The 54,173-nt window shown below is 60.6% G+C and carries 61 protein-coding genes, 1 pseudogene and 1 riboswitch (2 of these 63 running past the window's edge); of the genes and pseudogenes, 34 read left to right on the forward strand and 28 right to left on the reverse strand.

Annotation, left to right across the window (positions count from 1 at the left end):
- Positions 1-1,178 carry the 3' portion of a metalloprotease TldD gene (tldD, locus tag BFN10_RS20145; protein WP_071491144.1) on the forward strand. The gene continues 265 nt to the left of window position 1, outside the view, so only the last 1,178 of its 1,443 coding nucleotides appear in the window; its start codon lies off the left edge, out of view; the stop codon is at positions 1,176-1,178.
- Positions 1,179-1,223: 45 nt separating this feature from the next.
- On the opposite strand, the gene yjgA is transcribed toward tldD, so the two are convergent.
- On the reverse strand, positions 1,224-1,745 hold the full coding sequence (gene yjgA, locus BFN10_RS20150; RefSeq protein WP_058423000.1) for a ribosome biogenesis factor YjgA: 522 nt from the start codon (positions 1,743-1,745) through the stop codon (positions 1,224-1,226).
- A 108-nt stretch (positions 1,746-1,853) separates the two neighbouring features.
- Here yjgA and pmbA point away from each other — a divergent pair, with 108 nt between their 5' ends.
- The 6 genes from pmbA to BFN10_RS20180 all read left to right on the forward strand — a co-directional run bounded on the left by pmbA (position 1,854) and on the right by BFN10_RS20180 (position 7,111).
- The gene (gene pmbA / locus BFN10_RS20155) at positions 1,854-3,200 is read left to right on the forward strand and encodes a metalloprotease PmbA (RefSeq protein ID WP_071491145.1); all 1,347 of its coding nucleotides are present in this window, start codon (positions 1,854-1,856) and stop codon (positions 3,198-3,200) included.
- Positions 3,201-3,352: 152 nt separating this feature from the next.
- Positions 3,353-3,748, forward strand: a complete 396-nt coding sequence (locus tag BFN10_RS20160) for a FagA protein (RefSeq protein ID WP_071491146.1) — start codon at positions 3,353-3,355, stop codon at positions 3,746-3,748.
- Positions 3,741-5,117 carry a class II fumarate hydratase gene (locus BFN10_RS20165; protein ID WP_071491147.1) on the forward strand — a complete coding sequence of 459 codons (1,377 nt, stop codon included), beginning with the start codon at positions 3,741-3,743 and terminating at the stop codon, positions 5,115-5,117. Before BFN10_RS20160 ends, BFN10_RS20165 begins: the two co-directional genes overlap by 8 nt.
- A 27-nt stretch (positions 5,118-5,144) precedes the next feature.
- A complete protein-coding gene (locus tag BFN10_RS20170; protein ID WP_071491148.1) occupies positions 5,145-5,573 on the forward strand; it encodes a hypothetical protein in 429 nt (142 codons plus the stop codon).
- 1 nt (position 5,574) lies between these two features.
- Positions 5,575-6,186 carry a superoxide dismutase gene (locus BFN10_RS20175; protein ID WP_071491149.1) on the forward strand — a complete coding sequence of 204 codons (612 nt, stop codon included), beginning with the start codon at positions 5,575-5,577 and terminating at the stop codon, positions 6,184-6,186.
- Positions 6,187-6,217: 31 nt separating this feature from the next.
- Positions 6,218-7,111: a ZIP family metal transporter gene (locus BFN10_RS20180; protein ID WP_071491150.1), complete on the forward strand. Its 894-nt coding sequence runs from the start codon at positions 6,218-6,220 to the stop codon at positions 7,109-7,111.
- Between the two features lie 44 nt (positions 7,112-7,155).
- Here the strand turns inward: BFN10_RS20180 and BFN10_RS20185 are convergent, their stop codons facing one another.
- The 10 genes from BFN10_RS20185 to BFN10_RS20230 all read right to left on the reverse strand — a co-directional run bounded on the left by BFN10_RS20185 (position 7,156) and on the right by BFN10_RS20230 (position 14,164).
- Positions 7,156-7,428, reverse strand: a complete 273-nt coding sequence (locus BFN10_RS20185; RefSeq protein ID WP_058422993.1) for an HPr family phosphocarrier protein — start codon at positions 7,426-7,428, stop codon at positions 7,156-7,158.
- A gap of 16 nt (positions 7,429-7,444) precedes the next feature.
- Positions 7,445-8,302, reverse strand: a complete 858-nt coding sequence (gene rapZ, locus BFN10_RS20190) for an RNase adapter RapZ (protein WP_058422992.1) — start codon at positions 8,300-8,302, stop codon at positions 7,445-7,447.
- A 2-nt stretch (positions 8,303-8,304) separates the two neighbouring features.
- Complete coding sequence (gene ptsN, locus BFN10_RS20195) at positions 8,305-8,769, reverse strand: PTS IIA-like nitrogen regulatory protein PtsN (protein ID WP_061435337.1); 465 nt, start codon at positions 8,767-8,769, stop codon at positions 8,305-8,307.
- A 10-nt stretch (positions 8,770-8,779) separates the two neighbouring features.
- A complete protein-coding gene (gene hpf / locus BFN10_RS20200) occupies positions 8,780-9,085 on the reverse strand; it encodes a ribosome hibernation-promoting factor, HPF/YfiA family (protein WP_003171804.1) in 306 nt (101 codons plus the stop codon).
- A 75-nt stretch (positions 9,086-9,160) separates the two neighbouring features.
- Entirely contained in the window at positions 9,161-10,654 is a 1,494-nt protein-coding gene (locus BFN10_RS20205) for an RNA polymerase factor sigma-54 (protein ID WP_016974289.1), read from the reverse strand.
- Between the two features lie 184 nt (positions 10,655-10,838).
- A complete protein-coding gene (gene lptB, locus BFN10_RS20210) occupies positions 10,839-11,564 on the reverse strand; it encodes an LPS export ABC transporter ATP-binding protein (RefSeq protein WP_016974288.1) in 726 nt (241 codons plus the stop codon).
- Positions 11,564-12,097: a lipopolysaccharide transport periplasmic protein LptA gene (gene lptA / locus BFN10_RS20215; RefSeq protein WP_032893554.1), complete on the reverse strand. Its 534-nt coding sequence runs from the start codon at positions 12,095-12,097 to the stop codon at positions 11,564-11,566. The genes lptB and lptA overlap by 1 nt, the downstream gene beginning before the upstream one ends.
- On the reverse strand, positions 12,084-12,656 hold the full coding sequence (gene lptC, locus BFN10_RS20220; RefSeq protein ID WP_071491151.1) for an LPS export ABC transporter periplasmic protein LptC: 573 nt from the start codon (positions 12,654-12,656) through the stop codon (positions 12,084-12,086). Before lptC ends, lptA begins: the two co-directional genes overlap by 14 nt.
- A gap of 8 nt (positions 12,657-12,664) precedes the next feature.
- A complete protein-coding gene (locus BFN10_RS20225) occupies positions 12,665-13,189 on the reverse strand; it encodes a KdsC family phosphatase (RefSeq protein WP_058414321.1) in 525 nt (174 codons plus the stop codon).
- Positions 13,190-14,164: a KpsF/GutQ family sugar-phosphate isomerase gene (locus BFN10_RS20230; RefSeq protein WP_071491152.1), complete on the reverse strand. Its 975-nt coding sequence runs from the start codon at positions 14,162-14,164 to the stop codon at positions 13,190-13,192.
- Positions 14,165-14,462: 298 nt separating this feature from the next.
- On the opposite strand from BFN10_RS20230, the gene BFN10_RS20235 reads away from it, so the two are divergent.
- From BFN10_RS20235 to hisC, 10 genes are all read left to right on the forward strand, one after another.
- Entirely contained in the window at positions 14,463-15,272 is an 810-nt protein-coding gene (locus BFN10_RS20235) for an ATP-binding cassette domain-containing protein (RefSeq protein WP_003171811.1), read from the forward strand.
- Positions 15,272-16,069 (forward strand): lipid asymmetry maintenance ABC transporter permease subunit MlaE, encoded by a 798-nt coding sequence (mlaE, locus tag BFN10_RS20240; RefSeq protein ID WP_003188592.1) that lies wholly within the window; start codon positions 15,272-15,274, stop codon positions 16,067-16,069. Before BFN10_RS20235 ends, mlaE begins: the two co-directional genes overlap by 1 nt.
- Positions 16,069-16,536: an outer membrane lipid asymmetry maintenance protein MlaD gene (mlaD, locus tag BFN10_RS20245; protein ID WP_017845975.1), complete on the forward strand. Its 468-nt coding sequence runs from the start codon at positions 16,069-16,071 to the stop codon at positions 16,534-16,536. The genes mlaE and mlaD overlap by 1 nt, the downstream gene beginning before the upstream one ends.
- A gap of 11 nt (positions 16,537-16,547) precedes the next feature.
- The gene (locus BFN10_RS20250) at positions 16,548-17,195 is read left to right on the forward strand and encodes an MlaC/ttg2D family ABC transporter substrate-binding protein (RefSeq protein WP_071491153.1); all 648 of its coding nucleotides are present in this window, start codon (positions 16,548-16,550) and stop codon (positions 17,193-17,195) included.
- The gene (locus BFN10_RS20255) at positions 17,192-17,497 is read left to right on the forward strand and encodes an STAS domain-containing protein (RefSeq protein ID WP_071491154.1); all 306 of its coding nucleotides are present in this window, start codon (positions 17,192-17,194) and stop codon (positions 17,495-17,497) included. Before BFN10_RS20250 ends, BFN10_RS20255 begins: the two co-directional genes overlap by 4 nt.
- 114 nt (positions 17,498-17,611) lie before the next feature.
- Positions 17,612-17,851 carry a BolA family protein gene (locus BFN10_RS20260; RefSeq protein WP_003188597.1) on the forward strand — a complete coding sequence of 80 codons (240 nt, stop codon included), beginning with the start codon at positions 17,612-17,614 and terminating at the stop codon, positions 17,849-17,851.
- Between the two features lie 23 nt (positions 17,852-17,874).
- Positions 17,875-19,140, forward strand: a complete 1,266-nt coding sequence (gene murA / locus BFN10_RS20265; protein ID WP_010213103.1) for a UDP-N-acetylglucosamine 1-carboxyvinyltransferase — start codon at positions 17,875-17,877, stop codon at positions 19,138-19,140.
- Positions 19,141-19,280: 140 nt separating this feature from the next.
- Positions 19,281-19,916, forward strand: coding sequence for an ATP phosphoribosyltransferase (hisG, locus tag BFN10_RS20270; protein ID WP_007901570.1), 636 nt, complete (start codon positions 19,281-19,283; stop codon positions 19,914-19,916).
- A gap of 127 nt (positions 19,917-20,043) precedes the next feature.
- Positions 20,044-21,366 carry a histidinol dehydrogenase gene (hisD, locus tag BFN10_RS20275; protein ID WP_071491155.1) on the forward strand — a complete coding sequence of 441 codons (1,323 nt, stop codon included), beginning with the start codon at positions 20,044-20,046 and terminating at the stop codon, positions 21,364-21,366.
- Between the two features lie 3 nt (positions 21,367-21,369).
- Complete coding sequence (gene hisC / locus BFN10_RS20280) at positions 21,370-22,422, forward strand: histidinol-phosphate transaminase (protein WP_071491156.1); 1,053 nt, start codon at positions 21,370-21,372, stop codon at positions 22,420-22,422.
- Between the two features lie 127 nt (positions 22,423-22,549).
- Here the strand turns inward: hisC and BFN10_RS20285 are convergent, their stop codons facing one another.
- Positions 22,550-23,824, reverse strand: a complete 1,275-nt coding sequence (locus BFN10_RS20285; RefSeq protein ID WP_071491157.1) for a uracil-xanthine permease family protein — start codon at positions 23,822-23,824, stop codon at positions 22,550-22,552.
- Positions 23,825-23,826: 2 nt separating this feature from the next.
- Entirely contained in the window at positions 23,827-24,465 is a 639-nt protein-coding gene (upp, locus tag BFN10_RS20290) for a uracil phosphoribosyltransferase (protein WP_024073483.1), read from the reverse strand.
- Positions 24,466-24,629: 164 nt separating this feature from the next.
- Between upp and BFN10_RS20295 the strand changes: the two genes are divergently transcribed.
- The 4 genes from BFN10_RS20295 to BFN10_RS20310 all read left to right on the forward strand — a co-directional run bounded on the left by BFN10_RS20295 (position 24,630) and on the right by BFN10_RS20310 (position 26,542).
- Positions 24,630-25,187: a hypoxanthine-guanine phosphoribosyltransferase gene (locus BFN10_RS20295; RefSeq protein ID WP_058422982.1), complete on the forward strand. Its 558-nt coding sequence runs from the start codon at positions 24,630-24,632 to the stop codon at positions 25,185-25,187.
- A 3-nt stretch (positions 25,188-25,190) separates the two neighbouring features.
- Positions 25,191-25,658 carry a WbuC family cupin fold metalloprotein gene (locus BFN10_RS20300; RefSeq protein WP_071491158.1) on the forward strand — a complete coding sequence of 156 codons (468 nt, stop codon included), beginning with the start codon at positions 25,191-25,193 and terminating at the stop codon, positions 25,656-25,658.
- A 35-nt stretch (positions 25,659-25,693) separates the two neighbouring features.
- Positions 25,694-26,179: a hypothetical protein gene (locus BFN10_RS20305; protein WP_071491159.1), complete on the forward strand. Its 486-nt coding sequence runs from the start codon at positions 25,694-25,696 to the stop codon at positions 26,177-26,179.
- Positions 26,180-26,254: 75 nt separating this feature from the next.
- A complete protein-coding gene (locus tag BFN10_RS20310) occupies positions 26,255-26,542 on the forward strand; it encodes a PA4642 family protein (protein ID WP_058422979.1) in 288 nt (95 codons plus the stop codon).
- Positions 26,543-26,611: 69 nt separating this feature from the next.
- Here the strand turns inward: BFN10_RS20310 and mqo are convergent, their stop codons facing one another.
- Entirely contained in the window at positions 26,612-28,120 is a 1,509-nt protein-coding gene (mqo, locus tag BFN10_RS20315) for a malate dehydrogenase (quinone) (RefSeq protein ID WP_071491160.1), read from the reverse strand.
- 719 nt (positions 28,121-28,839) lie between these two features.
- Entirely contained in the window at positions 28,840-29,073 is a 234-nt protein-coding gene (locus tag BFN10_RS20320) for a hypothetical protein (RefSeq protein ID WP_071491161.1), read from the reverse strand.
- Between the two features lie 194 nt (positions 29,074-29,267).
- On the opposite strand from BFN10_RS20320, the gene BFN10_RS20325 reads away from it, so the two are divergent.
- Entirely contained in the window at positions 29,268-29,855 is a 588-nt protein-coding gene (locus BFN10_RS20325; protein WP_071491162.1) for a YajG family lipoprotein, read from the forward strand.
- Between the two features lie 57 nt (positions 29,856-29,912).
- Here BFN10_RS20325 and BFN10_RS20330 read toward each other — a convergent pair whose 3' ends face one another.
- Positions 29,913-30,122 (reverse strand): hypothetical protein, encoded by a 210-nt coding sequence (locus tag BFN10_RS20330; RefSeq protein WP_071491163.1) that lies wholly within the window; start codon positions 30,120-30,122, stop codon positions 29,913-29,915.
- 183 nt (positions 30,123-30,305) lie between these two features.
- Here BFN10_RS20330 and BFN10_RS20335 point away from each other — a divergent pair, with 183 nt between their 5' ends.
- Positions 30,306-30,563 (forward strand): hypothetical protein, encoded by a 258-nt coding sequence (locus BFN10_RS20335; RefSeq protein ID WP_071491164.1) that lies wholly within the window; start codon positions 30,306-30,308, stop codon positions 30,561-30,563.
- 122 nt (positions 30,564-30,685) lie between these two features.
- Here BFN10_RS20335 and BFN10_RS20340 read toward each other — a convergent pair whose 3' ends face one another.
- Positions 30,686-31,849 (reverse strand): 1-acyl-sn-glycerol-3-phosphate acyltransferase, encoded by a 1,164-nt coding sequence (locus BFN10_RS20340; RefSeq protein WP_170856024.1) that lies wholly within the window; start codon positions 31,847-31,849, stop codon positions 30,686-30,688.
- 132 nt (positions 31,850-31,981) lie between these two features.
- Here BFN10_RS20340 and BFN10_RS20345 point away from each other — a divergent pair, with 132 nt between their 5' ends.
- Genes BFN10_RS20345 through BFN10_RS20355 form a run of 3 tightly spaced genes read left to right on the forward strand, consistent with a single transcriptional unit; the run spans position 31,982 to position 33,093 of the window.
- The gene (locus BFN10_RS20345) at positions 31,982-32,164 is read left to right on the forward strand and encodes a CPXCG motif-containing cysteine-rich protein (RefSeq protein ID WP_071491166.1); all 183 of its coding nucleotides are present in this window, start codon (positions 31,982-31,984) and stop codon (positions 32,162-32,164) included.
- An 11-nt stretch (positions 32,165-32,175) separates the two neighbouring features.
- Positions 32,176-32,436 carry a putative signal transducing protein gene (locus BFN10_RS20350; protein ID WP_071491167.1) on the forward strand — a complete coding sequence of 87 codons (261 nt, stop codon included), beginning with the start codon at positions 32,176-32,178 and terminating at the stop codon, positions 32,434-32,436.
- A gap of 36 nt (positions 32,437-32,472) precedes the next feature.
- Complete coding sequence (locus BFN10_RS20355) at positions 32,473-33,093, forward strand: SOS response-associated peptidase (RefSeq protein WP_071491168.1); 621 nt, start codon at positions 32,473-32,475, stop codon at positions 33,091-33,093.
- On the opposite strand, the gene BFN10_RS30190 is transcribed toward BFN10_RS20355, so the two are convergent.
- Positions 33,090-33,932: a methyl-accepting chemotaxis protein gene (locus tag BFN10_RS30190; protein ID WP_371262124.1), complete on the reverse strand. Its 843-nt coding sequence runs from the start codon at positions 33,930-33,932 to the stop codon at positions 33,090-33,092. The genes BFN10_RS20355 and BFN10_RS30190 overlap by 4 nt on opposite strands.
- 15 nt (positions 33,933-33,947) lie before the next feature.
- Positions 33,948-35,228: pseudogene (locus tag BFN10_RS30195) on the reverse strand (methyl-accepting chemotaxis protein); the annotation flags it as partial.
- 240 nt (positions 35,229-35,468) lie between these two features.
- Here BFN10_RS30195 and BFN10_RS20365 point away from each other — a divergent pair.
- Positions 35,469-36,287 carry a M48 family metallopeptidase gene (locus tag BFN10_RS20365; RefSeq protein ID WP_071491170.1) on the forward strand — a complete coding sequence of 273 codons (819 nt, stop codon included), beginning with the start codon at positions 35,469-35,471 and terminating at the stop codon, positions 36,285-36,287.
- A 53-nt stretch (positions 36,288-36,340) separates the two neighbouring features.
- Here the strand turns inward: BFN10_RS20365 and BFN10_RS20370 are convergent, their stop codons facing one another.
- From BFN10_RS20370 to BFN10_RS20380, 3 genes are all read right to left on the reverse strand, one after another.
- A complete protein-coding gene (locus BFN10_RS20370) occupies positions 36,341-36,925 on the reverse strand; it encodes a TMEM165/GDT1 family protein (RefSeq protein WP_004372026.1) in 585 nt (194 codons plus the stop codon).
- 88 nt (positions 36,926-37,013) lie between these two features.
- Positions 37,014-37,135: riboswitch (yybP-ykoY riboswitch) on the reverse strand.
- 50 nt (positions 37,136-37,185) lie between these two features.
- Complete coding sequence (locus tag BFN10_RS20375; protein ID WP_071491171.1) at positions 37,186-38,184, reverse strand: class I SAM-dependent methyltransferase; 999 nt, start codon at positions 38,182-38,184, stop codon at positions 37,186-37,188.
- Between the two features lie 30 nt (positions 38,185-38,214).
- Positions 38,215-39,180: a 2-hydroxyacid dehydrogenase gene (locus BFN10_RS20380; RefSeq protein ID WP_071491172.1), complete on the reverse strand. Its 966-nt coding sequence runs from the start codon at positions 39,178-39,180 to the stop codon at positions 38,215-38,217.
- A gap of 84 nt (positions 39,181-39,264) precedes the next feature.
- Between BFN10_RS20380 and BFN10_RS20385 the strand changes: the two genes are divergently transcribed.
- The 5 genes from BFN10_RS20385 (at position 39,265) to BFN10_RS20405 (ending at position 48,265) form a co-directional block, all read left to right on the forward strand.
- Positions 39,265-39,897, forward strand: coding sequence for a LysE family translocator (locus tag BFN10_RS20385; RefSeq protein WP_058422966.1), 633 nt, complete (start codon positions 39,265-39,267; stop codon positions 39,895-39,897).
- Between the two features lie 131 nt (positions 39,898-40,028).
- On the forward strand, positions 40,029-41,711 hold the full coding sequence (locus BFN10_RS20390) for a fatty acid--CoA ligase (RefSeq protein WP_071491173.1): 1,683 nt from the start codon (positions 40,029-40,031) through the stop codon (positions 41,709-41,711).
- Between the two features lie 332 nt (positions 41,712-42,043).
- A complete protein-coding gene (locus tag BFN10_RS20395) occupies positions 42,044-43,903 on the forward strand; it encodes a DUF1302 domain-containing protein (RefSeq protein WP_071491174.1) in 1,860 nt (619 codons plus the stop codon).
- Between the two features lie 27 nt (positions 43,904-43,930).
- On the forward strand, positions 43,931-45,295 hold the full coding sequence (locus BFN10_RS20400; protein WP_025855569.1) for a DUF1329 domain-containing protein: 1,365 nt from the start codon (positions 43,931-43,933) through the stop codon (positions 45,293-45,295).
- 240 nt (positions 45,296-45,535) lie between these two features.
- On the forward strand, positions 45,536-48,265 hold the full coding sequence (locus BFN10_RS20405; protein WP_071491175.1) for a winged helix-turn-helix domain-containing protein: 2,730 nt from the start codon (positions 45,536-45,538) through the stop codon (positions 48,263-48,265).
- On the opposite strand, the gene BFN10_RS20410 is transcribed toward BFN10_RS20405, so the two are convergent.
- Both BFN10_RS20410 and BFN10_RS20415 read right to left on the reverse strand, forming a co-directional pair.
- Positions 48,262-49,533 carry a type II toxin-antitoxin system HipA family toxin gene (locus tag BFN10_RS20410; RefSeq protein ID WP_071491176.1) on the reverse strand — a complete coding sequence of 424 codons (1,272 nt, stop codon included), beginning with the start codon at positions 49,531-49,533 and terminating at the stop codon, positions 48,262-48,264. The two genes, BFN10_RS20405 and BFN10_RS20410, sit on opposite strands and share 4 nt — an antisense overlap.
- Positions 49,533-50,000 (reverse strand): helix-turn-helix domain-containing protein, encoded by a 468-nt coding sequence (locus BFN10_RS20415; protein WP_071491177.1) that lies wholly within the window; start codon positions 49,998-50,000, stop codon positions 49,533-49,535. The genes BFN10_RS20410 and BFN10_RS20415 overlap by 1 nt, the downstream gene beginning before the upstream one ends.
- Before the next feature lie 137 nt (positions 50,001-50,137).
- Here BFN10_RS20415 and BFN10_RS20420 point away from each other — a divergent pair, with 137 nt between their 5' ends.
- Both BFN10_RS20420 and BFN10_RS20425 read left to right on the forward strand, forming a co-directional pair.
- Positions 50,138-50,782: an MBL fold metallo-hydrolase gene (locus BFN10_RS20420; protein ID WP_071491178.1), complete on the forward strand. Its 645-nt coding sequence runs from the start codon at positions 50,138-50,140 to the stop codon at positions 50,780-50,782.
- A 191-nt stretch (positions 50,783-50,973) separates the two neighbouring features.
- On the forward strand, positions 50,974-51,747 hold the full coding sequence (locus BFN10_RS20425) for a YiaD family glycine zipper/OmpA-like lipoprotein (protein ID WP_058422961.1): 774 nt from the start codon (positions 50,974-50,976) through the stop codon (positions 51,745-51,747).
- Between the two features lie 61 nt (positions 51,748-51,808).
- On the opposite strand, the gene BFN10_RS20430 is transcribed toward BFN10_RS20425, so the two are convergent.
- The 4 genes from BFN10_RS20430 to BFN10_RS20445 form a co-directional block, all read right to left on the reverse strand.
- The gene (locus BFN10_RS20430; protein WP_012722284.1) at positions 51,809-52,390 is read right to left on the reverse strand and encodes a BON domain-containing protein; all 582 of its coding nucleotides are present in this window, start codon (positions 52,388-52,390) and stop codon (positions 51,809-51,811) included.
- Positions 52,387-52,980, reverse strand: coding sequence for a phosphoheptose isomerase (locus BFN10_RS20435; RefSeq protein WP_007904374.1), 594 nt, complete (start codon positions 52,978-52,980; stop codon positions 52,387-52,389). Before BFN10_RS20435 ends, BFN10_RS20430 begins: the two co-directional genes overlap by 4 nt.
- Before the next feature lie 92 nt (positions 52,981-53,072).
- Entirely contained in the window at positions 53,073-53,444 is a 372-nt protein-coding gene (locus BFN10_RS20440; RefSeq protein WP_071491179.1) for a YraN family protein, read from the reverse strand.
- A protein-coding gene (locus tag BFN10_RS20445; RefSeq protein ID WP_071491180.1) for a penicillin-binding protein activator crosses the window boundary here: on the reverse strand, positions 53,444-54,173 show its final stretch. Its footprint extends 1,082 nt past the window's final position; 730 of the gene's 1,812 nt are visible here — the last part of the coding sequence; its start codon lies beyond the right edge, outside the window — the gene reads right to left on this strand; its stop codon occupies positions 53,444-53,446. The genes BFN10_RS20440 and BFN10_RS20445 overlap by 1 nt, the downstream gene beginning before the upstream one ends.

Genomic DNA, 54,173 nt, shown 5'->3' on the forward strand with positions numbered 1-54,173 from the left:
AGGCTTTGGGCCTGGCCGCACGTGCCGCACGCTCGATCTCCCGTGCCGGGCAAAACGGCACGGTGCAGGCGTTCAGCACCCAGGATGTGACCCAGTTGTACGGGCCGGACAACCCGTTGGAAGTGATGACCCGTGCCGAGAAAGTCGACTTGCTCAAGCGTGTCGATGCCGCGACCCGTGCATTGGACCCGCGTATCCAGCAGGTCACCGTGAGCATGGCCGGCGTGTGGGAGCGCATCCTGGTGGCGTCCACCGATGGCGGCCTGGCGGCGGATGTGCGGCCGCTGGTGCGCTTCAACGTGAGTGTGATCGTCGAGCAGAACGGCCGCCGCGAGCGCGGCGGCCATGGCGGCGGCGGGCGTACCGACTATCGTTATTTCCTCACCGATGACCGTGCCATGGGCTATGCCCGTGAAGCGCTGCGCCAGGCGCTGGTCAACCTGGAAGCCATCCCGGCACCGGCAGGTACATTGCCGGTGGTACTGGGCTCGGGTTGGTCCGGCGTGTTGCTGCACGAAGCAGTCGGCCACGGCCTGGAAGGTGACTTCAACCGCAAGGGCAGTTCGGCCTACAGCGGGCGCATGGGCGAGATGGTTGCGTCCAGGCTCTGTACCATCGTGGATGACGGCACCCTGGCCGGGCGCCGTGGCTCGCTGAGCGTCGACGACGAAGGCACGCCGACCGAGTGCACCACCCTGATCGAAAACGGTGTGCTCAAGGGCTACATGCAAGACAAGCTCAACGCCCGCCTGATGGGCGTGGCGCGTACCGGTAATGGTCGTCGTGAATCCTATGCGCACCTGCCGATGCCGCGCATGACCAACACCTACATGCTGGGTGGCGAAAGCGATCCGGCTGAAATCATCGCCTCGGTGAAGCGCGGCATCTACTGCGCCAACCTCGGGGGCGGCCAGGTGGATATCACCAGCGGCAAGTTCGTGTTCTCCACCAGCGAGGCTTACCTGATCGAAGACGGCAAGATCACCGCGCCGGTCAAAGGCGCAACCTTGATCGGTAACGGTCCGGAAGCCATGAGCAAGGTGTCGATGGTCGGTAACGACCTGTCGCTGGACAGCGGCGTGGGCACATGCGGGAAAGATGGGCAGTCGGTACCGGTGGGTGTCGGCCAGCCAACGCTGAAGATTGATGCGATCACCGTGGGTGGCACGGGGTCTTAAGCGGTGGAGCTTCGGGTGGCGAAGGCCGCCACCCGGGGAAGGGCATCAACGCAGGCCGCGTTGAGTCTCGTCCAGCTCACGGATGTACTTGAAGATTTTACGGCTGGTGGCCGGCGCCTTGTTATGCGCCAGCTCGTGCTGGGCCTGACGGATCAGGGAGCGCAGTTGCTGGCGGTCCGCGTCCGGGTAGTCCAGCACGAATTTCTCCAGCACCGCGTCATCGCCCGAGATCAGGCGGTCACGCCAACGTTCCAGGTTATGGAAGCGTTCGTTGTACTGGCGAGTGGAGGCATCGGTTTGATCGAGCAAAGTCAGAATGGCGTCGATGTCCTGGTCGCGCATCAGCTTGCCGATAAACATGATGTGCCGTTTGCGCGCGATATTCGCGGTGTGCTTGGGCGCATCGGCCAGGGCCCGGCGCATTTCGTCGGTCAGTGGCAGTTTTGCAATCAAATCTTTTTTGAGCGTTGTAAGGCGCTCGCCGAGGTCAACCAGCGCATGCAGCTCGCGTTTGACCTGGGTTTTGCTTTTCTCCCCATCGAGGGAGTCGTCGTAAGAATCAACCATGGTGGCAGTCCGCAAAGAAACGCCGCCATGATAACCAGTCGGGGGCCGCTTGTCCGGCCCGGTCGCTCGATGGCCTTAACCGAAAGCAGAATTTGAGTGGAGAAAACCATGAGTGCAGCCCAAAGCGTCGGTCCGCAAGCGTTACCGGCACTGCAGGAACAAGTCGAGCAGATCCTTGCCGAGGCCAAGCGCCAAGGCGCCAGTGCCTGTGAGGTGGCGGTGTCGCTGGAGCAGGGGCTGTCCACGTCGGTGCGCCAGCGGGAAGTGGAAACTGTCGAGTTCAATCGTGACCAGGGCTTCGGCATCACCTTGTATGTGGGGCAGCGCAAAGGTTCGGCCAGCACCTCGGCCAGTGGCCCGGAAGCGATTCGCGAGACAGTCGCCGCTGCGCTGGCGATTGCCAAGCACACGTCCGAGGATGAAAGCTCGGGCCTGGCCGACAAGGCGCTGATGGCCAAGGAGCTGAAGGACTTCGATCTGTTCCACGCCTGGGATATCACGCCGGAGCAGGCCATCGAGCAGGCGCTGACCTGCGAAGCCGCTGCGTTCGACGCCGATGCCCGCATCAAGAACGCTGATGGCACCACGTTGAGTACTCATCAGGGCTGCCGCGTATATGGCAACAGCCATGGTTTCATCGGTGGTTATGCGTCCACTCGCCATAGCCTGAGCTGCGTGATGATCGCCGAGGCCAACGGCCAGATGCAGCGCGATTACTGGTATGACGTGAACCGCCAGGGCGATTTGCTGGCTGACCCGGTCAGCATTGGCCAGCGCGCTGCGCAGCGTGCGGCGAGCCGTCTGGGCGCGCGCCCGGTGCCAACCTGCGAGGTGCCGGTGTTGTTTTCGGCGGAGTTGGCCGGCGGCTTGTTCGGCAGTTTCCTGGGGGCGATTTCCGGCGGCAACCTGTACCGCAAGTCGTCGTTCCTTGAAGGTGCGATCGGCCAGAAGCTGTTCCCCGAATGGCTGACCATCGATGAGCGTCCGCACCTGATGCGCGCCATGGGCAGTTCGGCGTTCGACGGTGATGGTCTGGCCACGTATGCCAAGCCGTTTGTCGAGAACGGGGAGTTGGTGTCCTACGTATTGGGTACTTACGCCGGTCGTAAATTGGGCCTGCCAAGCACCGCAAACTCCGGTGGCGTGCACAACTTGTTCGTTACCCATGGTGATGAAGACCAGGCGGCGCTGCTGCGGCGCATGGGGCGTGGCCTGCTGGTGACCGAGTTGATGGGCCATGGCCTGAATATGGTTACGGGCGACTACTCCCGTGGTGCAGCGGGTTTCTGGGTGGAAAACGGCGAGATTCAGTTTGCCGTTCAAGAGGTGACGATTGCCGGCAACATGCGCGATATGTTCAAGCAGATCGTCGCTGTCGGAAACGACTTGGAGTTGCGTAGCAATATCCGTACGGGATCGGTGTTGATCGAGCGGATGACCGTCGCCGGCAGCTGATCCTTCAGACGCGCTTCAACAAGAAGGCGCGCCATCTTTATAGATGGCGCGCCTTTTTTTGTGGCTGCGTGTCAGGAGGATTATCCTGCTACTCTTGTTTTGATTCTCAATATCATTTAATAATAAATATCATTACCGAGTGAGCGTGGATCATGAGTTCTGTCCTGCATGAGGATCCTTACCTGGAGAGCTGGCGCTGGATGAGTCGCCAGATTCGTTGCGGCCTCGACCCCAACGAGCCGCGCCTGATCGAACATTACCTCAACGAGGGTCGATACCTGGCGTGCTGCACCGCGACCCATCCGTGGACGATCGCTGAAACCTCATTCCGCCTGTTGCTCGACACTGCCAGCGATATTGCACTGCCGTGGCATTGGCGTTCCCTGTGCTTGGACCAGGCCTGGCGCCCGCTGCGCGACCTGGAAAAACTCTCCCACTGTGCCTGCCGCCTCAAGCGCTGGCAGACCTTTGCCTGGCAATTGGCGACCTGCGAATTGCTGCCTTCCATTTCTGTTTCTGACCTGGTGCAAGGATCTAACGATGAGTAACACCCGTATCGAACGCGACAGCATGGGCGAACTGCAGGTGCCTGCCGAAGCCTTGTATGGCGCACAAACCCAGCGCGCGGTGAACAACTTCCCCATCAGTCATCAACGTATGCCCGCGCAATTCATTCGCGCTCTGATCCTGGCAAAGGCAGCTGCTGCCAAGGTTAACGTTGATCTCAAGCAGATCAGCGAAGGGCAGGGCAAGGCCATCGTCGATGCCGCCCAAGGCTTGCTGGAAGGCGACTTCATGCAGCACTTCCCGGTGGACATCTTCCAGACCGGCTCCGGCACCAGCTCCAACATGAACGCCAACGAAGTGATTGCGACCCTTGCCAGCCGCTTGCTGGGTGAGCCGGTCAACCCAAATGACCACGTGAATTGCGGCCAAAGCAGCAACGACATCATTCCGACCACGATCCACGTCAGCGCCGCGCTGGTGCTGCATGAGCAAACACTGCCCGCACTGTTGCATCTGGTGCAGGTGATCGAGCAGAAGGCACAAGAGGTTCACCCGTTCATCAAGACTGGCCGCACTCACTTGATGGACGCCATGCCGGTGCGCATGAGCCAGGTGCTCAACGGTTGGGCGCAGCAGCTCAAGGCCAATATCGGGCATTTGCAGGACCTTCTGCCGAGTTTGCAAGCGTTGGCTCAGGGCGGTACTGCGGTCGGCACCGGAATCAACGCACACCCGGAATTCGCGGTGCGTTTCAGTCAGCAATTGAGCAGCCTGACCAGTGTGAAATTCACTCCGGGCAAGAACCTCTTCGCCCTGATTGGCTCCCAGGACACCGCCGTCGCTGTGTCCGGGCAGTTGAAAGCCACCGCCGTGTCGCTGATGAAAATCGCCAACGACCTGCGCTGGATGAACTCCGGCCCACTCGCAGGCCTGGGGGAAATCGAGCTGGAAGGCCTGCAGCCTGGTTCGTCGATCATGCCCGGCAAGGTCAACCCGGTGATCCCTGAAGCCACCGCGATGGTGGCCGCACAAGTCATCGGCAACGACACGGTCATCACGGTCGCCGGCCAGTCGGGCAACTTCGAACTGAACGTGATGCTGCCGATCATCGCCAATAACCTGCTCAGCAGCCTCGAGTTGCTGGCCAACTCCAGTCGTTTGCTGGCAGACAAGGCCATTGCCAGCTTCAAGGTCAATGAGGCCAAGCTCAAGGAAGCGCTGTCGCGCAACCCGATCCTGGTCACCGCACTCAACCCGATCATCGGTTACCAAAAGGCCGCTGAAATCGCCAAGAAGGCCTATCAGCAGGGCCGTCCGGTGATTGATGTCGCCCTTGAGCACACCGACTTGCCGCGCAGCCAACTGGAAATCCTGCTGGATCCGGAAAAGCTCACGGCCGGCGGCGTGTAATCACCGACTCTGCTTTGGAGGCTCACCATGGAGCACTGGAAACGCACGATCGAACGGGCCAATCGCTGCTTTATGGCGGGTGAATTGGTTGACGCTCGCGAGGCTTACTTGCAAGCCCTGGCCCTGGCCCAAGTGCTGTTCGAGCGCTGGGCGGATGCCGACGAAGCAGTGGCGGCTTGCGTCATTTCCCATCACAACCTGGCGGACCTGCACCTGCGGCTGAACCAGCCGGAAGAAAGCGCGGAATACCTTTGCGCGATCCACCAGCGTCTGTTGCAGACCATGCAGGACCCGCGCCTGAGCCCGCAGTTGCGGGAAGCGGCGCTGCGCCAGAGCAGCAAAACCTATGTCGAACTGTTGAATTTCATCAGCGATCACGGCGAATACCCTCGCACCCATCGCTTGCTGGGCGGTACTGCGGCGCAGCTCGCCACGCCCCACTACGGAGCACATTGAAATGACTTACACCTTGCCTGCCTTGCCTTACGCGTATGACGCCCTGGAACCGCATATCGATGCGCAAACCATGGAGATTCACTACACCAAGCACCACCAGACTTACATCAATAACCTCAACGCGGCGGTCGAAGGCACCGAGTTCGCGGGCTGGCCGGTCGAGAAACTGGTGTCCAGCGTGCAGCAACTGCCGGAAAAACTGCGCGCAGCGGTGATCAATCAGGGCGGCGGCCATGCCAACCACTCGTTGTTCTGGGCGGTGATGTCGCCCAAAGGCGGTGGCAAGCCCGAAGGTGCGTTGGGCAAAGCCCTCGACGAACAGTTGGGTGGTTTTGAGAGTTTCAAGGAAGCCTTCACCAAAGCCGCTTTGACGCGCTTCGGAAGCGGTTGGGCCTGGTTGAGCGTCACCCCGCAAAAGACTCTGGTGGTGGAGAGCAGTGGTAATCAAGACAGTCCATTGATGAACGGCAATACACCGATCCTCGGTCTGGACGTCTGGGAGCATGCCTACTACCTGCTGTACCAGAACCGCCGCCCCGAATACATCAATGCCTTCTACAGTGTTATCAACTGGCCAGAAGTTGCCGCCCGCTATCAGGCCGCTTTGGCCTGAAAACCACCCTCGACAAGATCTAAGGCCGACTATGGGGACTGACACACTGGCGATCAGTAGCGGACGAATGTTTCGTTATGCGTTTGGCTCGCTGCTGCTATTGGCAGGTACTGCATTGCTGGTGGCCCACGGGCTGGCCTGGCTGAACCTGGAACCGCGCATCCTGCGCGCCCTGCAAGGCGGCTCCATTTGCGCCCTGGGGACGGCGCTGGGCGCGGTCCCGGTACTGGTGATCCGACGCATGCCGGTGGCGCTGAGCGACACATTGCTGGGTTTTGGTGCAGGCGTGATGCTGGCGGCGACGGCGTTTTCGCTGATCGTCCCGGGCATTGCCGCGGCTGAAAGCCTGGGGCTCTCACCGTGGGGTGCCAGTGGTTTGATCAGCTTTGGCATCATGCTGGGGGCATTCGGGTTGTACTTGGTTGACCGTAAGGTCTCCGGGGCGAGTCCGGAAATGCTGGTGGGCACGCCGGACAAGCCGGTAATTCCACCGCGTATCTGGTTATTCGTGTTTGCCATCATCGCCCACAACATCCCCGAAGGCATGGCGGTAGGCGTTTCCGCCGGTGGTGGCATGCCGGATGCCGACAGCCTGGCCATGGGCATCGCGTTGCAGGACGTGCCCGAGGGACTGGTGATTGCGTTGGTGTTGGCCGGGGCGGGAATGTCGCGGGTCAAGGCGTTCCTGATCGGCGCTGCATCAGGTCTGGTGGAGCCCGTATTCGCTGTGCTCTGCGCCTGGCTGGTCAGCCTGGCCGAAGTGTTGTTGCCTTTGGGGTTGGCCCTGGCTGCTGGCGCAATGCTGTTGGTGGTGACCCACGAAGTCATCCCCGAGTCGCGACGCAATGGTCACGAAAAACTCGCCAGCCTGGGCCTGTGCATCGGTTTTTGCTTGATGATGGTGATGGACACCGCTTTGGGGTAGGTAAAGTCTACTGTAGGAGCGAGCAAGCTCGCTTCCACATAGGGTTATTCACCTTCGTCGAAGTAATTGTTGATCAGCGCCACCAGCGCGGCCATTGCTTCGTCTTCCTGCTCGCCTTCCGTCTTCAAGTGAATCCGGGTGCCCTTGCCGGCCGCCAGCATCATCATGGCCATGATGCTCTTGCCGTCGACCATGGATTCCGGTGTACGCCCGGCGCGGATCTGGCAGGGGAACTGCCCTGCTACGCCCACGAACTTGGCCGAGGCGCGGGCGTGCAAGCCCAGCTTGTTGATGATTTCAATTTCCAGAGCGGGCATCGCGGGGGTGTTCCTTTCAGCTAAGGTCGCGGTGGCGGACCTGGACGTTCTTGAGGGTTTGTTGCAGCACCTGGCCCAGGCGCTCGGTCAGGTAGACGGAGCGGTGATGGCCGCCAGTGCAGCCGATGGCAATGGTGACATAGGCGCGGTTGCTTGCAGCAAAGCGTGGCAGCCATTTGAGCAAGTAGGTGGAAATATCCTGGAACATCTCCTCCACATCCGGTTGTGCCGCCAGGTAATCGGCCACGGGCTGATCCAGCCCGGACTGGTCACGCAGCTCCGGTTTCCAGTACGGGTTAGGCAGGCAGCGCACATCGAACACCAGGTCGGCGTCGACCGGCATGCCGCGCTTGAACCCGAACGACTCCACGAGGAACGCCGTGCCCGGCTCCGGCTGGTTCAGCAGGCGCAGCTTGATGGCATCGCGCAACTGGTACAGGTTGAGGCTGGTGGTGTTTATCTTGAGGTCGGCGAGATCAATGATCGGTCCCAGCAGCTTGGTTTCGTCTTCGATGGCTTCGGCCAGAGAGCGATGGGGGCTGCTGAGGGGGTGGCGCCGGCGGGTCTCGGAGAAGCGTTTGAGCAGGGTCTCTTCGTCGGCGTCCAGGTACAGCACGTCGCAATGAATGTGCTTGCCCCGCACTTCCTCGAGCAATTGCGGGAATCGCTCGAGGTGGCTGGGCAGGTTACGGGCATCAATTGAAACGGCGACCAGCGGTTGGGCCAGTTCGGTATGGATCAAGGCACGTTCCGCCAACTCTGGCAGCAGGCCGGCGGGCAGGTTGTCGATGCAATAGAACCCGTTGTCCTCAAGAACGTTGAGGGCGGTGCTTTTACCCGAGCCGGAGCGGCCGCTGACGATGATCAAGCGCATGGTTACTGCCCGTTCTGTTCATCCAGGACAACCTGGTACAGCGCCTCATTGCTGCTGGCGCTACGCAGTTTGTCGCGTACTTCCTTGCGGTCGAGCATGCTGGCGATCTGCCGGAGCAGTTCCAGGTGCGCATCGGTAGCGGCTTGCGGGACCAGCAGGACGAACAGCAGGTCTACCGGCGCACCGTCGATGGCGTCGAAATCGATGGGGGCTTCCAGGTGCAGCAGGGCACTGACAGGTGTTTCGCAGCCTTTGAGGCGACAGTGAGGAATGGCGATGCCGTTGCCAAAACCCGTGGAACCGAGTTTTTCACGGGCAATCAGCGCATCGAAGACATCCTGCATCTCCAGATCCGGCACTTCGCGCGCGATCAGGTTGGCAATTTGTTCGAGGGCTTTCTTTTTACTGCCGCCCGGCACGTTCACGAGGGAACGGCCGGGGGTCAGGATGGTTTCAAGTCGGATCATGGGGGGAGAGTTAACGACCTGTACCTTGCATCAGGTGCAGATTCTTTTCCTTATGCTTTATGAGTTGGCGGTCCAGCTTGTCGTAGAGCGAGTCGATCGCCGCGTACATGTCTTCATGTTCCGCATTGGCGACGAGCTTGGCATTCGGTACGTGCAGGGTGGCCTCGATTTTCTGCTTGAGCTTATCCACCTCCATGATGACCTGCACGTTGGTGATCTTGTCAAAATGCCCTGCAAGCTTGTTCAACTTGCTTTCGGTGTACTCACGCAGGGGCTTGGTCACTTCCAGTTGGTGTCCACTGATGTTGACTTGCATACAGCTTCTCCTTCGTTGCCAGTGCATAAAGCGGCAGGCAAAGGCGCCTGCCACTGGAACGCTGTGGCCCGCCCGTCACATCAAACGCTTACGCTCGCTGGAAGGCGCGATCCCGAGGGACTCGCGGTACTTGGCGACGGTTCGACGGGCGACCTGAATGCCTTGTGCCTCCAGTAAACCAGCGATCTTACTGTCACTCAATGGCTTTTTCTGATTTTCCGCGGCAACCAGTTTTTTGATGATCGCGCGGATCGCCGTGGACGAGCATTCACCGCCTTCGGAGGTGCTGACGTGGCTGGAGAAAAAGTATTTCAGTTCATAAATACCCCGTGGGGTATGCATGAATTTCTGCGTGGTCACGCGTGAAATGGTCGATTCATGCATGCCCACCGCTTCGGCGATGTCATGCAGTACCAGCGGCTTCATCGCTTCGTCGCCGTATTCCAGGAAGCCGCGCTGGTGCTCGACGATCTGGGTGGCGACTTTCATCAGGGTTTCGTTGCGGCTTTGCAGGCTCTTGATGAACCAGCGGGCTTCCTGCAACTGGTTGCGCATGAAGGTGTTATCGGCGCTGGTGTCGGCGCGGCGGACGAAACCGGCATATTGCGGGTTGACCCTCAGGCGTGGCACCGACTCCTGGTTCAGTTCCACCAGCCAACGCTCGTTGTCCTTGCGCACGATCACGTCGGGGACGACATATTCGGCTTCGCTGGACTCGATTTGCGAGCCGGGGCGCGGGTTGAGGCTCTGTACCAGCTCGATGACCTGGCGCAGGTCGTCTTCCTTGAGCTTCATGCGACGCATCAACTGGCTGTAGTCGCGGCTGCCCAGCAGGTCGATATAGTCGGTGACCAGGCGCTGGGCCTCGGCGAGCCATGGGGTCTTGGCCGGCAGCTGGCGCAATTGCAGCAGCAGGCATTCGCTGAGGGTGCGGGCGCCGATACCGGCAGGCTCGAACTGCTGGATGCGGTGCAGGACGGCTTCGATCTCGTCCAGTTCGATATCCAGTTCGGGGTCGAAGGCTTCAAGAATTTCTTCAAGCGTCTCGTCTAGATAACCCTGATTGTTGATGCAGTCGATCAGGGTTACGGCGATCAGGCGATCGGTGTCCGACATCGGTGCCAGGTTCAGTTGCCATAGCAGATGGCTCTGCAGGCTCTCGCCGGCAGAGGTGCGGGTGGTGAAGTCCCACTCGTCATCGTCGTTGCTGGGCAGGCTGCTGGCGCTGGTCTGGTAGACATCTTCCCAGGCGGTGTCCACCGGAAGCTCGTTGGGAATGCGTTCGTTCCATTCGCCTTCCTCAAGGTTGTCCACCGTGGGGGCGGTTTCCTGGTAGGAGGGTTCCTGCACATCGGAATTGGGTTTTTGCTCGATGTTATCGGCCAGCGGGTCTGCATTATCGAAGTCGTCGCCTTCTTCCTGGCGTTCGAGCATCGGATTGGACTCCAGGGCCTCCTGGATTTCCTGTTGCAGGTCCAGGGTCGACAATTGGAGCAGGCGGATGGCCTGTTGCAGCTGCGGTGTCATCGTCAGCTGCTGGCCCATTCTCAGGACTAGCGATGGTTTCATGGCAGGGGCTTAACACCTTATTCGCCGGCGCAATGCGCCATCCACGACAGGGCGCGTGAGCGCCAAACATAAGCAAATTATATGCCTGATGTCGGGTGCTTTGCCTAGAGCGCGGTAACAATAAAAATCCGGAGGTTTTCATTGACTCCCGCGCACCTTGGCGAACGCCGTGACACCACGGTGTTTACAGGCGGAACTCGTGACCCAGATACACTTCCTTGACCAGTTCATTGGCCAGGATTGTGGCGGAATCACCTTCGGCAATCAGCTGGCCGTCATTGACGATATAGGCGGTTTCGCAGATGTCGAGCGTCTCACGGACGTTGTGGTCGGTGATCAGCACGCCGATGCCCTTGGCCTTGAGGTGATGGATGATCTGCTTGATGTCGCCGACCGAGATCGGGTCGACGCCGGCAAACGGCTCGTCCAGCAGGATGAACTTGGGTGCAGTGGCCAGGGCGCGGGCGATTTCCACGCGGCGACGCTCACCACCGGACAGGCTCATGCCGAGGTTGTCGCGGATATGGTTGATGTGGAACTCCTGCAGCAGGCTTTCCAGCTCCTTGCGACGGCCGTCACGGTCGAGTTCCTTGCGGGTCTCGAGGATCGCCATGATGTTGTCCGACACCGACAGTTTGCGGAAGATCGACGCTTCCTGTGGGAGATAGCCGATACCGGCACGGGCGCGGCCGTGCATTGGCTGGTGGCTCACGTCCAGGTCATCGATCAGCACGCGACCCTGGTCCGCCTGGACCAGGCCGACGATCATGTAGAAGCAAGTGGTCTTGCCGGCGCCGTTGGGGCCGAGCAAGCCGACGATCTGGCCGCTGTCGATCGACAGGCTGACGTCGCGCACGACCTGACGGCTTTTATAGGCCTTGGCCAGATGCTGGGCTTTCAGGGTTGCCATTACTCGGCCTTCTTCTTCGGCTGGATAACCATGTCGATGCGTGGACGAGGCGCGGTGACCTTGTTGCCATTGGCACGACCGGCGTTTGCAATCTGTTTAACGGTGTCATAGGTGATCTTCTCACCTTCCGTGGAGTTGCCATCGGGGCTGAGCACCTTGGCCTGGTCGATCAGGACGATGCGGTTCTGCTGGGCATGGTACTGGATGGTCTTGCCGTAGCCCTTCATCGGTCCGGTATCGGTCGCGGACTGCTTCTGTTCGAAGTAAGCCAGGTTGCCGACCGAGGTCACGACATCGATATCGCCGGTCTTGGTGCGCGTAAGCGTCACGGTATTGCCGGTGATTTTCATCGAGCCCTGCGTGATGATCACGCCGCCGGTGTAGGTGGCCACGCCTTGCTTGTCATCCAGTTGCGCATCGTCAGCTGAAATGTGGATCGGCTGCTGGCTATCGTTCGGCAGAGCCCAGGCGCTCACGCTTCCCAGTGCTGCGCCCAGGCCGAGCAAAATAGGGAGAGTTTTAACGAGCCTCATACTGTCCTCTTACGTTCGATAGCAGGTGTATCCTGCTTTCTTTCAAATACGCTTTCATTCCCTTGCCAGTCGATACACCGCCAGCGCCGTCGATTCTAACGTCTTGCTCGGTCTGCGCATATTGCTTCTGCGGGAATACGGTCATGCGACTGCTGGTAATCACGGTCTCACGGCTTTTATCGTCAGTGCGCGCAATGCGCACCGAGTCGATCAGTTCCACCTCGGTACCGTCCGGGTTGACCTCGCCACGCTTGCTGGTGACGTGCCATGGGAACTCGGTACCGCGGTAAATGTTCATGTCCGGGTTGGTCAGCAGGGTGACTTCGGTGGCCTTCACATGCTCGACCTTGTCCGAGGTCATCTCGTATTGCACCTTGCCGTCAGGCAGGAACTGCACGCTTTTGGCATTGATGGCGTAATAGTCGATAGCGCCCTCGTCAACCTGCGCAGCAGGCTGGTCGAGAAAGCGCTCCGGGCTGATATTCCAGTAGCCCACCGCCAGGAACAGCGCGGCGATGACCCCGAATAACAGGAAGTTGCGAATCTTTTTGCTCGGCATAAAACGCTCTATAAGTAGGCGGCGTGGGCCGCTTCAAGGCTGCCCTGGGCACGCAGGATCAGCTCGCAGAACTCGCGGGCGGCACCTTCGCCACCGCGGGCGCTGGTGATGCCATGGGCGTGTTCGCGAACAAACGCCGCCGCATTGGCGACGGCCATGCCCAGGCCTACTCGGCGAATCACCGGCAGGTCTGGCAGGTCATCACCCAAGTAGGCGACCTGCTCATAGCTTAGGTTGAGTTGGCCAAGAAGCTCGTCCAGAACCACCAGTTTATCCTCGCGGCCCTGATACAGGTGAGGAATCCCCAGGTTTTGTGCACGCCGTTCCACAACGGGCGTTTTCCGGCCGCTGATAATTGCCGTTTGCACGCCCGCCGCCATCAACATTTTGATGCCCTGGCCGTCCAGCGTGTTGAATGTCTTGAATTCGCTGCCGTCTTCGAGAAAGTACAGGCGGCCGTCGGTCAGCACACCGTCAACGTCGAAAATCGCGAGTTTGATATTTTTGCCGCGTTGCAACAGGTCGCTGGTCATCTACATCACTCCTGCACGCAGCAAGTCGTGCATGTTCAGGGCGCCAATCGGGCGGTCGTCGCCATCAACCACCACCAGCGCGCCGATCTTGTGGTCTTCCATGATCTTCAAGGCTTCGGCTGCCAGCATCTCGGGGCGCGCGGTCTTGCCGTGGGGTGTCATTACCGCGTCGATGGTGGCGGTGTGGATATCAATCGTGCGGTCCAGGGTACGGCGCAGGTCGCCGTCGGTGAAGACCCCGGCCAGGCGGCCATCGGCCTCGAGGATCACGGTCATGCCCAGGCCCTTGCGGGTCATTTCCATCAGCGCGTCTTTCAGCAGGGTGCCGCGCTGGACGTGAGGCAATTCATCGCCCGAGTGCATGACGTTTTCCACTTTCAGCAGCAGGCGGCGGCCCAGGGCGCCGCCTGGATGGGAAAACGCGAAGTCTTCGGCGGTAAACCCCCGGGCTTCCAGCAGTGCTACGGACAAGGCATCGCCCATGACCAGTGCGGCGGTGGTGGAGGAGGTCGGTGCCAGGTTCAGCGGGCAGGCCTCGTGGTCCACGTGGACGTTCAGGTTCACTTCGGCGGCCTTGGCCAGCGTCGACTCCGGGTTTCCGGTGATGCTGATCATCTTGATGCCCAGGCGTTTGATCAGCGGCAACAGGGTCACGATTTCGTTGGTCGTGCCGGAGTTGGACAAGGCAAGGATGATGTCATCCTTGGTGATCATGCCCATGTCGCCGTGGCTGGCTTCGGCCGGGTGCACGAAAAACGCGGTGGTTCCGGTGCTGGCCAGGGTGGCGGCGATCTTGTTGCCGACGTGGCCGGATTTGCCCATGCCGACCACCACAACGCGGCCCTTGCTGGCCAGAATCATCTCGCAGGCGCGTACGAAATCCGCGTCAATATGCGCCAGCAAGCCTTCTACGGCTTCAAGCTCGAGGCGGATGGTGCGTTGTGCGGATTGAATAAGGTCGCTGGATTGGCTCATGTCTGAAATCGTATAGCCTGACGAAAAGTCGGCGATTATAGCGGTAATGATCAATTCCCTCACGCAAGTTCGTCAGGGTTTGTTCGCAATGTGCTTGAGATTCAACCCCAGCAACGATTTTTCCCTGTCCCCAATCTGAACAAGCACTGTTCCGGCCTTGGGCGCCTAGTACCAGCAGTGATATAGTTCGCCGCCAGTTCGGTCCGCCCAGCCCACGTGGCCAACTATTGCACAACGGTTGCAAACGTTTGTAGCAAGCGTGGTGTCTGAGTGAGAGGCTGCATCCCAAGGAGTTTAGATGAGTGCCGATAACGCCTACGCGGTCGAGCTGAAGGGACTGACCTTCAAGCGCGGGACGCGCAGCATCTTCAATAACGTCGATATCCGCATTCCGCGCGGCAAGGTCACGGGCATCATGGGGCCTTCCGGTTGCGGCAAGACCACGCTGCTGCGCCTGATGGGCATGCAATTGCGCCCCAGTGCGGGAGAGGTGTGGGTCAACGGCCAGAACCTGCCGACGCTGTCGCGCAGCGATCTGTTCGATGCACGCAAGCACATGGGTGTGCTGTTCCAGAGCGGTGCGCTGTTCACCGACCTTGATGTTTTCGAGAACGTGGCCTTTCCGCTGCGGGTGCATACCCAGCTGTCCGATGAAATGATTCGTGACATTGTGTTGCTGAAACTGCAGGCCGTGGGCCTTCGCGGCGCCATCGACCTGATGCCCGATGAATTGTCTGGTGGGATGAAGCGCCGTGTGGCGCTGGCGCGTGCCATCGCCCTCGACCCGCAGATTCTCATGTACGACGAGCCCTTCGTCGGTCAGGACCCCATCGCCATGGGCGTGCTGGTGCGTCTGATCCGTCTGCTCAACGATGCACTGGGCATCACCAGCATCGTGGTCTCCCACGATCTTGCAGAAACCGCGAGCATTGCCGATTACCTCTATGTAGTGGGCGATGGCCAGGTGCTGGGGCAGGGCACGCCCGAAGAGCTGATGAACGCCGACAACCCGCGCATTCGCCAATTCATGACCGGCGATCCTGATGGCCCGGTGCCTTTTCACTTTCCGGCGGCGGATTACCGCTCAGATCTTCTGGGGAAGCGCTGATGCGCAAGACATCTCTTATCGAGAAGGTTCGCCTTTTCGGTCGCTCGGGCATCGACATCGTCGAAGTGCTGGGCCGTTCGACGATTTTCCTGTTCCACGCATTGCTCGGCCGTGGCGGCATTGGCGGCGGCTTTGGGCTGCTGGTCAAGCAGTTGCATTCAGTGGGCGTGATGTCCCTGGTGATCATCGTGGTCTCCGGGGTGTTCATCGGCATGGTGCTGGCGTTGCAGGGCTTCAATATCCTGTCCAGCTATGGTTCGGAGCAGGCGGTGGGGCAGATGGTCGCCCTGACGCTGTTGCGTGAACTGGGGCCGGTGGTGACCGCTCTGCTGTTCGCCGGGCGCGCGGGCTCCGCGCTGACCGCCGAAATCGGCAACATGAAGTCCACCGAACAGCTGTCCAGCCTGGAAATGATTGGCGTGGATCCACTCAAGTACATTGTTGCCCCACGCCTGTGGGCCGGCTTCATTTCCCTGCCACTGCTGGCGATGATCTTCAGCGTGGTCGGGATCTGGGGTGGTTCGTGGGTGGCAGTGGACTGGCTGGGCGTCTACGACGGCTCCTACTGGGCCAACATGCAGAACAGCGTGACGTTCACTGGCGACGTGCTCAACGGCATCATAAAGAGCATCGTGTTCGCCTTTGTTGTCACCTGGATCGCCGTATTCCAAGGCTATGACTGTGAGCCCACCTCAGAAGGGATCAGTCGCGCCACCACCAAGACCGTTGTGTACGCCTCGCTGGCGGTACTGGGCCTTGACTTCATTTTGACCGCCTTGATGTTTGGAGATTTCTGATGCAAAACCGCACTGTGGAAATCGGTGTCGGCCTTTTCTTGCTGGCTGGCATCCTGGCTTTACTCTTGTTGGCCCTGCGCGTCAGCGGCCTGTCGGCCAGCCCCACTGCCGACACTTATAAACTTTACGCATACTTCGACAATATCGCCGGTTTGACTGTCAGAGCTAAAGTGACCATGGCCGGTGTGACCATCGGCAAGGTCACGGCAATCGATCTGGATCGCGACAGCTTCACCGGCCGAGTGACGATGCAACTGGACAAGAAGGTAGATAATCTGCCGACTGACTCCACTGCATCTATTCTCACTGCGGGTCTGCTGGGCGAGAAATACATCGGTATCAGCGTGGGTGGGGAAACAGCCCTGCTCAAGGATGGCTCGACAATCCACGACACACAGTCGTCGCTGGTGCTTGAGGACCTGATCGGTAAATTCCTGCTTAATACGGTCAATAAAGACGCCAAATGAGGAATCTGTTCATGATCTCTACCTTGCGACGCGGCCTGCTGGTGCTGTTGGCAGCGCTGCCGCTGATGGCTAACGCGGCAGGTTCTGCGCACGATCTGGTGCAGGACACGACCAACAAAATGCTGGCTGACCTCACTGCCAATAAAGAGCAGTACAAGCAAGATCCGAGTAAGTTTTACAACGCGCTCAACACCATTGTCGGCCCGGTGGTCGATGCCGAAGGCATTTCCCGCAGCATCATGACGGTCAAGTATTCGCGCAAGGCGACGCCTGCGCAGATGCAGACCTTCCAGGAAAACTTCAAGAAAGGCCTGTTCCAGTTCTACGGCAACGCGCTGCTCGAGTACAACAACCAGGGCATTACCGTTGCGCCTGCCGGGGACGAGTCGGGTAATCGCACCAGCGTCAACATGAGCGTCAAGGGCAACAACGGTGCCGTCTACCCTGTGCAATACACGCTCGAGAAGGTCAACGGCGAGTGGAAGCTGCGCAACGTGATCATCAACGGTATCAACATCGGCAAGCTGTTCCGTGATCAGTTCGCTGACGCGATGCAGCGTAATGGCAACGACCTGGACAAAACCATCAACGGTTGGGCCGGTGAAGTCGCCAAAGCCAAGGAAACATCCGATAAAGAAGCCGGGAAGCCTGTGCAATGACCGAGTCGGCTGTTCGTCTTGGCGACGCCGGTGAGTTGTTCCTCAGCGGCGTGCTGGATTACCGCACCGGGCCTGAGCTGCGCAAGCAGGGTCAGGCGCTGATCAAGACCAGCACTGCGCCCGCGTTGGTGCTGGATTGTTCTGCCGTGACCAAGTCCAGCAGCGTCGGCTTGTCGCTGCTGCTGTGCTTCATGCGTGATGCTGAGGCGGCCAGGAAGCCGGTCAGCATCCGGGCATTGCCCGAAGACATGCGCGAAATCGCCGAAGTTTCCGGTCTGACCGAGCTGCTGGCGCATCCTTAATACACATTATTAAAGAAGCCCCCCGTCAGAGTCCTGCTATGCGGGGTTCGCAGGCGCGGGGCTTTTTTGTATGATGTGCGACCCGCGCGCACTGGGCGCCGATAGAGGTTGAGCATGCAGGCCCTAGAAGTTAAGAGCTTTCTTGAAGGAAAGCTGCCGGAAACGACCGTTGAAGTTGAAGGCGAAGGCTGCAACTTCCAGCTGAACGTGATTAGCGATGAACTGGCGGCACTCAGCCCGGTCAAGCGTCAGCAGCAGATCTATGCCCATTTGAACCCGTGGATCACCGATGGCAGCATCCATGCGGTCACTATGAAATTTTTCAGCCGCGCGGCCTGGGCCGAGCGCACCTGAGCCCCCAAGGCGTCGAGATTCTTATGGATAAATTGATTATTACCGGCGGTGCCCGCCTTGATGGCGAGATTCGCATCTCCGGTGCAAAAAACTCCGCCTTGCCGATCCTGGCAGCGACCCTGCTGTGCGATGGCCCGGTGACCGTGGCCAACCTGCCGCACCTGCACGACATCACCACCATGATCGAGTTGTTCGGTCGCATGGGTATCGAGCCGGTGATCGACGAGAAACTGGCTGTCGAAATCGACCCGCGCACCATCAAGACCCTGATAGCACCGTACGAACTGGTGAAAACCATGCGTGCGTCGATCCTGGTGCTTGGCCCGATGGTTGCCCGTTTCGGCGAAGCCGAAGTCGCCCTGCCTGGCGGTTGCGCCATTGGCTCGCGTCCGGTTGACCTGCACATCCGTGGCCTTGAAGCCATGGGCGCCGTTATCGACGTCGAAGGCGGCTACATCAAGGCCAAGGCGCCGGAAGGCGGCCTGCGTGGCGCCAATTTCTTCTTTGATACTGTCAGTGTGACCGGCACCGAGAACATCATGATGGCCGCTGCCCTGGCCAAAGGCCGCAGCGTCCTGCAAAACGCCGCGCGCGAGCCGGAAGTGGTCGACCTGGCCAACTTCCTGAACGCCATGGGCGCGAAGGTTTCCGGTGCGGGCACCGACACCATCACCATCGATGGCGTAGAGCGTCTGCACACCGCCACCTACAAGGTAATGCCTGACCGCATCGAGACCGGCACCTACCTGGTTGCCGCCGCCGTCACCGGTGGCCGCGTCAAGGTCAAGGACACCGATCCGACCATCCTGGAAGCGGTCCTGGAAAAGCTGCGCGAAGCCGGTGCGGAAATCACGACCGGTGAAGACTGGATCGAGCTGAACATGCACGGCAAGCGTCCCAAGGCCGTCAACGTGCGTACCGCTCCGTACCCGGCGTTCCCGACCGATATGCAAGCGCAGTTCATCTCCCTGAACGCGATTGCCGAAGGCACCGGTGCCGTGATCGAGACCATCTTCGAAAACCGCTTCATGCACGTGTACGAATTGCACCGCATGGGCGCGAAGATCCAGGTCGAAGGCAACACCGCCATCGTCACCGGCACCGAAAAACTCAAGGGCGCGCCAGTCATGGCCACCGACCTGCGTGCATCGGCCAGCCTGGTGATCTCGGCGCTGATCGCCGAAGGCGACACCCTGATCGACCGCATCTACCACATAGACCGTGGTTACGAGTGCATTGAAGAAAAACTGCAGATGCTCGGCGCGAAAATCCGCCGCGTACCGGGCTAGTCCCGGAAGCTGTAACGGTGGGGGGAGGGTAATCTCTCTCTACAGGATTTGTTTCAAGTCGAGGCTGTAATGGCCTCGATCTGTGTCCGGCGCCGTTTGCGACCGGACCGCAATAGCCTGATAAAGGATTGACGTTTCCCATGTTGACCATCGCACTGTCCAAGGGCCGCATCCTTGACGACACGTTGCCGCTTCTGGCTGAAGCGGGCATCGTGCCGACCGAGAATCCGGACAAGAGCCGCAAGCTGATCATCCCCACGACCCAGGCCGACGTGCGCCTGTTGATCGTGCGCGCTACCGACGTGCCGACCTACGTTGAACATGGCGCGGCCGACCTCGGCGTCGCCGGTAAAGACGTGCTGATGGAATACGGTGGCCAGGGCCTGTACGAGCCGTTGGACCTGCGTATCGCCCTGTGCAAGCTGATGACCGCCGGCCGTGTCGGTGATGTGGAGCCGAAGGGCCGCCTGCGCGTGGCGACCAAGTTCGTCAACGTCGCCAAGCGCTACTACGCCGAGCAAGGCCGCCAGGTCGACATCATCAAGCTTTACGGCTCGATGGAGCTGGCGCCGTTGATCGGCCTGGCTGACAAGATCATCGACGTGGTCGACACCGGTAACACCCTGCGCGCCAACGGTCTTGAGCCGCAGGACTTCATTGCCGACATCAGCTCCCGTCTGATCGTCAACAAGGCATCGATGAAGATGCAGCACGCCCGTATCCAGGCGTTGATCGACACGCTGCGCAAGGCAGTGGAGTCGCGACACCGCGGTTGACCTACCCGCGCGGCCCTGGGTCGCGCCCGTCTATCCGCCTCATAGCCAGAATTCTCAGGTGCCCAAGCGGATCGACTGCTAACGTTCGGCGCCTGAGCATTTTTGCCAATCCTATGAGGCCCTCGCTATGACCACGTCCACTGCAATTGCCCGACTCAACGCTGCCGACCCGGATTTCGCCCATCATCTGGATCATCTGCTGAGCTGGGAAAGCGTGTCCGACGATTCGGTCAACCAGCGGGTGCTCGACATCATCAAGGCCGTGCGCGAGCGCGGTGATGCGGCGCTGGTGGACTTCACCCGCCAGTTTGACGGTCTGGACGTCAAGTCCATGGCTGACCTGATCCTGCCCCGCGAACGCCTGGAGCTGGCCCTGACGCGCATCACCGCGCCGCAGCGCGAAGCCCTGGAAGTGGCGGCGGCGCGTGTGCGCAGCTACCACGAAAAACAGAAACAGGACTCCTGGAGCTACACCGAAGCCGACGGTACTGTACTGGGCCAGAAGGTCACGCCGCTGGACCGCGCCGGTTTGTACGTGCCGGGTGGCAAGGCTTCGTACCCTTCATCGGTGCTGATGAACGCGATCCCGGCCAAAGTGGCGGGCGTGACCGAGGTGGTCATGGTGGTGCCGACGCCGCGTGGTGAAATCAACGAGCTGGTGCTGGCAGCGGCTTGCATCGCCGGTGTCGATCGGGTTTTCACCATCGGTGGTGCCCAAGCTGTTGCCGCCCTGGCCTATGGCACTGAAAGCGTACCAAAGGTAGACAAAGTGGTCGGCCCCGGCAACATCTATGTTGCCACTGCCAAGCGCCATGTGTTCGGCCAGGTCGGTATCGACATGATCGCCGGCCCTTCGGAAATCCTCGTGGTGTGCGACGGTCAGACCGATCCGGACTGGATCGCCATGGACCTGTTCTCCCAGGCCGAGCACGACGAAGACGCCCAGGCGATCCTGGTCAGTCCGGACGCCGAGTTCCTCGACAAGGTCGCGGCCAGCATCAATAAGCTGCTGCCGACCATGGAGCGCGCCGAGATCATCGAGAAATCGATCAATGGCCGTGGTGCGCTGATCCTGGTGCGCGACATGGAGCAAGCCATCGACGTGGCCAACCGCATCGCGCCGGAGCACCTGGAGTTGTCCGTCGCCGACCCACAAGCCTGGCTGCCGTCGATTCGCCACGCCGGTGCGATCTTCATGGGCCGCCACACCAGCGAGGCCCTGGGCGACTACTGCGCAGGCCCGAACCACGTGCTGCCGACTTCCGGCACCGCGCGTTTCTCGTCGCCGCTGGGGGTGTATGACTTCCAGAAGCGTTCGTCGATCATTTTCTGCTCGCCGCAGGGCGCTTCCGAGCTGGGCAAGACTGCCTCGGTGCTGGCCCGTGGCGAATCCCTCAGCGCGCACGCCCGCAGCGCCGAATACCGCATCCTTGAAGAGAAGGGGAACTGAGACATGAGCAAATTCTGGAGCCCTTTCGTCAAGGACCTCGTGCCTTACGTGCCCGGTGAACAACCGAAGCTGACCAAACTGGTCAAGCTCAATACCAATGAAAACCCCTACGGTCCGTCGCCCAAAGCGTTGGCGGCAATGCAGGCCGAGTTGAATGACAACCTGCGCCTGTACCCGGACCCCAACAGCGACCTGCTCAAACAGGCGGTGGCCACGCATTACGGGATCGACGCCGCTAAAGTCTTCCTCGGCAACGGTTCCGACGAAGTGCTGGCGCACATCTTCCACGGTTTGTTCCAGCACGACCTGCCGCTGCTGTTCCCGGATATCAGCTACAGCTTCTATCCGGTTTACTGCGGCCTTTATGGCATCAAGTCCGACCCGGTGCCGCTGGATGACCAGTTCCAGATTCGCGTGGCGGATTACGCCAAACCCAACGGCGGGATCATTTTTCCCAACCCGAACGCGCCGACCGGCTGCGTGCTGGCGTTGGACGCGGTGGAGCAAATCCTCAAGGCCAGCCCGGATTCGGTGGTGGTGGTCGATGAAGCCTATATCGACTTCGGCGGTGAAACCGCGATCAGCCTGGTGGATCGCTACCCGAACCTGCTGGTCACCCAGACCCTGTCCAAATCGCGCTCACTGGCCGGTTTGCGTGTGGGCCTGGCCGTGGGCCACCCGGACTTGATCGAGGCGCTGGAGCGGGTCAAGAACAGCTTCAACTCCTATCCACTGGACCGCCTGGCGATTGTTGGCGCGGCGGCGGCGTTCGAGGACCGTGAGTATTTCGAGAAGACGTGCCGGTTGGTGATCGACAGTCGCGACAAGCTGGTCGCGCAACTGGAAGAGAAAGGCTTTGAAGTGCTGCCGTCGGCTGCCAACTTCATCTTTGCCCGTCACCCACGGCACGACGCTGCGGGCCTGGCGGCCAAGTTGCGTGAGCAAGGGGTGATCGTGCGGCACTTCAAGCAGGAGCGGATTGCCCAGTTCCTGCGGATCAGCATCGGTACGCCGGAGCAGAACCAGGCGTTGATCGATGGGCTCGGTGAGCTCTAAGCCACACTGAAGAGCAAAATGTGGGAGGGGGCTTGCCCCGATTGCGGTGTATCAGTCAGCTAATGCATTGACTGACACACTGCTATCGGGGGCAAGCCCCCTCCCACATTGGGTTTCGCGGTGCTGGTTAGAGCAACGGCTCATCCGACTTCTTGTTCTTCCAGCCATCATTGCCCGGCAGCAGCAGGTTCAACCCAATCGCCACCACCGCACACAGGGCGATGCCCTTGAGGCCGAAGTCATCCGGGCCGGTGCCGGTGCCGACCAGCACACCGCCAATCCCGAATACCAGGGTCACCGACACAATCACCAGGTTGCGCGCTTCGCCCAGGTCGATCTTGTGGCGGATCAGCGTGTTCATCCCCACCGCGGCAATCGAGCCGAACAGCAGGCACAGAATCCCGCCCATCACCGGCACCGGAATGCTCTGCAGCAACGCGCCGAACTTGCCGATGAACGCCAGGCTGATGGCAAACACCGCTGCCCAGGTCATGATCTTCGGGTTGTAGTTCTTGGTCAGCATCACCGCGCCGGTCACTTCGGCGTAGGTGGTGTTGGGTGGGCCGCCGAACAGACCGGCAGCCGTGGTGGCAATGCCGTCACCCAGCAGGGTGCGGTGCAGGCCGGGCTTCTTCAAGTAGTCGCGACCGGTCACGCTGCCCACCGCAATCACGCCGCCGATATGTTCGATTGCCGGGGCCAGGGCCACCGGGACGATGAACAGGATCGCCTGCCAGTTGAATTCCGGCGCGGTGAAGTGGGGCAGGGCGAACCAGGGGGCCGCCGCGATCTTCGCCGTGTCGACCACGCCAAAGTAGAACGACATGGCGAAGCCCACCAGCACGCCGGAGATGATCGGCACCAGGCGGAAAATGCCTTTGCCGAACACCGCCACGATCAAGGTGGTCAGCAGCGCAGGCATCGAGATCATCATCGCGGTCTGGTAATGGATCAGCTCAGCGCCATCACCGGTTTTACCCATCGCCATGTTCGCGGCAATCGGCGCCATGGCCAGGCCGATGGAGATAATCACCGGCCCGATCACCACGGGCGGCAGCAACCGGTCGATAAACCCGGTGCCTTTGATCTTCACCGCCAGGCCCAGGAAGGTGTACACGAAACCCGCCGCCATCACCCCGCCCATGGTCGCCGCGAGGCCGAACTGGCCCTTGGCGAGAATGATCGGGGTAATGAAGGCAAAGCTCGACGCCAGGAAGACCGGCACCTGCCGCCCCGTCACCACCTGGAACAGCAGCGTGCCCAGGCCTGCGGTGAACAGCGCGACGTTTGGATCAAGACCTGTGATCAGTGGCATCAACACCAGCGCACCAAATGCTACGAAGAGCATTTGTGCGCCAGACAGGATCTGGCGCCAAAGCGGGTCGTTGAATTCATCCTGCATGCTCACGCGTCCTTCTGCTTGGTGCCGAAGATCTTGTCACCGGCATCGCCCAGGCCTGGGATGATGTAGCCGTGTTCATTCAGGCGCTCGTCGATGGAGGCGGTGTAGATCTGCACATCCGGGTGGGCCTTCTCGACGGCGGCAATGCCTTCGGGCGCGGCCACCAGCACCATGGCGCGGATGTCCTTGCAGCCGGCTTTTTTCAGCAGGTCGATAGTGGCAACCATGGAGCTGCCGGTGGCGAGCATCGGGTCGATGATCATCGCCAGGCGCTCGTTGATTTCCGGGACGAGTTTTTCCAGGTAGGTGTGGGCCTGCAAGGTTTCTTCGTTGCGGGCCACGCCCACGGCGCTGACCTTGGCGCCCGGGATCAGGCTGAGGACGCCTTCGAGCATGCCGATACCGGCGCGCAGGATCGGCACCACGGTGATTTTCTTACCGGCGATTTTCTCGACCTGGACGGGACCGGCCCAACCAGGGATTTCGTAGCTCTCCAAAGGTAAATCCTTGGTCGCTTCGTAGGTGAGCAACGCTCCGACTTCCTGAGCAAGCTCACGGAAGTTCTTCGTGCTAATGTCGGCGCGGCGCATAAGGCCGAGCTTGTGTCGGATCAGCGGGTGGCGGATCTCGCGAGTGGGCATGGGAAAGGCTCCGGCGGCGGGCAAAAAAAACGGCCTAGATTAATCTATCCGAGGGTGTTGTCCTATAGACATCTAGTACGTTAGTCCATTAAGGCTTGCTCGGAGCGCACGAGAAGCGTACCTTCGCCCGCTTTTCTTGCCACAGCACCCCCTTGGAGAGCGCCATGTCCGCTGATCTCGAGCATATCCGTCAAATCATGCGCGAGGCTGACTGCCTGTACACCGAAGCGCAAGTCGAAGAAGCGATCGCCAAGGTCGGCGCACACATCAGCCGCGAAATGGCCGACACCAACCCGGTGGTCTTCTGCGTGATGAATGGCGGCCTGATCTTCGCCGGCAAATTGCTGACCCACCTGCAATTCCCGCTGGAAGCGTCCTACCTGCACGCCACCCGTTATCGCAACGAAACCAGCGGCGGCGACTTGTTCTGGAAGGCCAAGCCGGAAGTTTCCTTCATCGACCGCGACGTGCTGATCATCGACGACATCCTCGACGAAGGTCACACCCTGGGCGCGATCATCGACTTCTGCAAACACGCCGGCGCGCGCAAAGTGCACACCGCCGTGCTGATCGACAAAGACCACGACCGCAAGGCGCGTCCGGACCTGAAAGCCGATTACGTCGGCCTGCCGTGCATCGACCGCTACATCTTCGGTTATGGCATGGACTACAAAGGCTACTGGCGCAACGCCAACGGGATTTTCGCCGTCAAAGGAATGTAAGCCATGGCCCGCTTTCTTGATCAGACGCTGTTTGCCGAACTGGCCGAGAAAGCGGCCACCCACCCCCGTGGCCGGCACCACCATAACTTCCACCAGATGGAAGAACCCTGCCATCGCCTGGCGGTAGGCCTGCAACCTGACACTTATGTACCGCCGCATCGGCACCTGAGCGCGGACAAGGCAGAAACCTTGCTGGTGCTGCAGGGCCGCTTGGGCTTGCTGGTCTTCAACGAAACCGGCGAGGTCATTGCCAGGCGTGTCATGCAGGCTGGCGGTGAATGCGCCGGTGTCGATCTGCCGCCGGGGGTGTTCCATGGCCTGGTGGTGCTGGAGCCCGACACGGTGATGTTCGAGTGCAAGGCCGGGCCTTATCGTCCGGTGGGCGAGGGCGAACAGCCCGACTGGGCGCCCCGCGAAGGCGAGGCCGGTGTGGCCGAGTACCAACGCTGGATGCTTGCCCAGTTCGATTGAGCTACAGTGCTGGGCCCACCTTGCCGGAGCGGCCCATGAGCCTGTTGATACGCACCTGCGCCGCCCTGGCGCTGACCCTCAGTTTGCCGCTGGCTGCCGCGCCAGCGCCGATGCACAGCCAATTCCTGCCTTCGGACGACCTGACCCTGCGCGCTGAAGCGCCGGAGCAGCAGCAACTGTTGCAAGTCACCGACTACGCGGTGGTGGTGGGCAACCAGCGCCAGTCCAGCCAGCAGCCGATCCCGGTGACCTCGCCGCTGATGATCCGCCTCAAGGGCAAGTCCCTGAACAAAGGTGCGACCATCGCCCAGGTGGTGCTCAATTTCGACGCCGAAAGCAAAAGCCTGAAAAAGCCGGTGTATGACGACTCCAGCAAAACCCTGACGCTGTCTTACCCCTTGGCCCAATACCGGGTGATTGTCGACCTGCTGCGCAATGACACGGTGTATGTACAGTTCCTCAGTTATGCCAACGGGCATATCTGGGCGGATTTGCACACGGGTGCGGTTAAAGCCAGGTAGGCCCCGCCTACACAAGCCCGCGCCCCGCAGGTAGACTTCAAACCCCGTGTAAATGTCTGCAGGCTGGAGTCGGTAATGCGTAAAGATAAGAAACAGGTGATTGGTGACGAGATCGGCGACGATCAGATCAAGTTGTTCCTGGACTTCGAGCCGGTCGACGCAACTTCTCCGTCCCTGCACAAGCTGATCAAGGCCTACCGTGGCCTGCGTATCGACGATTTCGAGCGGTTTCTGGGTTTCTTCAAGGAAGCCGGCCTGGACCTCGACGGCAAGGATGCGCATGGCCAGACCTTCGTCGACCTGATCAAGGACCAGCGCAACGCGGACGAGTACATCGAACTGATCGAAAACGCTCGCGGCTGATTATCCGATACACAAAAAAACGCCCCGTTCTCATGCTGAGAACGGGGCGTTTTTTATTGCCTCAAGGCCTCAAGCGTAGCTCTCGGTCTCGGCGGCAGGCTCAACCAGTTCCAGGCTGATGTTGTTCTGCGCGTTGATCTTGCGATACAGCTCGGCATCCGTTTCCAGGACCTTTTCACGGGCCGGGAAGATCTCGTGCAGTTTGGCAGCCCACTCACCGGCGGCTTTTTCCGGGAAGCACTTCTCGATCAACTCCAGCATGATCGAAACGGTCACCGAAGCACCCGGGGACGCGCCGAGCAGTGCTGCGAGCGTGCCGTCTTTCGCCGCGACCAGCTCGGTGCCGAATTGCAGCACGCCGCCTTTTTTCGGGTCTTTCTTGATGATCTGCACCCGTTGGCCGGCCACTTCCAGGCGCCAGTCTTCGGCTTTCGCCTCGGGGTAGAAGCGGCGCAGGGATTCCAGGCGCTGTTCCATGGACTGCATCACTTCGCTGACCAGGTACTTGGTCAGGTCCATGTTGTCGCGGGCCACGGCCAGCATCGGGCCGATGTTGCCGGCGCGAACCGACAGCGGCAGGTCGAGGAACGAGCCGTGCTTGAGGAACTTGGTGGTGAAACCGGCGTAAGGCCCGAACAGCAGGGACTTCTTGCCATCGACCACGCGGGTATCCAGGTGCGGCACGGACATCGGCGGCGAACCCACGGCAGCCTGGCTGTAGACCTTGGCCTGGTGGTGCTTGACCACTTCCGGGTTGTCGCAACGCAGCCACTGGCCGCTGACCGGGAAGCCGCCAAAGCCTTTGCTTTCTTCGATGCCCGAGGCTTGCAGCAGCGGCAGGGCCGCGCCGCCGGCGCCGAGGAACACGAACCTGGCGTCGACTTCGCGGCTGCTGCCGCTGTTGACGTCCTTGATGCTTACGGTCCAGCCCGCGCCGTTGCGCTTGAGGCCGGTGACGCGCTTGCTGTACTTGACCTGGGCGTCTGCCGAGCTGGTCAGGTGGCTGAGCAGCTGGTTGGTCAGCGCGCCGAAATTCACGTCCGTGCCGTTCATCACACGGGTGGCTGCGATTTTTTCGTCGAGCGGACGGCCCGGCATCATCAGCGGCATCCACTCGGCCATCTCGCTACGGTCTTCGGTGTAGTGCATGTCCGAAAACGCGTGGTGCTGGCTGAGGGTTTCAAAGCGCTTCTTGAGGAAGGACACGCCTTTTTCGCCCTGCACGAAGCTCAGGTGCGGCACCGGGCTGATAAAGGACCTGGACGAGCCAAAGGTGCCCTTTTTGGTCAGGTACGCCCAGAACTGCTTCGACACCTCGAATTGGGTGTTGATGTGCACGGCTTTCTTGATGTCGATGGAGCCATCGGCGGCCTGCGGCGTGTAGTTCAGCTCACACAGCCCGGCGTGGCCGGTACCGGCGTTGTTCCACGGGTTGGAACTTTCCGCGGCACCCGAATCCATCAGCTCAACGACTTCCAGCTTCAGGCCGGGGTCGAGCTCTTTGAGCAGTACGGCCAGGGTGGCACTCATGATGCCGGCCCCTACCAGTACTACGTCGACTGCTTCGTTATGCGCCATTTAACGCGTCTCCAAAATCTGCAGCACCAAATTGACGGCATGGCTGCCAGGAGTGATGGGGCGGTTCACGTGTTGCCCCAGGTTACCCATGGCCAGGATCGCCATGTCCGATTCGCAATTCTTTGCATGTTCAGCGCACGCTTCCTGCCGGGCTAATCTGCCTATGAACGCATTCATGGGCGCCTGTGGCAATTCGACTTATGGTCAAAGCGTGCGATTCGTGCAACCAATCCGTAGCGGACAGGCTCAAGCTCCCGTTGTTGAGGAGTACTCGATCCTGTGTGGTTGGGCTGTTCCAGACGCTGATGGTGCTTGTACAAACGCCAAACTATTCATTTGCTCGCCACACTCTTGTGAAGTTGTGAAAACCCGTTTTTTCACGCTCTTTTGAAGACGTGAACCTCAAAAAAGGGCTGCCCCAGCCTGGCACCTGGCCCCTAGCCGACACGCGGCAAAACGGGCAAACAACTCAAGTGGCCGAGCGCAATGGCAGCTCTGGCAGATTCGGTAAAGGCGGGTGGTTTGCAAAGAAAACAGCAAGCGCGCCAGCTTCACTCGATCTGTGTGGGCGGCTCTCTGTGGGCGATTCTTGGAGCTAATGCCGAGGCATTAACGATGCTGCGAGGCCCGATCAGGAGACGTCCTTATAATCGGGGGGAGATTGTAGCGAAGAACGCCAGGGAAATGGGCGTGTTTTATGACTTTTATTAGGCGTTCGGTCAGGCGGCCAACGGTTGGTGACGCGACGGCTGCGCTGCACGTGGGCTGACACGGGCGCTGGCCGGCAGCGGGTGGTGCATCCAGCTCAGCCGGATTTCATCGATTTCCACCCAGCCGTCGCCTACAGGAGGCTGGCAGCACTCTTTGAAGGCCTGGCAACGGCCTTGCACATCGAGCAGGGCGAACTGGCGAAGGGCGGGTTTGCGCGTGAACAGTGACCAGAGAAATTGCATGGCGACAGACCTCTTGGGATTGGGGTCAAGCTTGCCTGTCGGGCATGACGGCTCTGTGTATCAGCCGTGACATATCAGTGACATCGAACCGCTACAGTCTGTGCAGGTCTCAGGTTGTAACTGGCGCTAGTTCCCGGCACTGGCGCACCGCTATACTGCCCGCCTGTCGGTACCCGATTTCTGGAGAGAAGAGCATGTTGCAACGCCTGTTGTTCGGTTTGATCACTGTGACCAGTTTGACCCTGGTTGGCTGCGCCAACAGCCCGCAACAACTGACCCCGGAACCGAAAATCACCACGCAGTTGGCCCCCGTGGGTCACGGCCAGCCGGTGTCGGTGCGTGTGGTGGATGGTCGTCCGTCGCCTACGCTCGGTTCGCGCGGCGGCCTGTATCCGGAAACCGCCCTGGTCTCGGTGAACGCTCAAGACGTACTGCCCAAGCTGCAGGCCCAGGCCGAAGCTGCCGTGCGCCTGCTGGGTTTCACCCCGAGCCCCAACGCGCCGGGTGCTCCGCAGTTGACGATCACCCTGGCCGAATTGAAGTACCAGTCGCCTAAAGACGGCCTGTACGTGACCGAAGCATCCATCGGCGCCACCTTCAAGTCCGACGTCACCGCCGGCACCCGTCGCTACAGCGGCCGCTACGGTGCGTCCCTGAACCAGCGTTTCGGCATGTCGCCGAACCAGGAAACCAACACCAAGTTGGTCAGCGACGTGCTGAGCGATGCCTTGACCCGCCTGTTCAAGGACCCAAGCATCGGTTCGTTGCTCAGCGCGCAATAACCGGTCCTTAAAAAAGCCGGGCTCATCAGTGAGCCCGGTTTTTTTTCGTCTTCAGTTTCATGCAGCCGTGTCGATACAGAAATCCAGCAGGCTCACCCCGGTCAACAGATCGGCCTCCGGCAGGTCGGCATGCTGGTGTCCGCCAAGGGCGCAATACACCAGCCAGTGGCGGTCCTGGACGTTGAAGGCCAGGCCGCCGATCAGCGCTTCCTGCTCATCGCTCGGGGCGATCAGATACAGCCGATCCTGGTTGTGCGCATGCAGCATGACAAGCTCCTGAAACGTCAAAGGGCAACAGAGTGGCTTGTTAAGGTGACGTTCAGGTGACGCCGTAAATTACTGGATACATTAGCCGTCAATGGGGGAGGGAGCATTTCAGGCGCCGGAGGCCACTATCGTTCAGGTTTGTATCTGAACCGATACCAAAACACTGTTTTGCCGAGGTTTGCGATGGCGCTGCCCGCACTTTTGACCAATGTTGTTGCTTTGGCCGTGGCCTGTCCGGGCGCGGCACTGCTGTTCATTACCCGCCTGCGCGAACAGCGCGCCATGGCCGACCTCACCGCGCAGAGCGAAGATCGCGCAATTGATCAGCCGATGTTGTTTCTGGATGTGCGCACCGAACGGGCGCATCGCCTGGCTTACCGCGTCGGGTTTGCCTGCCTGGGCGTGGCGCTGGCCATCTCCTGGCTCAGCACCCGCCTTTAAGAACACCACAAAACAAATGTGGGAGGGGGGCTTGCCCCCGATGACGGAGCTTCAGTCGACAGCTGATTGACTGATACACCGCTATCGGGGGCAAGCCCCCTCCCACATTTTTGAATCGGTGTTTAGAGGGGTATTCCAGCCTTGACCCGATACTGATTGCGCACCGGCGTCGCATATTGCACCACCAGGAACGGCCGGTGCTCAGCCGGGCAGTCGTTCAGACGCCGCTCCCACTCCGCCTTCGCCTTGGCCAGTTCATCAGCCGGGAACACTTCGGCCGCCGTCGGCACCTGCAATTGAGGGTCGGCGTCGCTCCACTGGGCGTAGGCCAGGTAATGCACCGGGAACAACCGGTAGCCCCCCAGAATCTGCCGGTCCATTTCTGCCGCCAGCAACTTGGTGTCTTCGAAACGCTCGGTAATCGGCGGCGCGAAGTTAATGTGCACGCGACCCTTGTAGCCGGTGATGCCCAGGGCAATGCTCACATCATCTTCGCCCTGCGCCTTGACGTAGGTGCCGGTGGTCGCGCGGATGTACAGCTCGCGGGCCTTGGCTGAATCACACGGGTCGTATTCGTAGCTGATGGACACCGGCGTCAGGTTCAGCGACTGGATCACCTCGGCAAACGGCTCGTCCTTGCGGCTGACGTGGAACATCTTGAGGATCGCCGACTCGGTACGGTCATCTCCATCCTTGGCGCGCCCTTCGGCCTGGGCGATCCAGATCGACGCACCGTCGTTGCGGATCGAATGGTTGATGTAGGCCGACAGCAGCTGATACGCCGCCATCTTCTCTTTGCGCCCGGTGATCGAGCGGTGCACGATGAAACTCTTGTTCAGGCGCATCAGGTCGCTGACAAACGGCTTCTGCAGCAGGTTGTCGCCAATGGCGATGCGAGGTGTCGGCAGGCCGGCGTGGTATACCGCATAGTTGACGAAGGCCGGGTCCATCACGATATCGCGGTGGTTGGCCAGGAACAGGTAGGCGGTGCCGGACTTGAGCTGCTCGACCCCGGTGTAGGTCACGCCGTCGGTCGCCCGGTCAATGGTGTGGTCGACGTAGTACTCGACTTTGTCCTGCAGCGTGGCCACGGTGGTGACGCCGGCGAATTCACGGCGCAGTTTGCGGGCGATCATCGGCTTGAGCAGCCAGCCCAGGGCGCCGGCGAAGCGCGGGAAGCGGAAGTGGGTCAGGATGTCCAGAAAGGCCTTGTCACTGAACAGACGTGCCAGCACTGCCGGGACTTCGCTGTCGTTGTAAGGTCGGATGGTATCGAATTCGCCCATCATGCTCTCTTGTTAGAAACGGCTAGGGTAAGTAAAGGAAATACCAGGGTGCGGCCCGAGTAATGGGCTCGGCCAAAAATAGCCCTGTAAATAGACCGGCGATTATACGCACAAGTCACCTTGGAGGCTGCGATGCTGGAAAACGCGACGTACGATTGTCCTTATTGCGGTGAAGTGGTCGAGACAACGGTGGATTTGTCCGGGGGGGATCAGGTTTATATAGAGGACTGCCAGGTGTGCTGCCGACCGATCATTTTCGATCTGCAGGTACATGGCGAAGAATGGATGCTTGAAACCCGTAGTGAAAACGAATAGCGGGGACGCTGATGCAACGAATCTACGAACCGGAAAACCTGATGGAGGGCGAGCTGCTGCAACAGATGCTCGCCAGCGAAGGTATCGAGGCGCACCTGGTGGGTCGTCATTTGCTCGGCGGCACCGGCGAATTGCCCATCTTCGGCCTGCTGGGCCTGGAGGTGGATAATGACCGCGCCCTGTATGCCCGCGAGTTGATTACCGCCTATATCGGCGCACAACCGTTGCCGGGCGACGAACCCGACAGCTTCCCCGACGTGCTGGTCTGTTAGGCTGTCGGTCGGTTTACCCAAGAGTCGTGTTACCCCATGTGTGGACGTTATGCCCTGTTTCGCTGGACCCCCGCTTTTGCTGCCCTGCCGGGCTTTCCGGCCGACCAGCAGGCCCAGTGGAACATTTCCCCGAATGATTCTGTGCTGATCCAGCGCGCCGCCGACGGCCAGCGCACCCTGGCTCGCGCCCGCTGGGGGCTCACCCCGCCCTGGTTGACCGATCTTTCCCGTACCCCCGCCCACGCCCGCGCCGAAACCCTGGCCGAACAGCCGATGTTTCGCGAAGCGTTCCGCCAGCGTCGCTGCCTGCTACCGGCCAATGGGTTCTACGAATGGCGTGGCACCCAGCGCAAGCGCCCGTACTGGCTGACACCGGGGGAGGGCTCCACGTTGTTTTTTGCCGCGATCTGGGAGGCCTACCCGGTGCAGGAACAGGTGTGGCTGAGCACCGCGGTGGTGACCCAGGCCGCGCAGGCCCAGCGTCGGCCACTGATTCTGGATGAGGCCGGACAGGCAGCCTGGCTCGACCCCGAGACGCCGTTGCATGTGTTGCAAGGCCTGCTGGCCAGTGAGCCGAGCGCGTTGCGCGAGCGGGTCCTGGCCAACATGGTCAATGATCCCAAGCTTAACGGGCCGGAGTGCCTGACCCCGGCTTAAACCTTGAACTGATTGATCAGCCGGCGCTGCTGCTCGGCCAACTTGGTCAAGTCTGCACTGGCCGCACTGGATTCATCCGCGCCGCCCGCCACTTCATTGGCCACCTGGCCGATATTGATCACGTTGCGATTGATGTCCTCGGCCACCGCGCTCTGCTCCTCGGCGGCACTCGCGATCTGGGTGTTCATGTCGTTGATCACCGACACCGCCTGGGTGATGGTCTCCAGTGCTTCGGCCGCCTTGGCCGCGTGTTGCACGCTTTCATCGGTGCGGTTCTGGCTGTCCTCCATCACCCGCACCACATCCCGCGTGCCTTGTTGCAACTGCTGGATCATAGTCTGGATTTCTTCAGTGGCCTTTTGCGTCTTCTGCGCCAGGTTGCGCACTTCGTCGGCGACCACGGCAAAACCACGACCTTGCTCGCCGGCCCGCGCCGCCTCGATGGCGGCGTTGAGTGCCAGCAGGTTGGTCTGCTCGGCAATCCCGCGAATCGCCGTGAGGATGGCGTTGATGTTTTCGCTGTCCTTGGCCAGGGTTTGCACCACACCGACGGCCTTGCCGATTTCCTCGGCGAGCGCGCCGATGGAGGTGGAGGTGTCACGCACAATACGCATGCCCTGGCTCGCGGCCTGGTCGGCATGGCTGGCGGCCTGTGCGGCTTGGGTGGCGTTGCGTGCAACGTCTTGCGCAGTGGCGGTCATCTCATGCACGGCGGTGGCGACCTGGTCGATCTCCACCATCTGTTTATGCACACCCTGGTTGGTACGGATCGCGATATCAGCGGTGTGCTCCGACGAGTCGCTGACCTTCTGCACCGAACTCACCACCTGGGTGATCATGCCTTGCAGCTTGATCAGGAAGGTGTTGAAACCGTTGGCAATCGCGCCCAGTTCGTCGGCGCGATCACTGGTCAGGCGCCGCGTCAGGTCACCTTCGCCCTGGGCGATGTCATTGAGCATCGCGACCATTTGCTTGAGTGGCCGGGCGATGCCGTGGCCTACCAGCCAGATCACCAGCAGGCCGATACCGGCGATCAGCAGGCCGGCGATGGTCATGCCGAAAATGTCGGTCTTGCGCTGGGTTTCCAGGTCGCTTTGCAGTTTCTGCGAGTCGGCCATTACGGCACTCAAAGGCAGCTGCATCATCAGGGTCCAGCGCGCATCGGTCTGGCCGATGTTGAACGGCAGGAACAACTCGATATGCCCGTGCTCCTTGTCGATGTCGTAGCGCACTTCGCCGATTTTCAGTTGGCCGAGGTTGGCCAGTTCATTGCTGTCGAGCAGGTCGCTGGCCTTTTCGCCGAGTTTGCTGGCGTCCTGGGTGTAGGCCACCAGGCGGCCGTTGCTGGAGATCAGCGCCAGTTCACCGGCGCCGTTGTAGAGTTTCTGGTCGGCACCGGTCAGCATGTCCTGGATGAAGTTCACCGACAGGTCGGCGCCGACGATGCCCTGGAACGTGCCATCGATCATGATTGGCTCGATAAATGAGGCCAGCATCACCATCGCGTTGCCCACCTTGTAGGGCGCGGGGTCGATGACACAGGCCTTTTTGCTTTCCTTGGAGCACAGGTAGTACTCGCTGGCGCGCACGCCTGTGGAGAGGATTTTCTGGTCGGCCACATCGGCCAGTTTATCCATGCCCAGGCTGCCATCTGCGTTGCGGTACCACCACGGCAGGAAACGTCCGTCGGCGCCCATGCCGACAATCGGGCTGTTCACGTAGGCCGCGTCGTTGTGATCGATAGCGTTGGGCTCCCAGCCGATGTAGGCGCCGAGGATTTTGGGGTTGCGTACCACGGTTTCGTGCAGCAGGTTGATCAGTTGCTCGCGGCCAAGCTGCAGGGCGGGTTCACCCTTCGCGTCTTTCATGCCGAGCAGTGCGTTGGTAGTGGCCAGGCTTTTGGCGGTTACCAACGGCGCTTCCAATTCACGCTGGATCAGCGTGGCCTGGGTTTGCGCCAGGGCGGTGAGGCGCTGTTCGATAATCTGTTCGAACTGCACCTGGGTGCGCTTCTGCACCATCTCCTGGGTGCGCGCGCCGGCAAACAAGGCGTAGAGCACCAGCACCGCCACTACGCTCAGGACAATGGCCCCGGCCAGGGCCGCGACAGAAAATTGAATCGACTTGAATTTCATGAAAGCTCCGGGCGCAGGGGAGAGGGCCTGTCCTGTGTATCGGCCGAGGGCGAGGTGGGCATGAGGGGGGCGCCCGGCAAAATAGGGGGATGTGTCGCAAACAGAATGCTCGGCGCCGCCGCTGGCGTGTGAGATGTATCGGAAAGTCAGCGGTTACATGTCAGGTGTATCTGGCGTCGATACAAATGTGCGCCTACGATACGCGCCATGTTTAAGGGCTTGCTATCAGGGAGAGTGTTGATGAAGAAGTCATTGGTGATAAGTGGTTTGGTCGCGGCGATGCTGCTGGCCGGGTGTCAGTCGGTCAATACCACCAGCGGCGGCGCTGTCGGGGTAGAGCGCAAGCAGTACATGTTCAGCATGCTGTCGAGCCAGGAAGTCGACCAGATGTATGCCCAGTCCTACCAGCAGACCCTGGGGGAGGCCAGCAGCAAGGGCCAACTGGACAAGACCAGCGCCAACGCCAAGCGCGTGCAGGCCATCGCCAACCGCTTGATCGCCCAGGCGCCGACGTTCCGTGCGGATGCGGCGCAGTGGAAGTGGGAAGTGAACCTGATCAAGAGCGATGAGATGAACGCCAACTGCGGGCCTGGCGGCAAAATCTTCGTGTACAGCGCGTTGATCGACAACCTCAAGCTCACCGATGACGAACTGGCCGCCGTGATGGGCCATGAAATCGCCCACGCCTTGCGTGAGCATGGCCGCGAAGCCATGTCCAAGGCCTACGGGATCGAGATGGCCAAGCAGGGGGCCGGTGCGTTGTTCGGCCTCGGCCAGGACAGCCTGGCCCTGGCTGATACCGTGGCCAACTACGGCATGACCTTGCCCAACAGCCGCAGCAATGAAAACGAAGCGGACCTGATCGGCCTGGAGCTGGCAGCCCGTGCGGGCTACAACCCGAACGCGGCGATTACGCTGTGGAACAAGATGGCCAAGGCTTCGGAAGGCGCACCACCGGAGTTCATGAGTACCCACCCGGCTTCCGACAGCCGAATCGCCTCGTTGCAGGCGGCGATTCCGAAGGTGATGCCGTTGTACCAGCAGGCCAAGAAATCCTGACCTTTTGAAGATCTAAATGTGGAAGGGGGCAAGCCCCCTCCCACAGGGAACCCTTAGATCCACCCGCTGCTTTGCATGGCTTTGTACACGGCCACAATGGCCAGGATGAAAAACGCTGTAGCGGCCAAGCGACGAATCAACGTCAACGGCAGTTTCTCCGCCGCGAAATTCCCCGCCAAAACCACCGGCACGTTGGCAATCAGCATGCCCAGGGTGGTGCCGATGATCACCAGCCACAGCTCCGGATACTGAGCCGCCAGCATCACCGTGGCGATCTGCGTCTTGTCACCGATTTCCGCCAGGAAGAACGCGATCAGCGTAGTCAGGAACGGCCCGAATTTGCGTGTGGTGCTGGCTTCGTCATCGTCGAGTTTGTCCGGCACCAGGGTCCACAGCGCCGTGGCGCAGAAGCTTGCCGCCAGGATCCAGTGCAACACCGCATCCGAGAAGAAACTTCCGAACCACGCCCCCACGGCACCGGCGGCCGCATGGTTGGCCAGGGTCGCGGCAACGATGCCGGCGATGATCGGCCAGGGTTTGCGAAAGCGTGCGGCAAGGATGAGCGCGAGCAGTTGCGTCTTGTCGCCGATTTCGGCCAAGGCAACGATTGCGGTAGGTACGAGCAATGAATCCAGCATCAGGTAGGTTTCCAGGGGCGGGTCGACACGGCTATGACACGTACAGCCTTCCCGCCCCGGGTAAGGTGTGCGTGTCATAGGTCTTGTCAAACCCCGGTCCGTCTGTGCGGACTCCTGGGTCGCATACGCCATGGTCTGCTGACCAAGTATGTTGACGTATGCCGGACGAGCGTGGCGCTCGTGGGAGACTACTCCCCTAGGACGCTGCGGATTCTGCCTAGGCAAAATCCATTCGGCAAGCCTTCTTTTTCAAACGCCCGTCAGCCGCGCTTGGCGCGGTAGATGCGAAAACCGTTGCCTTCGGCCTTCACTGCACACACACCCAGATGCTCCTCGATCAGCGGCTGGTACTTCAGGAAGCTGTTGGCAACCAGGCGCAGTTCGCCACCTTTTGCCAAGTGTTTCGCCGCTTTTCGCAGCAGATTCTCGGTGGCGAAATAATCGGTGTGCACGCCGACATGGAACGGCGGGTTGCTCAGAATCGCGTTCAAACCCATCGGTGCCGCGTCGATGCCATCGCCGGTCAATACCTCGGCTTCCAGACCATTGGCGGCCAGGGTCAAGCGACTGCTGGCGGCGGCGAAGGCGTCCACGTCGAGCATCGTCACCGTGTTGTGCGGATACCGCCGTTTGACCGCAGCCCCCAGCACCCCAGCGCCGCAACCAAAGTCCAGCAGATGTCCGCTCGGCAGTTTGTCCAGGTGCTCCAGCAGCAGCTCGGTGCCGCGATCCAGACGGCCGTGGCTGAACACACCCGGCAAGCTCACTACCTTCAGCGGGCCTTCGGTCAATGGCACTTCGAAGACCTGCGCCAGGCTCTCCAGCTCGACCGCTTGGGGGGCGTTGACCACGGTGATCTGCCACAGTTGGCAATGCCGCGCGCTGTCGAGTTTGCGCGGTTTGCCGAAGGGGATTAGCTGTTTGGCGGCGCTTTCGATACCGGCCTTTTTCTCGCCGACCAGGAACAGCTCGGCGCCGGGCAAACGGGCGGCCACGGCGTTGAGCAGGTAGTCGGTCAGGTCCTTGGACTTGGGCAGGAAGATCACCGCCGTATCAAACGCCCTGTCAGGCACGTTCACGCCAAACTGGCTGCGCTCAGGGAAACGTGCGTCGAGTGCCGCCTGGTCCCCGGCGTGCCAGCTCCAGCCGTGGGCGTTGGGCAGGCGACCGAGCAGGTCGTCGGCGGGCAAGCCCACCAACAGCAGGTTGCCTTGAAAAAGTTCGGCCTGGCGAAGCAGTACTTCACTGCGCGGATCCATGGTCTGCTCCTTGAAAAGGGGCGCAGTTTATCAACTGACGACGCGCAGCGGGGCCCCACTGAAAAAGCCCCGGGCGTTTTCCGCCAGTTGGCCGACGATGCGCTGCCGCGCTTCGCGACTGCCCCAGGCGTTGTGCGGGGTGACGATCAGGCGCGGAATATCGCCGGCCAGCAGAGGGTTGCCATTTACCGGCGGCTCCACACTCAGTACATCGGTCGCTGCGCCGCCCAAATGACCACTGCGCAACGCATCGGCCAGGGCCTGTTCGTTGATCAAACCACCGCGCGCGGTGTTGACCACAAACGCGCCGGGCTTGAGCAGCGCCAGTTCGCGGGCGCCGATAAAGTCGCGGGTGTGTTCGTTGAGCGGGCAGTGCAGGGTGAGCGCGTCGACCTGCGCCAGCAGTTCATCCAGTGGCACGCGATCGGCGCGGGCAGGGCGCCCCGGAATCGCACCCAGCACCACACGCATGCCGAAGGCTTCGGCGAGGCGCGCCACGGCGCCGCCCAGTTCACCGTGGCCGAGCAGGCCGAGGGTCTTGCCTTCGAGTTCGACAATCGGGTGGTCCAGCAGGCAGAACTGCCTGGCCTGTTGCCATTTGCCGGCGCTCACATCCCGTTGATAATCCTTCAAGCGCGTCGCCAGGTTGAGCAACAGCATGATCGTGTGCTGGGCCACCGACGGCGTGCCGTAGCCCTGGCAGTTGCTCACGGTGATGCCGTGGGCGCGGGCGGCGTCGAGGTCGACGTTGTTGGTGCCGGTGGCTGAAACCAGGATCAGCTTGAGCTCCGGGCAGGCCGCCAGGGTCTCGGTATTGAGGGCGATTTTGTTACTGATCACCACGTGGGCGCCTTGCACGCGTTCAACCACGTTCTGTGGTGTGGTGTCGGTAAACAACTGCAACTCGCTGAAGCTGTTGCGCAATTCGCTGAGGTCAAGGTCCCCCAGGTCCAGGGACGGGTGATCAAGGAAGACGGCGCGGCGATTGTTCGTCATCAACTGTACCTTTTGCGACAGGGTTCGAAGGCGTAATCTGCCGAGCCTATCAGATGAAATAATCCGTTACTTAATGGAGTGAGTATGTACGCCGCCGAGTTCTTGACCGTAGCTCTGATTCACTTGTTGGCGGTGGCCAGCCCCGGCCCGGATTTCGCGGTGGTGGTGCGTGAAAGCGTGACCCACGGCCGCCGCGCCGGTACCTGGACCGCACTGGGCGTGGGCTCGGCGATTTTCCTGCACGTGGGCTACTCGTTGCTCGGCATCGGCTTGATCGTGTCCCAGTCCATCGTGCTGTTCAACGCACTCAAGTGGGCGGCGGCGGCCTACCTGCTGTACATCGGCTTCAAGGCCCTGCGCGCGCAGCCGGCCAAGCCACCTGTTGAAGGCGAGTTGCACCGCGAGGCGGGCGAACGCACCCCGCGTGGGGCGTTCACTGCTGGTTTTGTGACCAACGGTTTGAATCCCAAGGCCACCTTGTTCTTCCTGTCGTTGTTCACCGTGGTGATCAACCCGCACACCCCGCTGGCGATCCAGGCCGGTTATGGTGTGTACTTGGCGGTGGCAACGGCGCTGTGGTTCTGCCTGGTGGCGATGTTGTTCAGCCAGCAGCGCGTGCGTGCGGGGTTTGCGCGGATGGGGCATTGGTTCGATCGGACCATGGGCGCGGTGTTGATTGCGATCGGAGTCAAGCTGGCCTTCACCAGCATGAAATAAGCCGGATGCTGGCGCAAAGCTAGCATTCGCTGGGGTCTGCAAATCATTCCTTTGGCTGATTTGGCTGAAACATAAGGTCTCTAAAGTGCAGGTCTTCAAGCCAAGACCGTGCAGTCAGAAAAGGGATTCGTATGTTGCAGACCCGTGTTATCCCGCCCGCCGAAGGTGCGTACCAATACCCGCTGTTGATCAAACGCCTGCTGATGTCCGGCACCCGCTATGAAAAGACCCGGGAGATCATCTACCGCGACAGACTGCGTTACACCTACCCGACCCTGATCGAGCGCGTTGCGCGCCTGGCCAACGTGCTGACTGAAGCCGGGGTCAAGGCCGGTGATACCGTGGCGGTGATGGACTGGGACAGCCACCGATACCTGGAATGCATGTTCGCCATCCCGATGATCGGCGCGGTGATCCACACCATCAACGTGCGCCTGTCGCCGGAACAGATCCTCTACACCATGAACCACGCCGAGGACCGCTTCGTGCTGGTCAACAGCGAGTTCGTGGGGCTTTACCAGGCGATTGCCGGGCAGCTCACCACCGTCGACAAGACCCTGCTGCTCACCGATGGCGAGGCCAAGACTGCCGAGCTTCCCAACCTGGTGGGCGAGTACGAAACCCTGCTGGCCGCCGCCAGCCCGAAGTACGACTTCCAGGACTTCGACGAAAATTCTGTCGCCACCACCTTCTACACCACCGGCACCACCGGCAACCCCAAGGGCGTGTATTTCACCCATCGCCAACTGGTGCTGCACACCATGGGCGTGGCGACCATCATGGGCAGCGTCGACAGTGTGCGCCTGCTGGGCACCAACGATGTGTACATGCCAATCACGCCGATGTTCCACGTGCACGCCTGGGGCCTGCCGTATGTGGCGACCATGCTCGGCCTGAAACAGGTCTACCCCGGTCGATACGACCCGGAATACCTGGTGGAGCTGTGGCGCAAGGAAAAGGTCACCTTCTCCCACTGCGTGCCGACCATCCTGCAGATGGTGCTCAACGCCAAGGCCGCCCAGGACGTGGATTTCGGTGGCTGGAAAATCGTCATCGGCGGCAGTGCGCTCAACCGTTCGCTGTACGAAGCGTCCAAGGCCCGTGGCATTCAGTTGACTGCGGCCTATGGGATGTCCGAGACCGGGCCGCTGGTGTCCTGCGCCCACCTCAACGAAGAATTGATGGCCGGCAACGAGGATGAGCGCACCACGTACCGCATCAAGGCCGGCGTGCCCGGGCCGTTGGTAGAAGCGGCGATCATCGACGGCGACGGCAACTTCCTGCCCGCCGATGGAGAGTCCCAGGGCGAGCTGGTATTGCGTGCACCGTGGCTCAGCGAGGGTTATTTCAACGAGCCGCAAAAGGGCGCCGAGCTGTGGGCCGGCGGTTGGATGCACACCGGCGACGTGGCGACGCTGGATGCCTTTGGGGTGATTGATATCCGCGACCGCATCAAGGACGTGATCAAGACCGGCGGCGAATGGATCTCGTCCCTGGCGCTCGAAGACCTGGTCAGCCGTCACCCGGCGGTACGCGAAGTAGCGGTGGTGGGCATTGCCGACCCGCAGTGGGGCGAACGCCCATTTGCCTTGCTGGTGGTGCGTGATGGCCATGTGATAGGCGCTCGTGAGCTCAAGGAACACCTCAAGCCGTTCGTGGAACTGGGCCACTTGAGCAAGTGGGCGATTCCGAGCCAGATTGCCGTTGTTACTGAAATTCCCAAGACGAGCGTAGGAAAACTCGACAAAAAACGTATCCGTATCGACATCATCGAATGGCAGGCCAACAACAGCACGTTCCTGTCCACCCTGTGAGCTGATTCGCCGCGCCCTCGTGGCACGGCAATGCTCTATCTCGCGCCTTGACTTGTGATTTGCCGATTTTCAGCCATCCTTGCCGCGTCGGCCTTCGCCGACGTGGCGAAAGGGTCGTGGCAGACGGGTCGGTGATGCAAATCACACTTTAGAGGGATCAAGCACTACCCCCTGCTGGCTATAGTCCCTTCCAGAGTTTTTCACGGATGTTCCGCTTCGGGCCATGGGGGCTCGGCTGCCGAGCGGCATTGGAATCGTTGTATTCCGGCCGTTACACGCATCACAGAAAGAACTCACTGCCATAACAATAAAATGCACATGGAGTAGCGTCGATGACCTCAGTAAACCAGTTCTGGCGCCGGGCAAGACTGCCCCTGGCCGTCAGTCTCGCTTCTACGCTCGCCGGGCCCGCATTCGGCGTCAGTTTCAACATTGGTGAAATCGAAGGGAGCTTTGACTCGTCGCTTTCCGTGGGGGCGAGCTGGTCGACGGCCAAGCCCAACAAAGATCTCATTGGTGCGAACAACGGTGGTCGTGGCCTGTCCCAGACTTCCGATGACGGTCACCTTAACTTCAAGCGCGGTGAGACCTTCTCGAAGATCTTCAAGGGCATCCATGATTTGGAACTGAAGTACGGAGACACCGGTGTTTTTGTACGAGGCAAGTACTGGTATGACTTTGAGCTAAAGGACGAAAGTCGCCCCTTCAAGGACATCAGTGACAACAACCGTAAAGAAGGCGCCAAGTCCTCTGGCGGGCAGATTCTCGATGCGTTCATCTACCACAACTACAACATTGCCGATTTGCCGGGTAACGTGCGCTTCGGCAAGCAGGTGGTGAGCTGGGGGGAAAGTACCTTCATCGGCGGCGGCATCAACTCCATCAACCCGATCGATGTGTCTGCGTTCCGGCGTCCGGGGGCTGAGATCAAGGAAGGCTTGATTCCGGTCAACATGTTCTACGTGTCGCAAACCCTGACCGATAACCTGTCGGCGGAAGCGTTCTATCAGTTGGAGTGGGACCAGACCGTTACCGATAACTGCGGTACGTTCTTCTCGCAGCCTGATGTGATATCCGACGGTTGCAGCGATAATCTGCGAGTGCTCAACAAGCGCTCGACCATTCCGGGTGCCGCTTTACCGACCTTGAATGCCCTGGGTGTAGACGTCAATAACGAAGGTGTACTGGTACGTCGTGGTCCCGACCGCGATGCGCGGGACAGTGGCCAATTTGGCGTGGCCATGCATTACAACTTCGAGCCGCTGGATACCGAGTTCGGCGCGTACTTCATGAACTATCACAGCCGTGCACCGATCTTCAGTGCTCAAGGTGCACCGTCGTCCGCTTATACCCGCCCGCTGGGGCCGCTGGCTGCGCTGCGTCCGCTGATCGTAGCCGGTAGCTCGAACTACTTCGTCGAGTACCCGGAAGATATCCGCCTCTACGGCCTGAGCTTCTCCACCACGCTACCTACGGGCACGGCCTGGAGCGGTGAGTTGAGCTACCGGCCGAATGCGCCTGTGCAACTGAGCACGACCGATATCCTGTATGCCGGTGTCACGCCCATTCCTGGCTTTGGCAATGCGTCCGTGCTGAAAGGGACGCCTGGCCAGGATTTGCATGGCTATAACCGCAAGGAAGTGACTCAGTTCCAGACGACTTTCACGCATTTCTTCGATCAGGTGATGGGCGCCAGCCGCTTGACAACCGTCGGTGAGATTGGTGTGACCCATGTGGGCGGCCTGGAAAGCAAATCCGAGGCCCGTTACGGTCGTGATCCGGTGTTTGGCCCAGGTACTCTGCCAGGTGGGTTTTGCAACGCCCTCAACAACTCGACGGCCACCGGCGCCGGTCTTCCCAATGCGGCAGGTTTGAACACCAACTGCAACAACGACGGTTACACCACCGCCACCTCCTGGGGCTACCGCGCCCGCGCCATCTGGGAATACCCGGACGTGTTCGCCGGCGTCAACCTCAAGCCAAACGTGGCGTGGTCCCACGACGTCAAAGGTTACTCGCCAGGCCCTGGCGGTAACTTCGAAGAAGGTCGCAAGGCGGTCAGCCTGGGCCTGGATGCCGAGTATCAGAACACCTACACCGCCAGCCTGGCCTACACCAACTTCTTTGGTGGCAAGTTCAGTACGGTGGATGACCGCGACTTCGTCGCTTTGAGCTTCGGCGCCAACTTCTAAGCACACGCATTTCAGGAAGACCAGAACATGAAAATAACCAAAAGTCTGTTGCACGTGGGTGTGCTTGGGCTGTCGATCCTGGCGAGCAACGTCATGGCGGCAGTCTCGGCGGATGAAGCCGCCAAGCTGGGCACGACCCTGACCCCGATGGGCGCCGAAATGGCCGGCAACGCTGCCGGCACCATTCCAAAGTGGTCGCCACTGCCCACCAACGCCGGCGCCGTCGACGCCCGTGGGTTCCTGGCTAACCCGTACGCCAGTGAGCAACCGCAATTCACCATCACCGCAGCGAACGTCGAGCAGTACAAGGACAAGCTGGCGCCGGGGCAGTACGCGATGTTCAAGCGCTACCCGGAAACCTTCAAGATGCCGGTCTACCCGACCCATCGCGGCGCCACAGTGCCGGCGGATGTGTTTGCGGCCATCAAGAAGAACGCCACCACCACCAACCTGGTGTCCGGCGGCAACGGCCTGGAAAACTTTGAAACCGCCGTGCCGTTTCCGATTCCCAAAAGCGGCGTCGAGGTGATCTGGAACCACATCACCCGCTATCGCGGTGGCAGCGTGACCCGCCTGGTGACCCAGGCCACGCCGCAAACCAACGGTTCCTACAGCCTGGTGTACTTCCGCGACCAATTTGTGTTCCGCGACAAGATGAAAGACTTCGACCCGAAAAACCCGGGCAACGTGCTGTTCTACTTCAAGCAACAAGTGACCGCGCCAGCGCGTCTGGCCGGTGGTGTGCTGCTGGTGCACGAAACCCTGGACCAGGTGAAGGAACCGCGTTCGGCGTGGGTCTACAACGCCGGCCAGCGCCGTGTGCGCCGGGCGCCGCAAGTGTCCTATGACGGCCCGGGTACTGCGGCCGACGGCTTGCGTACCTCCGACAACCTCGACATGTACAACGGTGCGCCGGATCGCTACGACTGGAAGCTGGAAGGCAAGAAAGAGATCTACATCGCCTCCAACAGCTACAAGATCGACGATCCCAAGCTCAAGTACGCCGACATCATCAAGGCCGGCCACATCAACCAGGACCTGGCTCGCTACGAGCTGCGCCGTGTCTGGCACGTGGTCGCGACCTTGAAGGAAGGCCAGCGCCACATTTACGCCAAGCGTGACTTCTTCATCGACGAAGACACCTGGCAAGCAGCGGTCATTGACCACTACGACGGCCGTGGCCAACTGTGGCGTGTCGCCGAAGCCCATGCCGAGAACTACTACGACAAGCAAGTGCCGTGGTACGCCCTGGAAACCCTCTACGATCTGCAGTCCGGCCGCTACCTGGCACTGGGCATGAAGAACGAAGAGAAGCAGGCGTATGACTTCGGCTTCACTGCGACCACCAGCGACTTCACCCCGGCGGCCCTGCGCCAGGATGGTGTTCGCTAAGCTGCACGCGTAACTCAATGTGGGAGGGGCGGTGCGACGATTCGACTTGCCCCCGATAGCGGTGTGACAGTCAAACAGTGCATTGACTGATCCGCCGCCATCGGGGGCAAGCTTCCTCCCACATTTTTTGTCGCAGTTCTTTTTCAGTCATTTGTAGCAAAGATCTACAAACCCGCCGCTTTTACCGCTAGTCTGCGGACATCTGCAATGCCGACCACAGCCTTCTACAAGAGCCCGGCGATGACTGATCTGTCCCGAATCCAAGGGCCTGCCAGTGCGGTAATCCCGACCCTGGAAGGTCGCTTCTACAGGCCACCCCTGCCTGACGGCTACGTGCTGCGACCGCGCTTGTGCGAACGCCTGAGCGCCGGGCTGGACGGGCGCCTGTTGCTGGTCAGCGCGCCGGCCGGGTTCGGCAAGAGTTCGTTGGCGGTGGAGTTCTGCCAGAGCTTGCCGGCCCATTGGCAAAGCCTGTGGCTGGGCCTGAGTCCGCGGGACAACGACCCCGGTCGTTTCCTCGAGCGTCTGCTCGATGGTTTGCAGCAATTCTTCACGCAACTCGGCGCCCAGTCCCTGGGCTTGCTGAAAATGCGCCAGCGTCACCAACCCTTTGCCTTTGAAGAATGGTTGGACGGCCTGCTCGACGAGCTGGCCGCGCACCTGTCCACCCGTGCGCCGCTGTTGCTGGTACTGGATGACTATCACCTGGCCCAGGGGCCGGTGCTTGACCGCTGCCTGCAGTTTTTCCTCAATCATCTGCCCGATGGCCTGGTGGTGATGGTCACCAGTCGCCAACGTCCGGACTGGCATCTGGCGCGCCTGCGTCTATCGCGCCACCTGCTGGAACTGAATGAACAGGACCTGCGCCTGACGCACGACGAATCCCTGGCGGTGCTGGATCGCCACAGCAACTCCCTGCGCGGCGAAGCCCTCGACAACCTGATTCGCCGCAGCGAAGGCTGGGTCGCCGGCCTGCGCTTCTGGTTGCTGGCCGCCTCCGAGGCCGGTAGCGACGGCACCTTGCCGCAAAGCCTGAATGGCGGGGAAGGGCTGATCCGCGACTATCTGCTTGAAGAAGTGATCGACTGTCTGCCGGCCGAAGTACAGGCGTTTTTGTACGATACAGCCCCGCAGGATCGTTTTTGCAGCGAACTCTGTGATGCTGTGCGTGAAGCCCACGACAGCGCCGAAATCCTGCGTTACCTGCAAGCCCACCAAGTCTTTCTGGTGCCGCTGGACGAGCAGGGCCACTGGTACCGTTATCACCATCTGTTTTCCGACCTGCTGCGCACACGGCGCGCCAGCAGCCATGTACTGCCGGCCGCCAGCCTGCACCTGCGTGCGTGCCGCTGGTTCAACGCCCAGGGCTTGATCGATGAGGCGGTGGAACAGGCGTTGCGCGCCGGCCACCTGGATGTGGCGGCCAACCTGGTACAGAACCTGTCCGAAGAACAACTGCTGGCCGAGCAAAACGTGGGCATGTTGCTGCGCTGGAAAATGGACCTGCCCGACAGTCTGCTGATCAGCACGCCACGTTTGATCGTGCTGTACAGCTGGGCGTTGGGCCTGGCTTGCCAGTTGGACGCGGCGGAAGAATTGTCCAGTTACCTCAGTCGCTTCCTGCCGGCACCGTCGGCCACCGCGCAAAAGTCGATGCTGGCCCAGTGGCTGGCGCTCAGCGGGATCATCGCCCGAGGCAGGGGGGATCGTGAGTTGACCCAACGCTATTGCAGCGAAGCGTTGGAAAGCCTGCCGCAACGGCGTTACGGCCAGCGCCTGATGTGCCTGTCGACGCTCTCCAACTTGGCCATCGTCGATGCCGACCTATGGCGCGCCCGTGGTTTGAATCGCGAATCCCTGGAACTGGCGCAGCGGGTCGGCAACCCGTTGTTCGAGGCCCTGGCCCATTATGACCGTGCGCGGGTGTTGCAGGCGCGCGGTGAAATCCTGCGTTCCCTGGATGAAGTGCGCCAGGGCTTGCAGCGCCTGCATGGCCTGGCGCCGCAGCGCTTGTACGCGGTGCGTGCGCGGTTGTCGCTCTACGAAGGTTTTTTGCTGTTGGTGCGCCTCCAGCCTGAAGCCGGTCTCGCTCGCTTGCGCGCCGGTCTCGCCGAAGCCCGGGCTTGCCGCGATATCAGCGTGTTGATCGGTCATTGCGTGATCGCCAGTTTCGAAGGGCGTCGGGGTCAATTCGCCACGGCATTCGCCGAGCTTGCCGAGGCGGAGCGCCTGATGCATATCTGGGACGTGCCACCGATCTACTACCTGGCGATGATTACCCTGATCAAGTGCGAGCTGTGGTTGGCCCAGGGCCGCACCGACCTGGCTGACGCCTGGCTGACCCGCCTGGGGCAGACCTATAACGGCGAACACGCCGCCGCCGCGCCAGAATTCCATCCGCACCTGCCCCAGCATATCGGGTTGCAACAGGCTGCGTTGGACGCCACGCGCCACCAGCCCGCTGCGGCGCTGCAACGCCTTGATGAACTGGCGCAGCAGGCGCATAACAGCGGGCGTCAGATGATCGCCCTCATGGCACTGACCCAGCAGGCGCATTTACTGTTGGAGAGCGGCCAGGAGGCCAAGGCGCGTCCGCTGTTGGCACAGGCGCTGGAGGCGGGGGCCGGTGGCGCGTTGCAACCCTTCCAGCGTCTGCTGGAAAACCACCCGGACTGGATGCGCGAGCAACTCGCCAGAGATCCCCACGGCCTCTTGAACGAGAGCCTGCTGGCGCTGTTGCCCGTCGCCTCGGTGGTGGAGACAGTATCGACCCATGAAGCCTTGAGCACACGGGAGCTGGCGGTGCTGCAACTGATCGCTCAGGGCTGTTCCAATCAGGAGATCAGTAATCGGCTGTTTATCTCCCTGCACACGGTCAAGACCCACGCCAGCCACATCAACAGCAAGCTGGGCGTTGAGCGGCGCACTCAGGCGGTGGCACGGGCGCAGGAGCTGAGGTTGATCGGCTAGGCCTGGGCTTTTGCGAAAGCCGCAGCCATGTAGTCTTGTTCTCGCAGTGAAAGACCAACCGCCTGAGCCACGGTCCTCCAATGGCTGACTGAGTTGATGCAGTCAGCGATGATTTCATCCGCCTTCCCGAGGTTCACACGGAAGAAACCGGCGACTTCTCTCGCCAGTTCCAGATCCAGCGCATTGTCGTATTCGGTAATATTGAGTTTCAGGCCATCTCCCAGTGGCGTGGGATTCAAGTCATACGCATCCGAAAGGCGCCATCCGTTGCCTGGCTCCAGGATAAAGCCATGATTACGCAAGTGGTCGTCGGTGTTTGAAACCAGGATATTGAACACGATGCGCGTCCACAGCTCTTGCAGATCCTGGTTGGTATTCGAGCCGCTGCGCATCAGCACTTCAGCCAGCTCCAGGTAGCTAGCGCCCGAGCTGGCGTCGTCACCATCGACTCGGCCAGTGAGCGTCATGGCGGATGCAAAGTGCAGACGGCCGCCTGCAGCCGTCCGGTCGAAACGTTTGACCATGAAGCAATGAAACTCGCTGGCATAGCGCTTGCCGATCGCAGAGGCGACCTTCAGGCCGCAGGCCTTGGCCAGGGCGTTGACGACCAGCTCCCAGCCGCCCACATCGTAGGTGTCGCGGGTTGAGGGAAATTTGGCGATCCATAGATGGTTGTCGTGGTCGGCGACGCTGGCTTTCGGGCGTGCACCGCCGAGGGAGCCGCCGGGTGCAATCAACATGCGTAGCCATTGCCGGCCTTCTGGGGCCCGATTATCCGGGTCGTTTTCCAGCTCGCGACTGGCTCTTTCCAGCGTATGCAGCTCGACAAAAGGCGGCGCGGCAATGGTGTCCTGATCATCGAGAAAACTGCCGGTATCGTTCAGCCGGTAGCGTAGGGCGCCGGCGCGAAAGAGATCGTGTACGCCAAGCAGATAGTCCGACTCGCCGAGCCGAGTATTCGCGTCGTATAGTCCGTCGCGGATGTCGCGTTCCAGGCGTCGTTTCATCAGCAATCGCCCCCAGCGATCCGGGCAGGAGTCGCTGAAGACACCAAACATGTTTCGCCCCTCAACAGGGAACTGAGCGCCTGCATAGGGGCCGATGCCCGGGTCGATCCGAACGGCGTTCAGCGCCCGGTCTTGCAATGCCAGAGGGTCGCTTTCGTACTCGAACTTTTCGGTCATCCGGGTTTTTCTTGCGTGCAGCCAACCAAGGCGCCGGGGGCCGTCGATACCTTCCCAGTCGGCATAAACCCCAATCATGGTCATTACGTGTCTGTCCTTTGCCGTGGTGGGATCAGTGCGGCCAGTGCGTCGCTGCTGATCGTGCCCTTGTCGGGAGGGGGCGTAGGCTTTGACGGTAGTGGCTTCTTGCGGGCGATGGCTTTGTTTCTTGTAACTTTCTCTGACTCCATCGGCTTATTCCTGCGCGACGCTGATGCCTTGCCCGTTAGCAGTGTTGCATCCTGCAGATGTCGACCCAGTTCATCGTCCGCTGCGACGGCGTTCAGGTCTTTTTCGAGGCCCAGCACCTGCAATATCGCCAGGTAAGCACCCATCGTGCTTCCTGAAGAGCCGCGCTCCAAGGCTCGAAGTGTCATCTGGGACATGCCGGCGCGCTCAGCTGCTTGCTTGGCAGTGATTTTTCGGCGCAGGCGCGCAAGTTTGATCCGCTCGCCGAAATCCGAAAGCAGGTGCTCGGTAGTGGGTAGCAATGGGGCGATTTTTTTTGCCATGCTATTATTCCTGCACTTTTTGATGCGAAGTGCAAAAATAATAGCACTTATATTTCTTTGTAAAGTGCAATTATTCTGGCGATACAGGGCTCGGAACTATAGTTTAATTGCATTGATCACGATTCAGAGGCTCACCCATGACGCTCACGGCTCCCACGCTGATTCGCGAAACCTTCCCCGTAGGCCCCTTGCAGTGCAACTGCACCATCATCGGCGACCCCATCAGCAAAAAGGCCATCGTGGTCGACCCGGGCGGCAACCATGAGCTGATCCTGGCGCGGCTCGATGCCCTGGGCCTCAAGGTGGTCAGTATCATCCATACCCATGCCCATCTGGATCACTTCCTGGCGTCCGGCCAGTTGAAGGAGAAGACCGGTGCCACCTTGCACTTGCACAAAGAGGATCAATTCCTTTGGGATAATCTGGAAATGCAATGCCAGATGTTTCGCGTGCCCTACACCCCGGTGCCTTCGCCAGACCGCTGGCTGGAACATGATGAAGAGTTGGCCTGCGGGTGTGGCGTGGCACTGCACACCCCGGGGCATACGCCGGGCTCGATGAGCTTCTGGTTTGCCGATGCCAAGCTGCTGATTGCTGGCGACACCCTGTTCCGACGTGGTATCGGGCGTACGGATTTGTGGGGCGGCGACCAGGCGACTATAGTGCGTTCGATCAAGCAGCGGCTATACACGCTGGATGAGGGGGCGACCGTGGTGACCGGGCACGGCCCGGATACTCGACTGGGTGATGAAATGCGTGAGAACCCTTTTGTACGGGCGTGACAGATTAATTGCCGGGTAGGGCTGTTCTGTCAGAGGCAAACGTTGCAGCAAAAACTCAGGTCGTGTTCAGCGTGCGTCTGCTACGGTTGCTGTAGCGACGGAATTTTTGCCGTTTGTCGTGTTCCAAACTCGGCACAGGTCCATTGCCAATGTCCTTTGCACCATAGAATGCAAAAGTAGGAGCTTCCTTCATGTTCACTTCGCGTCGTCTGCTTGTTGTTGCTACCGCCGTAGCCCTGTTGTCCGGCTGCGCATCACCTAATCCTTATGACGGCAGCAGCCAGGGACAGGCGAGTAATGAATCCGGCGGTATGAGCAAGACCGCCAAGTACGGCGGCCTGGGTGCCCTGGCCGGTGCACTGGCGGGTGCGGCCATCGACCACAACAACCGTGGCAAGGGCGCGCTGATCGGTGCCGTGGTTGCAGGTGCCGGCGCAGCAGGTTACGGCTACTACGCCGATCAGCAGGAAAAGAAACTGCGCGAGAGCATGGCCAATACCGGGGTTGAAGTTCAGCGCCAGGGCGACCAGATCAAGCTGATCATGCCGGGCAACATCACCTTCGCCACCAACTCGGACGCGATCTCCAGCAGCTTCTACCAGCCGTTGAACAACCTGGCCAACTCGCTCAAGCAGTTCAACCAGAACACGATCCAGATCGTCGGTTACACCGACAGTACGGGCAGCCGTCAGTTGAACATGGACCTGTCCCAGCGTCGTGCGCAGAGCGTGGCCAACTACCTGACGTCCCAGGGCGTCAACGGTGCCAACCTGAGCGCACGCGGTGCCGGCCCGGATAACCCGATTGCCAGCAACGCCGACGTCAACGGCCGCGCCCAGAACCGTCGGGTGGAAGTCAACCTCGGTCCGATCCCGGGCCAGCAGTACGGCCAGCCAGGTGCTCAGCAACAGGCGCCACAGCAGAACAACCAGTTCCAGGGCAACCCGTACTCGCAGTACCAGTAAACATTCGCTAATAAAAAGGGCGCCTGTGAAAGGCGCCCTTTTTTGTGGCTGCGTGATTACATCAATCGATGTATTCGAACACCTTCACGATTTTCTGCACGCCGGACACACCTTGCACCAGGTTGGCTGCGCGAGTGGCTTCGGCCTGGGTCAGCAGGCCCATCAGGTAGACGATACCATTGTCGGTCACGACCTTGATTCGCGAACCAGGGATCGCGTTATCGGTGAGCATCTGCGCCTTGATCTTGGTGGTCAGCAGGGCGTCGTTGCTGATGGCCAGCAGGGTGATCGGGTCCATCACCTGCAATTCGTTATGCACTTTCTTTACGCGCTGCACGGCAGCGGCGGCTTGCTCGGCCTGGGCCTTGAGGTCGGCGCGTGGCGTCTGGCCAGCGAGCAGTACGACGCCGTTGAAGCTGGTCACGACGATGCGCGAAGCGCCATTGCCCAGGTCTGGCGCGGCCTTGGCAACGTTGACCTCGACCTTGGTTTCGATCAGCGAGTCATCGATCTTGCTGCCGAAAGTGCGGGTGCCCTTGTCATCCTGAATAGGGGTGTCACGTGTCGCGGTGATGGCCGTGCTGCAGCCGCTGATAGCGAGGCACAGGGTGATGGCCAAAAGGCTGAGGCGGTTAACGGTCATTCTTCACTCCCAAACAGTTGGCTGTCGATCAGATCGCACAGGCAATGGATCGCCAGCAGGTGGACTTCCTGGATACGTGCGGTGACATTGGCCGGGACACGAATTTCCACGTCTTCAGGCAACAGCAGTGAGGCCATGCCGCCGCCATCGCGCCCGGTCAATGCTACGACAATCATTTCGCGATCATGTGCGGCCTGGATCGCTTGAATAATATTCGCCGAGTTGCCGCTGGTGGAAATCGCCAGCAGCACGTCACCCGGTTGACCCAGGGCGCGAATCTGCTTGGAGAAGATTTCGTTGTAGCTGTAGTCGTTGGCAATCGAGGTGATCGTCGACGAGTCGGTGGTCAAGGCAATGGCTGGCAGGCTTGGGCGCTCACGCTCGAAGCGGTTGAGCAGCTCGGACGAAAAATGCTGGGCATCGCCGGCCGAACCGCCGTTGCCGCACGAAAGCATTTTGCCCTCGTTGAGCAAGGCGTTGACCATGACCTGACTGGCTTGCTCGATGTGCGGTGCAAGTACGTCCATCGCCTGTTGCTTGGTGTCGATACTGGCCTGGAAAAGCTGGCGAATTCGGGATTGCATGTCCATCTGTGTGACCTTAAGTAGCGCGGCTGTTTGGCACAGGAATGTGCAGCCCGCAAAGCAAAGAGCAAAAGTGTGTGGTGAAGATGTCCGGCGAATCAGCTGTCGAAGGCATTCTTGAGCCAGTTCAGATCAGCCTGACCAGACGGTGTGCTTTCTATGGCAACCACATCGAAACGGCAGGGGGCGTCGGCCCAGCGATGCTCTTTTTGCAGGAAAAACTGCGCGGCGAGTATCAGCTTCTGACGCTTGCGCCCGTCGATACTGGCGAGCGCGCCACCCCATTGTGCGTGTTTTCTGTAGCGGACTTCGACGAATACTACTGTATCGCCGTCAAGCATGACCAGATCAAGCTCACCGCGTTTACATAACCAGTTCTGCGCCAGCAGGCGCAGACCTTGTTGTTGCAAATACTTCAGGGCTTGCAGTTCGGCGTCCTTGCCGCTTTGTGCAGTGGACCGCTCGGGCATCAGCGCGGAGTGTCCGGCAGGCGCTGGATCTCGCCGCCGACAAACTTGGCCCAAGGCATCTGGCGATCAACGCGCTGGTTGGCGCTGATACCCAGGTTGCCCGACAGGCCGTCGACACGGGTGTCTGGCAGCGCCTTGAGTTGCCCCAGGCGCGGCGCCAGGCGGTAGGCGTCGACGCCCATCGCGTACAGGCGGCCGAGGCTGCCATTGGCTTGTGGCCATTGTGCGGCTACCTGGTTGCGCAGTGGGTCGGTAGTGTTGAGCAACCACGGTGTTTCGCAAAACATCACGTTGGTCATGTCCAGGTACTGGTTCTTGTCGCCGCTGGCGCTGAACACGTGGGACGTGGCGTATACCGGCACGTCGCCGGCATATTGGAAGTTCAGGGTCGGCTTGATCTGCTGGGCCAGTTGCGGTGTCACGGCCAGGAAGATGAACTCGATGTCCTGGCGACGCGACGGCTGCGCGGCGACATCGGTGCCGACGGTGCTTTGCAGGCTCTTGGCGCGGCCTTCGCTTTTGCGCAGCTGGAACAGATCGGCAATTTGCTGGGCGAGGGCGACGGGCTGATCGACATACTCAACCCCCATGACCTGGCCGCCATTGGCTTCCCAGTCCTGGCGGAAGGCTTTGTAGACACGCTCACCCCATTCGCCACGCGGAACCATGGCTGCGGCGCGATGCAGGCCGTCGGCACGGGCGCGGCGCGACACTTCGCGGGCTTCGTCT

The organism is Pseudomonas extremorientalis, assembly GCF_001870465.1.
Taxonomy (GTDB): domain Bacteria; phylum Pseudomonadota; class Gammaproteobacteria; order Pseudomonadales; family Pseudomonadaceae; genus Aquipseudomonas; species Aquipseudomonas extremorientalis.

Coding starts and splice junctions, on each gene's coding strand:
- BFN10_RS20355 (WP_071491168.1), top strand. CDS start 32,473: ATGTGTGGACGTTATGCCCTGTTTCGCTGGACCCCCGCTTTTGCTGCC.
- BFN10_RS20250 (WP_071491153.1), top strand. CDS start 16,548: ATGATCTCTACCTTGCGACGCGGCCTGCTGGTGCTGTTGGCAGCGCTG.
- BFN10_RS20385 (WP_058422966.1), top strand. CDS start 39,265: ATGTACGCCGCCGAGTTCTTGACCGTAGCTCTGATTCACTTGTTGGCG.
- BFN10_RS20260 (WP_003188597.1), top strand. CDS start 17,612: ATGCAGGCCCTAGAAGTTAAGAGCTTTCTTGAAGGAAAGCTGCCGGAA.
- BFN10_RS20405 (WP_071491175.1), top strand. CDS start 45,536: ATGACTGATCTGTCCCGAATCCAAGGGCCTGCCAGTGCGGTAATCCCG.
- hpf (WP_003171804.1), bottom strand. CDS start 9,085: ATGCAAGTCAACATCAGTGGACACCAACTGGAAGTGACCAAGCCCCTG.
- BFN10_RS30190 (WP_371262124.1), bottom strand. CDS start 33,932: ATGATCACCCAGGTGGTGAGTTCGGTGCAGAAGGTCAGCGACTCGTCG.
- BFN10_RS20435 (WP_007904374.1), bottom strand. CDS start 52,980: ATGGACATGCAATCCCGAATTCGCCAGCTTTTCCAGGCCAGTATCGAC.
- rapZ (WP_058422992.1), bottom strand. CDS start 8,302: ATGCGCTTGATCATCGTCAGCGGCCGCTCCGGCTCGGGTAAAAGCACC.
- mlaE (WP_003188592.1), top strand. CDS start 15,272: ATGCGCAAGACATCTCTTATCGAGAAGGTTCGCCTTTTCGGTCGCTCG.
- BFN10_RS20285 (WP_071491157.1), bottom strand. CDS start 23,824: ATGCAGGATGAATTCAACGACCCGCTTTGGCGCCAGATCCTGTCTGGC.
- BFN10_RS20410 (WP_071491176.1), bottom strand. CDS start 49,533: ATGACCATGATTGGGGTTTATGCCGACTGGGAAGGTATCGACGGCCCC.
- BFN10_RS20375 (WP_071491171.1), bottom strand. CDS start 38,184: ATGGATCCGCGCAGTGAAGTACTGCTTCGCCAGGCCGAACTTTTTCAA.
- hisD (WP_071491155.1), top strand. CDS start 20,044: ATGACCACGTCCACTGCAATTGCCCGACTCAACGCTGCCGACCCGGAT.
- BFN10_RS20325 (WP_071491162.1), top strand. CDS start 29,268: ATGTTGCAACGCCTGTTGTTCGGTTTGATCACTGTGACCAGTTTGACC.
- BFN10_RS20255 (WP_071491154.1), top strand. CDS start 17,192: ATGACCGAGTCGGCTGTTCGTCTTGGCGACGCCGGTGAGTTGTTCCTC.
- murA (WP_010213103.1), top strand. CDS start 17,875: ATGGATAAATTGATTATTACCGGCGGTGCCCGCCTTGATGGCGAGATT.
- hisC (WP_071491156.1), top strand. CDS start 21,370: ATGAGCAAATTCTGGAGCCCTTTCGTCAAGGACCTCGTGCCTTACGTG.
- BFN10_RS20230 (WP_071491152.1), bottom strand. CDS start 14,164: ATGAGCCAATCCAGCGACCTTATTCAATCCGCACAACGCACCATCCGC.
- BFN10_RS20390 (WP_071491173.1), top strand. CDS start 40,029: ATGTTGCAGACCCGTGTTATCCCGCCCGCCGAAGGTGCGTACCAATAC.
- BFN10_RS20420 (WP_071491178.1), top strand. CDS start 50,138: ATGACGCTCACGGCTCCCACGCTGATTCGCGAAACCTTCCCCGTAGGC.
- BFN10_RS20330 (WP_071491163.1), bottom strand. CDS start 30,122: ATGCTGCATGCGCACAACCAGGATCGGCTGTATCTGATCGCCCCGAGC.
- BFN10_RS20370 (WP_004372026.1), bottom strand. CDS start 36,925: ATGCTGGATTCATTGCTCGTACCTACCGCAATCGTTGCCTTGGCCGAA.
- hisG (WP_007901570.1), top strand. CDS start 19,281: ATGTTGACCATCGCACTGTCCAAGGGCCGCATCCTTGACGACACGTTG.
- BFN10_RS20415 (WP_071491177.1), bottom strand. CDS start 50,000: ATGGCAAAAAAAATCGCCCCATTGCTACCCACTACCGAGCACCTGCTT.
- yjgA (WP_058423000.1), bottom strand. CDS start 1,745: ATGGTTGATTCTTACGACGACTCCCTCGATGGGGAGAAAAGCAAAACC.
- BFN10_RS20365 (WP_071491170.1), top strand. CDS start 35,469: ATGAAGAAGTCATTGGTGATAAGTGGTTTGGTCGCGGCGATGCTGCTG.
- BFN10_RS20395 (WP_071491174.1), top strand. CDS start 42,044: ATGACCTCAGTAAACCAGTTCTGGCGCCGGGCAAGACTGCCCCTGGCC.
- mlaD (WP_017845975.1), top strand. CDS start 16,069: ATGCAAAACCGCACTGTGGAAATCGGTGTCGGCCTTTTCTTGCTGGCT.
- lptB (WP_016974288.1), bottom strand. CDS start 11,564: ATGGCAACCCTGAAAGCCCAGCATCTGGCCAAGGCCTATAAAAGCCGT.
- lptA (WP_032893554.1), bottom strand. CDS start 12,097: ATGAGGCTCGTTAAAACTCTCCCTATTTTGCTCGGCCTGGGCGCAGCA.
- upp (WP_024073483.1), bottom strand. CDS start 24,465: ATGCCCACTCGCGAGATCCGCCACCCGCTGATCCGACACAAGCTCGGC.
- BFN10_RS20225 (WP_058414321.1), bottom strand. CDS start 13,189: ATGACCAGCGACCTGTTGCAACGCGGCAAAAATATCAAACTCGCGATT.
- pmbA (WP_071491145.1), top strand. CDS start 1,854: ATGAGTGCAGCCCAAAGCGTCGGTCCGCAAGCGTTACCGGCACTGCAG.
- BFN10_RS20185 (WP_058422993.1), bottom strand. CDS start 7,428: ATGCCCGCTCTGGAAATTGAAATCATCAACAAGCTGGGCTTGCACGCC.
- mqo (WP_071491160.1), bottom strand. CDS start 28,120: ATGGCGCATAACGAAGCAGTCGACGTAGTACTGGTAGGGGCCGGCATC.
- BFN10_RS20165 (WP_071491147.1), top strand. CDS start 3,741: ATGAGTAACACCCGTATCGAACGCGACAGCATGGGCGAACTGCAGGTG.
- BFN10_RS20170 (WP_071491148.1), top strand. CDS start 5,145: ATGGAGCACTGGAAACGCACGATCGAACGGGCCAATCGCTGCTTTATG.
- BFN10_RS20335 (WP_071491164.1), top strand. CDS start 30,306: ATGGCGCTGCCCGCACTTTTGACCAATGTTGTTGCTTTGGCCGTGGCC.
- BFN10_RS20440 (WP_071491179.1), bottom strand. CDS start 53,444: ATGCCCGAGCGGTCCACTGCACAAAGCGGCAAGGACGCCGAACTGCAA.
- BFN10_RS20235 (WP_003171811.1), top strand. CDS start 14,463: ATGAGTGCCGATAACGCCTACGCGGTCGAGCTGAAGGGACTGACCTTC.
- lptC (WP_071491151.1), bottom strand. CDS start 12,656: ATGCCGAGCAAAAAGATTCGCAACTTCCTGTTATTCGGGGTCATCGCC.
- BFN10_RS20175 (WP_071491149.1), top strand. CDS start 5,575: ATGACTTACACCTTGCCTGCCTTGCCTTACGCGTATGACGCCCTGGAA.
- BFN10_RS20300 (WP_071491158.1), top strand. CDS start 25,191: ATGGCCCGCTTTCTTGATCAGACGCTGTTTGCCGAACTGGCCGAGAAA.
- BFN10_RS20205 (WP_016974289.1), bottom strand. CDS start 10,654: ATGAAACCATCGCTAGTCCTGAGAATGGGCCAGCAGCTGACGATGACA.
- BFN10_RS20305 (WP_071491159.1), top strand. CDS start 25,694: ATGAGCCTGTTGATACGCACCTGCGCCGCCCTGGCGCTGACCCTCAGT.
- BFN10_RS20320 (WP_071491161.1), bottom strand. CDS start 29,073: ATGCAATTTCTCTGGTCACTGTTCACGCGCAAACCCGCCCTTCGCCAG.
- BFN10_RS20340 (WP_170856024.1), bottom strand. CDS start 31,849: ATGGGCGAATTCGATACCATCCGACCTTACAACGACAGCGAAGTCCCG.
- BFN10_RS20345 (WP_071491166.1), top strand. CDS start 31,982: ATGCTGGAAAACGCGACGTACGATTGTCCTTATTGCGGTGAAGTGGTC.
- BFN10_RS20400 (WP_025855569.1), top strand. CDS start 43,931: ATGAAAATAACCAAAAGTCTGTTGCACGTGGGTGTGCTTGGGCTGTCG.
- BFN10_RS20380 (WP_071491172.1), bottom strand. CDS start 39,180: ATGACGAACAATCGCCGCGCCGTCTTCCTTGATCACCCGTCCCTGGAC.
- BFN10_RS20310 (WP_058422979.1), top strand. CDS start 26,255: ATGCGTAAAGATAAGAAACAGGTGATTGGTGACGAGATCGGCGACGAT.
- BFN10_RS20180 (WP_071491150.1), top strand. CDS start 6,218: ATGGGGACTGACACACTGGCGATCAGTAGCGGACGAATGTTTCGTTAT.
- BFN10_RS20160 (WP_071491146.1), top strand. CDS start 3,353: ATGAGTTCTGTCCTGCATGAGGATCCTTACCTGGAGAGCTGGCGCTGG.
- BFN10_RS20425 (WP_058422961.1), top strand. CDS start 50,974: ATGTTCACTTCGCGTCGTCTGCTTGTTGTTGCTACCGCCGTAGCCCTG.
- BFN10_RS20430 (WP_012722284.1), bottom strand. CDS start 52,390: ATGACCGTTAACCGCCTCAGCCTTTTGGCCATCACCCTGTGCCTCGCT.
- ptsN (WP_061435337.1), bottom strand. CDS start 8,769: ATGATCCGACTTGAAACCATCCTGACCCCCGGCCGTTCCCTCGTGAAC.
- BFN10_RS20295 (WP_058422982.1), top strand. CDS start 24,630: ATGTCCGCTGATCTCGAGCATATCCGTCAAATCATGCGCGAGGCTGAC.
- BFN10_RS20350 (WP_071491167.1), top strand. CDS start 32,176: ATGCAACGAATCTACGAACCGGAAAACCTGATGGAGGGCGAGCTGCTG.